The organism is Vibrio sp. AH4, from assembly GCF_030710545.1.
Lineage (GTDB): Bacteria > Pseudomonadota > Gammaproteobacteria > Enterobacterales > Vibrionaceae > Vibrio > Vibrio metoecus.
Genome location: NZ_JALAIV010000003.1, coordinates 914,811 through 972,481, shown reverse-complemented (window position 1 = coordinate 972,481; position 57,671 = coordinate 914,811). Strand labels below are relative to the sequence as shown.

Below are 57,671 nucleotides of genomic sequence, written 5' to 3'. Positions count from 1 at the left end.
GCCGATATTTATGGCGGCTATCAGTGTGAGGCTCTGTTTGGTGAAGCGTTAGCCCTTGATCCCTCACTGCGCGAGCAGATCCAGATCGTCACTAAATGCGATATTAAACTGTGCAACCCGAATTTTCCGGAGCGCAAAATTAACCACTACGATACCAGTGCCGCGCACATCTATCAGTCGGTGAACAATTCGCTAGAGCGCTTGGGTGTGAATGACATCGATGTGCTGCTGATCCACCGTCCAGATGTGCTGATGAATGCTGATGAAGTTGCGGAAGCGTTTTCTGAACTGCACAAAGTCGGTAAAGTGAAACACTTTGGTGTTTCCAACTTCAGCCCTGCGCAGTTCGATTTGTTGCAATCCCGCTTAGGCAAGCTGTTAGTGACCAATCAAGTCGAAATCAACCCTCTCAATTTTGATGTGGCGCACGATGGCACGTTGGATCAATTACAACGCTTACGTATTCGGCCTATGGCGTGGTCATGTTTGGGGGGCGGTGCGATTTTCTCCGGCCAAACCGAACAAGCGCAGCGTGTACGAGCTGTGCTGGAAGAGATCCGTGTTGAGCTCGGCGCAGAGTCGATTGAGCAGGTGATTTATGCGTGGGTGCGTCGTTTACCGAGCCAACCACTACCGATTATCGGATCCGGAAAAATCGAGCGAGTTCAAAGTGCAATAGCAGCCTTGTCGTTAGAGCTTTCTCGTGAGCAGTGGTATCGGGTGTGGGTCGCATCCCAAGGTCATGGCGTGCCATAACGGGTTATTACGGCTCAATCTTCTTCCACCCTGCAGCTCCAAGTTGTTTGAGAAGATACTCTTGCGCCAGCCTTTGTACTGGCGCAGTTTTTCTCAAGTCATCCTATACCCTTCCTACTTGAAGCTGCAGCGGTGTTGGCTACGTTCGTTCACCCCAATCACATAGTGTATCTATGCTCATGGGGATGAACTCACTTGCCGCCTACCTGCAACTCCAAGTAGTTTGGGTATAGCTCTTCACTTCTTGCCACCCATTCGCTCCCGATATTGTCCATTCACGCCCCATAAAGACCATTGGTCGCAAAGCCCGATAACGACAGACGAAGTTCAGTAAACTCACTCCATTCTTGATGGCTGCAGCGTCGTGGCACAAACACGATGAGCAGTTGAGGACGTTTACGTTCTGACAATTACGTTACTGAAAAGGACCGTTCACATGAAAATTCGAACTTCGTTAAGCTTGACTACTTATGTCTCCGTTTTGTTGTTTAGCTTATCTGCTTGGCCTGTATTTGCGCTGCCAAGCGAAGCCATGATCCAACGTTATAACCAAGCCGCACAAGGTGATGAAAAGTTAGTTGAACCCTTGTACGCCGATTTAGAAAAATTGGTTGCGCAAGAAGGGGCGACGGCACTGAGCTTGGTCTATTTGGGCAGTACACGCACCTTGATGGGACGTGATGCTTTTTTACCGTGGAAGAAAATGCGTTATAGCGAAGAGGGGCTTGCCACAATAGAGAAAGGCCTTTCTTTATTAAGTAGTCAGGTGACCCAATCAAGTGAGCACACGGCAAGTTCAGAAGAGATACGCAACGGTTTACCAGTTCAAATGCTTGCTATGGCAGTGGCAGCGGCCACTTATACCGCCATGCCCGACATGTTTAACCATTTTGAGCGCGGATATGATCTCTACCTGAATTTGTTGGCGGATCCGCAATTTCAAGCGCAGCCATTTGCTGCTACCGCGTGGATCTATCGTTTAGCCATCGTCGCAGCCTTGCGTGCAAAAGATCAGGCGCAAGCCAAACAGTGGCTAGAAACCATGCAGCAAGCGGATGCTCAACATCCCGACACCCAACAAGCTCAAACCTTATTGAGCCAAGGGTAGGAGGGCATATGCTTCAATTTCAATCCATTGAGAAACAATACACGTTGGGTTCGCAACGCGTATCGGCTCTGCGCGGGGTGAGTGGTGTCGTGCAGCAAGGTGAAATGTTGGCGCTGTGTGGCCCCTCAGGCTCTGGAAAAAGTACCTTACTGAATATCCTAGGCTTGCTTGACCCTTGCTACCAAGGTGAAGTGATGTTGGAGGGTAAGGCCTATCCACGTCACGGTAAGTGTGCGGCATTATTGCGCCGAACCCAGTTTGGTTTTGTCTTTCAAAAATTCAACTTAGTGCCAGTGATGACCGCACTAGAGAACGTAGCCTACCCTTTGATGCTCAATGGTTTCAGCCGCAATGACCAGAAACAATTTGCGCGAGAAATGTTGCTTAAGGTGGGGCTCGAAGACGTCATGCAGCAGCGCCCAGATCATCTTTCGGGGGGACAGCAGCAACGCGTGGCGATTGCGCGGGCTTTAGTCCATGGCCCTAGATTGGTGGTGGCAGATGAACCCACCGCGAGTTTGGATAGCCAAACCGCCACTTTGGTGATCGGGTTGATGAAAAGCCTTGGTCATGAGTTAGGTACTACTTTTGTGGTGGCCACTCACGATGGTCGTATGGCAGCGCAGTGCGATCGCACACTCAATTTGGTTGACGGACAAATTTCTGTGGAGGCCATGCAATGGGCAAGTTGATCTCTCAAGCGTGGCGTTTAGCGGCGCTGAATCTACAACGCAATCGCCGCCGTAGCTTACTTTCTATCTCGATCATCGCCATTGCGGTACTAGCGTTAACCTCCGCAGGGGGTTATGGGCTTTACACATACGATTCGTTACGTGAATCGACCGCGCGTGACGTTGGGCATTTAACCATTAGCCAGTTTGGTTATTTTGAACAAGAGGAAGAAACCACGCTCGCCAATGGGCTCGCAGACAGTGACCACATCCGCCAAGCCTTACTGGCGAACCCTGCAATTCGAGGCATTCAGCCCCGAATTGAACTCACGGGACTCGTGTCGAATGGCGTGAAATCCACGATTTTTGTTGGGCTTGGGGTGGATTATAAAGAGTTTGATATGAAAGGGCCGTTTCTGGATGTGCGAGCAGGGCAAACCTTGCAAGATCCTAGTTCACCGCGCTTTGACCCAACTCAACCGCAAGTGATGCTTGGGGTTGATCTGGCGCGCAACTTAAGTGTGGGCGTCGGTGATTGGGTGACGTTACTGGCGACGACTGCAGATGGCGCACTGAACGCGCTGGATTTTCAAGTGCGTGGGCTGTACTCAACGGGCGTACCAGAACTGGACAAGCGTCAGCTTTATCTGCACTTGGCTTCCGCGCAAGAGCTACTTAACTCAAGCAAAGTCAGCACGTTATCTGTGTATCTATTCACCACAGAGCAAACTGAAGCGGTGCAAGCGTGGGTGGGAACACAGTTGAGCAAACCACCTTTCGCGCAGGATCTCCAAGTCACGCCATGGCAGCAGCTCGCGTTTTTCTACGCTCGGGTGAAAGATTTATACGATCGACTGTTTGGTGTGATGGGAACCGTGATGGCGTTGGTGGTGTTTGTGGCACTGTTCAATACCTTAACCATGTCAGTCAGCGAACGGACACGGGAAATCGGTACACTGGCAGCACTGGGTGCATACCCCAATGACATTGTGGCTGGGTTTATGCGTGAAGCGACCTTGTTGGCGCTGTGCGGCTCACTCTTAGGTGCCTTGCTTAATGGAGTGACCATCGTGGCGGTGCGCGTAGCGGATATCCAAATGCCACCGCCTCCGGGCAGAACCGAAGGTTATCCGCTGGATCTCTATTTCTCGTTCACTCTGGTTGGGCTTTGTACGATCGGAACGGTGATGATTTGTGTAATCGCGGCGTGGTTCTCTGCCCGCAAAGGCGTAAGCAAGCCAATTACGGAGGCATTAGCGTATGTGTAAATGGAGAGTAACGTTGTGGTTGGGGCTGAGCTGGGCGTGTAGCGTTGCCGCAACCGAGTTGGATGTGGTCAGCATGGTGCAAAAAGCTGACGAATATCGACTCAAAGAATCGGCTGCCAAAGTGACTTCGGTGGTGAAGCTTTATCACGACGATCATTTAGAGAAAACCAATCAATATGATGTGTATGTCCGTGAGAATCGCGAGTCGCTAGTGCTGTTTCAATCGGCGACAGAAGCGGGACAGAAAATGCTGATGCTTGGCGATAACTACTGGCTTCTGATGCCGAAAAGCCGCCGCCCGATCCGCATTACTCCAATGCAGAAGCTGCTGGGAGAAGCCTCGGTAGGGGATATTTCAACCTTGACTTGGAGTGATGATTATCAGCCGACTCTAGAAGGCGAAGAGCGCTTGTTGCTTGAGGACCAAAGAAGTGTTGAGGCTTACCGCTTGTCGCTCAAGGCGAAAACTGCAGGCGCGAGTTATCAGGCGATCACCTTGTGGCTAAATAAAGCGGATGCTTCACCGGTCAAGGCCGATCTCTATTTGCATTCAGGTAAGCTGGCTAAAGTTGCGTGGTTTACGGTGCAAGGTGAACGCGTTATCGAAATGGTTTTGCAGGATAAAATTCAAGCGCAGAAGCGTACCGTCATTCAATATCAAGCGGTGCAGCCATTACGGTTGGAAGACAAGTATTACAACCCCGCTTATCTGATCCAAAACCCGTCATTGGAGCAGAAATGAACAGGATGACCCAAGGGCTGAGCATCCTCATGTTGGGGAGCATTTTTCCGGTTTTGGCTCAGGCAGAGCCCAGCTTTGACTGGGATTGGACGGTAAGTGCTTCTCACATTCGTCCTAACGATGCTTCCTTGCTTAGTTCTGCCACTGGGCAACATTCGGAAACGTATGAACAGATGGATGCGTTGCTTGATTTGCAATCACGTTGGCAAGGATGGACGGCGAGCCTCGCTCTCACCGCAACCTCATTTTATGACACCGGTGATCAGTCCCGTGATACCACCTTCACTCTCAGTGAACTGTTCTGGCAAGGAGAAAGAGAGGTAGCAGGACAAACGCTGGATATTACCGCGGGAAAAATTCGCCTCGATTGGGGCGTCGGTTATGGCTATCGGCCGTTGGATCTGTTTTTGCCGTATCGCCGTAACCCATTAGGCATTCAGGTGGAAGAAGGTGCTGGAGTGCTGGCTCTCTCGTCTTACCAAGGGCTAGGGGAGTGGACATTGATTGCCACCGACAGCTCTTGGCAACGTTCGAGTCAATCGCAATGGGTTGAGCATAATCAACAGCAGGGCATCGGAGTGCGCCACTACCGTTTAATGGGAGACAGTGAAATTCAAGGCATTGTGTATTACGACAATGTGCGGCGTGGCTTGGTGGGGGGATCTTGGGTCTCTGTGCTTAATCTTGCTTGGAGCGTACACACTTCTTGGCTTTATCAACGAGAATATTGGCAGTACCAACCACAAACTGAGCACCCGCTCGAATTGGTTAAAAAGCAGCATGCCGCGCAGTTTTTGTTTGGCTTAAACTGGGCAAATGCGGCGGGACACAATGTGATTGCCGAATACTGGTACGATGGGCGCAGTTGGAGTGAGCAAGAATGGCAACAGGCACTCAACACGGCGGAACAAATGCACACAGCAGGGCTTACTCAAGCCGCTGCGTCATATGCGCAAGGTTATCAAGCCGCCAATATGGTCACGCATAACGTCATGTTGCATTGGACATGGAATGGCGCCACGGGGCGGCCGCTTGGTATCGATAATTTAACGCCGAGCATAGACTTGCTGTGGTCGGTCGAAGATGGCAGTTTGATCATGACTCCGTGGCTCAATTGGCTGGCGTACGATAATGGTTCAGCCTCGTTGGAACTGGAACTTGCAGCACGTTTTTTTAGTGGGGAACCGGACTCTGCGTATGCAAATCTGCCGGATAACGCTAGGATTCTGTTCAATCTAAAAGGGAAATTCTAGATGATGGAACGCTTTGATATTTCAATCTACGATGTAAAAAGTTTGGGGTTTACCACACTATTTTGCATTGTGATAGCTTTGACCACGATGACCCTGTGGGAAGGGGACTTTTCCGAACATCTTGCAATCAGTTTAGGTTACGGCTACAGCGCCTTTGTATCGGCACAATGCATAGAACGGCGTTGGCCGGAATTATCAAAACGCCTCGTCAATGTGTTGTCATTAAGCTGCTCGGTGGTGTTGGGCACTTTAGGCGCGTATTTTTGGTTGCATGAGTACCCCGGCTTCGATGATTTTTCCGCGTATAAGCCGATCATGGTGCTCGGCTTTATTTTTTCTGCCGTGTGCTTTTTATACTTTTACTCTCATGAGCAAAAGTTATTGGCACTGGGTGCATTGGAAGCCGCAAGACGGCGTCAATCTGAGCAGGAAAAGGCCTTACTTCTCAGCCAGCTTAAGCAGCTACAAAGCCAGATTGAACCGCATTTTCTGTTCAACACCTTAGCCAACATTAATGCGCTGATTTCTGTTGAACCTTACAAAGCCCAACTCATGCTCGAAAAACTGACGGAATTGATGCGTGGCGCAATGCGCTTGCGGCGCACCAATACTGGCGATTTGCGTGAAGAAATCCAGTTGATTGATGCTTACTTAGGTATTCAAAAAATTCGGTTGGGTGATCGGCTAGAATATACGCTGCCTGAACTGGCGGAATGGGGCAAGTTGGGCATGCCACCAATGCTCATTCAACCGCTGGTGGAGAATGCGGTATCTCATGGCATAGAGCCGAAAGCTGAAGGTGGAACGATCCATATCCGTATTAACGTTGCGGGTGATTGGTTTGAATTAACCGTTGAAGATAACGGTATGGGACTGAGTGACACCCCTAAAGGAAATGGTATTGCATTGGAGAATGTTCGTCAGCGCTTATCTGGCTTATTTGGTCATGAAGGATTGCTGACCGTAGCGCAAAATTGCGTAGGAGGCGTGACCGCGACGATTCGGGTGCGACTACACCATTTGCAAGCGTTACAACGCGCCACGTATGGCGAATGACATTACAAAAGAGCAGACGGACGATGAACTCAACTTATACCGCGGTGATTGCGGATGACGAACCTTTATTGCGTCATCACCTGAACAAAATGTTAGCGGATCTATGGCCTACGCTAGACATAGTGGTGAGCGCGGAAAATGGCGAAGTGGCATTGCATGCAATAACACAGCATCAACCGGATGTGGCTTTTCTGGATATTCGCATGCCCAAGCTGGATGGAATGGAAGTGGCGCGTCGTTTGCTTTCATTACCTAAAGTACCTTTGGTGGTGTTCATTACCGCTTACGACGAGTACGCAGTCAGTGCTTTTGAAGCCAACGCGATCGATTATCTACTCAAACCGTTTTCTGTTTCACGTTTGGCGGAGTGCTGTGAAAAGTTGCAACAGCGATTGTCACGTCAAACGTCGCCCACTCCTGATTTAACGCAGCTATTCCAGCAATTTGAGCAACTGACGCGCAATACCAAACCTGAGTATCAAGTGTGGCTGAAAGCCAGCAAAGGCGAGGAGATACATTTGCTCGCGGTCAGTGATGTTTTGTATGTGAAAGCGGAGGATAAATACCTCTCTCTGTACAAAACGGATGGCGTTGTTGTGCAAGAGTATTTGTTACGCACTTCCTTGAAAGAGCTGCTATCTCAATTAGATCCCAACCAGTTTTGGCAAATTCACCGCTCCTTAGTGGTCAATGTCGGAAAAATCGACAAAGTCACCCGTGATTTAAACGGGAAAATGTGGGTGCACATCGATCGAGTGCAACTTCCCGTGAGCCGCGCACTGCAACATCTGTTTAAAGCAGGTTAGCACTCCGCTTTCATCTCCTTCCAGCGCTGTATCCTTAAGTTGAATTCACAAACATCCACTTTGAACGATATTGTGGATTTCGAGCCATTTCACAATTGAGACGATGGATATATAGTTTTTGTATGAGTAGTTATTTAGTTATGCATCGCGTATAACTTAATCTGGAAGTTTAGTTACAAAATTATAATTACTTCCACTGAAAAAATAGATCTATCCCCAAACTACTTGAAATCATGGATAGGCAGCGGCGCGCTCCTCGTTATGAACATCAGCACACGATGTGGAGTGAGAAAAGCGCGTAGGCCTAGCTGATTTTAAATAGCAAAGGGCAATCACCACTTATCGCGAGAAGAAATGGGGGCAGTATGGAATCTCAAGTCGTCACTCAACCAGTAACCGTAACCAACGTGGTTGGGTATGTCGTTGCCGTTAATGCACAAGGCCAAGCGCGAACGGTGAATACAGGGGATGTACTGCAACCGGGTGACATTCTTATTACAATCAACCACTCAGAAGTGGCGTTGCAGACCCAACAAGGCACCGTGCAAGTGGATGCGAACTGTGTGGCTTGTTTACCTGTCTCTTTAGATGGTCAGCCTGAGGTTCAAGCCGCACCCGTTCAAGGTGAAATCAACGTAGATCTTGCGCAGCTTGATACAGCGAATTTTGATGAACAAGCAATCGCCGCGATTCAACAAGCGATTTTAGATGGTGTTGACCCGACAACCGCATTAGAAGCGGCAGCCGCTGGTGGTAATGCGACCGGTTCTGCTAACGAAGGTGCGGTGACCATTGCCTATAATTACCCCGAAGTGCTTGCCAGCACGGCATTTGATACCCACGGTTTTAATCAAACCTTTTCGACAACTCAAACTTTCGTTAACACACTACGCTTTGCCGCAGGTGGTGAAAGCCTGAGTTCGCAAGTCACCGAAGGCTCTTTGTCACTTGGCACTTATCCGCAAACGTCGACGGTCACTACGTTAATTACGGCTGGTAGCCTTGCGCTATTGCCCGCCTCCTTTGTGCCTGAAGCGGCCTTTTTAACTTCGCTGCTTGCCGAACTGAACCAAGACATTACCTCTTCCGGCCAACCTGTGGTTTTCCGTTATGATGCCGTGACCAATAGCATTATTGGTGAGCAAAACGGTAGCACGGTATTAAGTATTGCGATCAGCGCAGAATCTGTCGGTCGAGACTTGAACTTGACCGTCACGACAACGCTGAGTCAACCGATTGACCATCTACCTTCGGTGGGTGGTGGTTTGGTTTCGATCAGTGGTGATCAAATTTCAATTGCACTTCAACTGACGGGTACCGACAGTAACGGCAACGTGATCCAAGCTCCGATTGATGTGGTTGTGGCCATCAATGATGGTAGCGCGCCGGTGATGGTCGATGAACCCACCCTCAGCCTGAATGAAAATGATCTACCCGCGGGATCGGATGGCACGGATTCACTGACCGTGTCTGGGCAGTTTGATACCCAGCTAGGCTCCGATCAGGTTGCGTCTTATCAAATTGACCCGAATAGCGCTAACCCTATTGCAGGATTGACCTCACAAGGTGAAGCGGTGATCTTAGGTGAGCCCACATTTATCGATGGTAATCGAGTGTATCAAGCCACCGCGGGCGGCCGTGATATTTTCCAACTGACGCTCAATGCTGACGGCAGTTACCAGTTTGTATTGCAAGGCACACTGGATCATGCTGTGGGCAGTGATGCATTAACTATCAGCTTGCCGATTGTCGCGATTGATTACGATAACGACAGTTCTGCGCCGGGCAGTTTGAACATCGAAATCCAAGACGATAAGCCTTTAATTACGGGTGTTGAGCCCCTCACAGTGGCTGAGAAAACACTAGATACAGGCTCGATCGGTGGTGGCGCGAGTTTGGTGGCCGATGGCAATTTTACTACCACTCAAGGCTCAGATGGTGTGGTGTCTTATCGTTTAGACAGCCTAACGGATGCCGTAGCCGGTATTACGTCAGGTGGTGTCGCGGTGACATTGAGCGAATCGCTCGATGCTAACGGCAATTACACCTATACCGCGACGGCTGGCGGTGAGCCAGTATTCATTCTGCTGCTCAACCAAGATGGGAGCTACCGATTTACGCTTCAAGGAACGTTGGATCACGCCGTGAATAGTGATGACCTTTTGGTGAATTTCACTGTGGTGGCAACCGATTTTGATGGTGACAGCGCGAGCATCATTCTGCCGGTAACGATAAAAGACGATAAGCCTTATTTCACTCATGTTCAGGATTTGAACGTGCATGAAAACGATTTGCCACAAGGCTCTGATACCGACAAAGAGCCGCTGACGGCCTATGGTCAATTTGGACTGGTCGAAGGATCAGATGAGGTGGCGAGTTTTACCCTCGATTCCAGTGTGAACCCAGTACAAGGGCTGACTTCAAATGGCGTGGCGGTGACGCTGTCAGCGCCTGTCGATGATGGCAATGGCAATCTCACTTACACTGCGATGGCGGGCTCAGTGACTGTCTTTACCTTGACCCTGAATTCTGACGGCACCTACAGCTTCACGCTGGCGGCGCCGGTTGATCATGCGCTCAATAGCAACGATTTAACGCTCAACTTCAAAGTGATTGCCACCGATTTTGATGGTGATAGCGACAGCATCGTGTTGCCCGTCAAAATCAATGACGACAAGCCTTACTTCACCAATGTGCAGGGCTTGTACGTACATGAAAACGATCTGCCACAAGGCTCAGATACTGATAAAGAGCCCGTGACCGTTAATGGTCAATTCCAGCTGGTGCAAGGGGCAGATACGGTCGCGAGTTTCGCGCACGATAGCAGCGTCAATCCTGTACAAGGGCTGACTTCAAATGGAGTGGCGGTGACGCTGTCAGCACCTGTCGATGATGGTAATGGAAATCTCACTTACACCGCGATGGCGGGCTCAGTGACTGTCTTTACCTTGACCCTGAATACCGATGGCACCTACAGCTTTACGCTGGCAGCGCCGGTTGACCATGCGCTCAATAGCAACGATTTAACGCTCAATTTCAAAGTGATTGCCACCGATTTTGATGGTGACAGCGACAGCATAGTGTTGCCCGTCAAAATCAATGACGACAAGCCTTACTTCACCAATGTGCAGGGCTTGTACGTACATGAAAACGATCTGCCACAAGGCTCAGATACTGATAAAGAGCCCGTGACCGTTAATGGTCAATTCCAGTTGGTACAAGGGGCAGATACGGTCGCGAGTTTTGCGCTCGATAGCAGTGTCAATCCAGTACAAGGGTTGACATCCAATGGCGTGGCGGTGACGCTGTCAGCGCCTGTCGATGATGGTAATGGCAACCTGACTTACACCGCAATGGCGGGCTCAGTGACGGTCTTTACCTTGACCCTGAATACCGATGGCACCTACAGCTTCACGCTGGCAGCGCCGGTTGACCATGCGCTCAATAGCAACGATTTAACGCTCAATTTCAAAGTGATTGCCACCGATTTTGATGGTGACAGCGACAGCATAGTGTTGCCCGTCAAAATCAATGACGACAAGCCTTACTTCACCAATGTGCAGGGCTTGTACGTACATGAAAACGATCTGCCACAAGGCTCAGATACTGATAAAGAGCCCGTGACCGTTAATGGTCAATTCCAGTTGGTACAAGGGGCAGATACGGTCGCGAGTTTTGCGCTCGATAGCAGTGTCAATCCAGTACAAGGGTTGACATCCAATGGCGTGGCGGTGACGCTGTCAGCGCCTGTCGATGATGGTAATGGCAACCTGACTTACACCGCAATGGCGGGCTCAGTGACGGTCTTTACCTTGACCCTGAATACCGATGGCACCTACAGCTTCACGCTGGCAGCGCCGGTTGACCATGCGCTCAATAGCAACGATTTAACGCTCAATTTCAAAGTGATTGCCACCGATTTTGATGGTGACAGCGACAGCATAGTGTTGCCCGTCAAAATCAATGATGACAAGCCTTACTTCACCAATGTGCAGGGCTTGTACGTACATGAAAACGATCTGCCACAAGGCTCAGATACTGATAAAGAGCCCGTGACCGTTAATGGTCAATTCCAGTTGGTGCAAGGGGCAGATACGGTCGCGAGTTTTGCGCTCGATAGCAGTGTCAATCCAGTACAAGGGCTGACTTCAAATGGCGTGGCGGTGACGCTGTCAGCGCCTGTCGATGATGGTAATGGCAACCTGACTTACACCGCAATGGCGGGCTCAGTGACTGTCTTTACCTTGACCCTGAATTCTGACGGCACCTACAGCTTTACGCTGGCAGCCCCGGTGGATCACGCGCTGAATAGCGATAGCCTAACACTGGATTTCAAAGTGATTGCCACCGATTTTGATGGTGATAGCGACAGCATCGTGCTGCCCGTTAAGATCAATGATGACAAGCCTTACTTCACCAATGTGCAGGGCTTGTACGTACATGAAAACGATCTGCCACAAGGTTCGGATACTGATAAAGAGCCCGTGACCGTTAATGGTCAATTCCAGTTGGTGCAAGGGGCAGATACTGTCGCGAGTTTTGCGCTCGATAGCAGCGTCAATCCAGTACAAGGGCTGACGTCGAATGGTGTGGCGGTGACGCTGTCAGCACCTGTCGATGATGGTAATGGAAATCTCACTTACACCGCGATGGCGGGCTCAGTGACTGTCTTTACCTTGACCCTGAATACCGATGGCACCTACAGCTTCACGCTGGCAGCGCCGGTGGATCACGCGCTGAATAGCGATAGCCTAACACTGGATTTCAAAGTGATTGCCACCGACTTTGATGGTGACAGCGACAGCATCGTATTGCCGGTGAAAATCAATGATGACAAACCCTCTTTTATTCATCACCAGCCTTTGAGCGTCAATGAAGATGACCTGCCACAAGGCTCGGACGGCAGCAAAGAGTCGTTGAGTGCCAGTGGCCAATTTACTGTGGTACAAGGCGCGGATCTGGTGGTCAGTTATCAGCTCGATTCTAGTGTCAATCCAGTACAAGGATTAACGTCGAATGGCGTTGCAGTGGTGCTTTCAGCACCTGTGGACGATGGCAATGGAAATTTAACTTATACAGCCACGGCGGGCGGTAACTCTATTTTCACCTTAGTGCTGAATACCGATGGTAGTTACACCTTTACTTTGTCTGGGCCAATTGATCACGCCGCAGGCAGTGACAGTAAACAACTGAACTTTAAAGTATTGGCGGTGGATTTTGATGGTGATAAAGCCAGCGTGAATCTGCCCGTTACGATTATCGATGACAAACCGACCATTACCGGCGTACAAGCGCTATCGGTCGATGAGGATGATCTAGCTCAAGGCTCGGATACCACGAAAGAATCCTTAACTGCCACCGGACATTTCACCACGACACAAGGTGCGGATCATGTGGTTTCCTACACGCTGAATCTCACTACCAACCCATTGGCTGGAGTGACTTCTGGCGGTCAAGTGTTAACTCTGTCTGACAGTGTCGATGCCAGTGGTAACCATACTTATACCGCGACTAAACCCGATGGCACGCTGATTTTTACCCTGCAGCTCAATGCGAATGGTAGCTATCAGTTCACCTTATCAGGGCCACTGGATCACGCTGCAAACAGTGATGAATTGCTGCTGAATTTCAATGTGGTGGCGACGGATTACGATGGCGATACCTCAAGCATTGTATTGCCCGTGACCGTGGTCGATGACCAACCTTCAGTGATCAGTGCGCAAGCCTTGTCGGTCAACGAAGATGATTTAGCCACTGGTACAGATCAGAGCAAAGAATCAACCACCGCCAATGGCCAGTTTACGGCTACCCAAGGTGCGGATGGCATTGCCCATTACCGGATTGATACCAGCACAAGTAGCGAAACTGGGCTGACCTCGCAAGGTCAAGCTGTGGTATGGGGCGCGCCGAGCATAACCACGACCAGTAGTGGTCAAGTCTATACCTATGAAGGTACCGCTAATGGCGCAGTGATCTTTACTCTCGTGTTAAGGGCTGATGGTAGCTACAGCTTTACTTTAAACGGCGCAGTGGATCATCCAGTTAATGCGGATGAGCTGACCCTGAATATTCCGGTGCTGGTGCAAGACAGGGACGGAGACACCGCACCAGGCTCCTTGTCTGTCACTATCCTAGACGATGTGCCGATCCTGCATGATAAAAATATCGCCTTGCAGGAGGGTGCGGCGGCATCGTCGGTGAATCTATTCTCGCGTGACAATAACTTAAGCTCAGATACACAAGGTGCAGATCGCGGAGTGATTACTCACTTTAGCGCAGTAGATGAAGCGGGGCGTGATATCCAATTCCGCGAAGGCAGTGTGCTGAGCAATGATATTGAGCTCAATGGCGCCGCGAAAACCGTCACTGTAGTCGAAATTATTAATGGTGTGAGCCGCGATCTTGGTACGTTAACCATTCAACCTAACGGAACGGCCACGTTTACTCCAGTTACACAGTTGGATCACACTGATGGAAACGACATCAAGTTTACGGTGGATGTGACGGCGACCGATTACGATCACGATACCTCGACGGAACAGCTCAACATTACGATTTCCGATCACAAAGCGACCATTACTCAGCAGAAATTTACGGGCTATGAAGACCAAGGCCACGATGCGGCGCTGAATTTGGTACCTGTGGGTGAGCAAAGTAACGCGCAAGACAATTTAGGTGGATTGCCAGTTGAAGCACTGAAACTGACCTTGCAGGTCAACTTATATGATGTTGACCAAGGGGAAAGTCTAGGTGAAGTGTCGATCTGGAATCCAAACCAGCTTCATGGCGATTTCTATTATTTGGATAGCGCCAACCAGCTAGTGAAACTGGATGTCGATCCGGCGAGCGGACATGTTGTGTTGCCTGCTGCACTGTTACAACAGTCGATCAATGGCACTATTGCCACGGTCGAAAACCTCTACTTTGTGCCAGATCGTCACTACTCGACGAGTAATGGTGGCATGAATGCCTCAGTGCGTGTGGAAATTCTGCACAATGGTGTGCGTGATCATTTCACCAACGGCAACATGCGCATCGAAATTGAAAGCGTAGCGGATATTGCGACGTGGAAGAGCAGCAGTGAGTTTCATTATGATGCGGTGGAAGATGGCAGTAATGTTAGCCTCAATATCGCAGCGGAGACTCAAGACAACAGTACACCAGAAGCGATCACCTACCAGATTCGTTTTACTGAAAATGGCGCAAACGCCAACTTGGTGTACAGCGATGGCTCGCCGATCCCAACCAAAACCGATGCTAATGGTACTTACTATGAAGTGCCGGCCAACAAGATAGCTCAAGTTCAGGTTGATCCTGCGGATAACTTCGCAGGTCAAATTAAACTGGATGTCACGGCCATCACTAAAGAGTCCACCAATTACGTTGCGGGCAAACAGACGGCGCAATCAGAAACCAAAGAGATTGTGATTGATGTTGCGCCAGAAGCGGATCGCGGCAGCTTTACCGTTAATCGTATTTCGATTTTTGAAGATAACGCTTCCAATCAAAATGCGGTTGATCCGAGTGTTGAGCACGATCCTCTCCTGCTCAGTGAAGTGATTTCCATGACTGGCTCAAACGATGCGGATGGCTCAGAAGCGCTGTTCGTTCGTCTGTCCGATTTTACGGATACGGGCGCGACGTTGGTGTGGTTAGGCTCTGCCCCAAGTCTGATCACGGTTGGAACCTACCCTAACGGGGAAACTTACTATGAGATCCCGCAGAGTGCGCTATCTCAGGTTGAGGTTCTACCCACCAAAAACAGCAATGAAAACTTCTCGTTTGTGGTCGAAGGTATAGTCAAAGACACGGTGACGCTGTCTACGGGGCAGGCGCAGGATATTGAATCGTTAGGCAGTAAAACCGTCAATGTCACCGTGAAAGGCGTGGCAGATTTGCCGTCGATTGATTTGATTAGCGGCAATACGCAGTGGCAGAATTTTAACGATGGTTCACACCACGGTGTTGTGACGACAGTGGCCGAAGATAGCCGAGTCGATCTCAACTTCAGCATCATTTCTGGTGAGATAGCGGACAGCCCGACGGACAGCTCAGAATCGATTTCTGTGCTGCTCTCGAACATTCCGGATGGCGTGAAACTGTTTGACAGTGACGGCACCAGTGTCGATTTGGTGTTTGCTGGCTACGACAGCAACCATAAACCGATTTACCAAGCCAACTTAACGACTGCGCAAGTGATCACCGGCATTCAGGTTCAGCCAGTGGCTTCATCAACCGCCAATATTGATATTAAGGCGACGGTGATTGTCACCGAAAACGATGGCCATGTACGCCAAGTGGACGAAACCATCCGTATTTTGGTTGAGCCCCAAATTGATGTGACCGAAAACTACCACAATGCCGTGTCTGGTAATGAAGATGACCGTATTCATGTCACTTGGGTGCCGCAAAACACGCCGGGGAATATTCAAAACCCTGATGCGCAAGAGTACTTCAGCCGAGTTGAAATCTCTGGCTTCCCGGATGGCAGTCGAGTGTTCGTCAACAATGTGGAAGTGACCTTAGTCAATGGCGTGCTGGTACTTGAACCTACAGCAGGACAATCGGATCTCGATTTCTCAAATCAGGTTTCAGCGGCAGGCTACATTCAGGTCATTCCTCCGCACAACTCCAGTACCGACTTTACACTGGATACGACGATTACCGTGAAAGAGCAAGATCACGAGTACGTGGATGCGGGTAATCCAGGTCAAGGCATCGCTGAGGAAGTGATCCACGGTTCGATTGGCGTGAAAGTGAACCCGATCGCTGAGCCGGATGGACAACTGTTAGTCGAAAACGGTGGCAGCGCCACTCAAACGGTACAAGCTGATGCCAGTGGCAAGATTGATTTCACCATCAATGATGCCAGTGGCGGTCAAGCGGGTGCGAATGTGATTCGCTTTGATAACCTTGATAGCAATACCGCAGGCAGTTATCAGTCCGATGAGTTGGTGGATCAACTGGTGGTCAGTTTTGGTAACGTACCGCAGGAGGTATTGAACCAACTGCTGATCACTGGAGCCATCAACAATGGTGATGGAACATGGACAATCACCAACGAAGCCGATTTCAGCATCAAAGCGCCCAATGGTTTGGTTTATGCTAGCAACAACGATCCCGATAACAACGGCTTCAATGATATCAAGATCACCATCACCGCCAAAGTGTATGACCAAGGTGAAGACAGCAATGAAGCGAAAATCACTGAGCAGGTGAGCACGGAGTTAACGTTGAGTTTCCCCACCGTGGTCACGGGTAATAACAGCGTTGCCGCGCAGCTCAATTGGGTTGGCGATGCCGATGATTTGGTGATTGGCAAAGAAGATAACGCGGTGGACTTGGGGCAACAGATCCAAGACAAACTCATGGTCAATGCCACCGGCTTTGATGCGGTAGCCGACGAACTGAGTATTGTGATTAACGCGAGCGATCTGCCTGCCGGCGCCTCGATTGGTGGGCAAGATTTCAACTTTGTTGATGGCCAATACGTGTTTAAAGGCACGCTGAATGTCGATGGTTCGATTTCTGGATTGGAAGGGCTGGTGCTGATCCCACCGCGCGATTTTGCGGGTGATTTTAAGCTGCCGATCACGTTTGTGACGACAGATACTCAGTCGGGAGATGAGAAAACATTAACGGCGCAAGTGCCTGTCGCGATCTCTCCGGTTGCGGATGTACCTAGCAGCGCTGGCGAGCAGCCACTCGATAATCATGTGACACCAAGCATCACACTGAATGTGCAAGAGACGTTAGGTCTGGATGCGAACCATCAACCGACGGATTTAGCGCACGATACGCCAACGCAAGATGGTATCGCGTATGAAGATGGCATTGTGCACCTCAATCTCGCGATTGGTTTGGCGGATAGCCTCAATGGCAGTACGCAAGGCCAAGAAGTGTTAACCGAAGTGACACTGACGTTGAATGGCACCAACTCTGGTGTCTTCGTGGATGCCAACGGCCAAAGTTTGGGAACGAGCATTACGCTCACTCAAGCACAGCTGCCGGCTGCACTCGGCGAAATCTACTTCAAGCCGGCACCGAATTATCCAAGTGGTAACGACATCAATACCGTGGGAATTACCGTGGCTGGAAAAGTCACCGACAGTACCGTATTTGATGAAACCAACGCCAGTTCACAAGGTGTGAGTAGCAGCGATGTCGATAAAACCTTCACCTCTCAAGTCAGTTTTGAAGTGAAACCAGTGGTGGATGAGATCACGATTGGCTCTGGTAGTCCGATTTCGGTGACGGGGGATGAAGACAGTTGGATTGCCCTTGCCGATCAAGGCAGTGCGTTCAATGTTAGCCTGAATGACAATGATGGCTCGGAGCAATTTGTTTCCTTGGTTCTTACGGGACTGCCGACCGATTTCCTCGTCAAGTCACTGTCGAGTGACTATGTGGTGAAAAATAACGGCGGCGGCGAGTGGAGCGTGCAAATCCGCAATCCGAATTTAACCAGCTTAGATCTTTCAGCGCTGGCGATTAAACCAGCTAAAGATTTTAGTGGTGAAGTGCAATTGGGGATCAAAGTCTTTACCCAAGAATCACTGCTTGGTGAGCCCGTTGAACACACAGGACAGTTCACATTGAATGTGACCCCTGTCGGTGACGATGTGGACATTGCTCCAGTAACGAATGTTGCTGGCAATGAAGGCCAAGCGATTGACATTAGCCTTGGGGCGCAAATTCTCGATAAAGCACCAAGTTTATCGAGTGGATCCAATTACACCGAAAACAATCCAGAAACCTTACGTGTGGAAGTTTCTGGTGTACCGGATGGCGCTTCGGTGAGCTTGCCTGATGGAACACCGGCCACCAATCTTGGCGGAGGGGTGTGGGTATTTAACATCAATGCGCAGCAGCTCGATAAAGTGGTGTTCAACTCTGGTGATAACAACCAATTGAACTGGAACGGCAACTTGCACTTTAAAGTGCAATCGGTGGATACCGGAACGGCAGGCGATCAACATCTTGGTTCTGCACAAGAGTTTGATGTGCATGTCGATGTGACTGCAGTGAACGATCGCCCTGAGCTGGTCAATGTTCAAGATCAAGTGACAGAAGAGGATACCCCTCTGTTGCTCAATAATTTCACTTTGGCGGATATTGATGCTCAGTTGGATGATCCTGATGCGCAATATACGTTGCAGATTGACATTAACAGTGGGGTGCTGCTGATTGATCCTTTACTCAGCAATGGTTTAACCATCAGTGGTGATGGCACGGGCGCACTTTCCATTACAGGCAAAGTGGCAGATCTCAATGCGGCGATTGCGTCGGGAGTGGTTAAATTTGTGCCAGCGCCAGATTTCTATGGTCAGGTGGCTGTGACACTGAATGTAAACGACAACGGCAACTCAGGGATTGAAATCGCGGGTGATGCTTCAACCGCGCACGATAACAGTGCACAGTTTGTGATTGATGTGACCGCGATTAACGATAAACCCGAGGTGGATGGTAGCCATGTAACGACTCAAATTAATGAGTTGTCAGAGCAAAAGCTGACCGGAATTGTTGTGTCCGATGTGGATTACGCGGGAGCTCATGCTAACGATGTGATGAGGGTGGCATTGAGTGTGACTGACGGTGTCTTAAGTGTGCAAGCACCTTCGGGCAGTCCAGTCGTTATCAGCTATGCGCTAGATGGTAGTGTGATTTTAGAGGGTAGCCCAGATGCGATTAATGCCCTGATTAATCACAGTAATCCTCTGTATGGTGTTTTTGTTGATGCGACCGCGATTGCGAGTACAGAGATCGAGCTCACAGTACAAGCCCAAGACATGGGTGTGTATTTCGAAAATGCATCAGGAATGGCATTGGAAGAGACCAAAACCTATCCGATTCAGGTTACCCCGGTTGCGAATGCGCCCACGTTAAGCATGAATCCTGCGCTAGGTTACGCACAGCAAATTTATGCCAACCAGAGTGTCAGTGGCCAAGGGATTGCTCTTTTAGGGGCTATCGCCGCGTTAGTGGATTTACACGAAACCCTGAGTCTACGCGTTGACCATTTACCTAGTAATGCAAACTTGGAAAGCAGTGCTGGCACGATAACCGATTTAGGCAATGGCAGTTGGGAAATTTCCCCAGAGGCATTAGATAGCCTGAAAGTTGTTGGTTTGGATGAAGGGGTACATACATTATCTCTGACGGCGATCTCGACAGAAAGTGATGGCAGTAGCGCTGAATCTTCGAATGTGATTGATTATCGTATTGAGATCGCTGCGGATGGTTTGTCGCTTGATCACAGCAGTGCCACTCATGATAGCTCAGTGATCGCTGACCACAGTGGCATGACGTTGATTTCCGGTAGTGGTAACGATTATGTACAAGGCGGTGATGGAAACGATGTGCTGATTGGCGGTTTAGGTGCCGACATCTTGGTGGGGGGCGCCGGTGCTGATTTGTTCAAATGGACTCTCAACGGGGTAGACGACAAAACAGACCACATTCAAGATTTTAATGTGGTGGAAGGTGATAGCATCGACTTGATGGACGTGGTCCAGGATTTGGGTAATCACCTCACGATGGAGCAGTTATTGAATAACTTAAGCACATCGAACCAACTGACTGCTCAAGTGGTTGACAATAATATCGAGTTGGCGGTGACTACCGACAATAATGTGCAGCAGACTATTGTGATTGATAATCTAGCGACTCAGATTGATTTCACCGGCATGAGCTCACTGGATATTATCAGTACATTGCTTGATCAAAACGTATTACGTCACGATTAAGAGCCTATCGTCATCGCGTAAACTATTAGCCTCTCGCTTGTCGAGGGGCCAACTTTTTTCGTACGGCATTTCTCCATAACGGATTTCTTTTCCTATACTTTGGGGAAAGCGGTTCGTATTAGGGTTGGGACTTCATGAATGACAAGGTGCTTGAATCTGTTATCGAAATTACTGAGCAGAAAAACTCATTGGCACTTAGCTATAGTATTTTGGCGACATTATCTCAGCTCTTACCCCTCTCTTCAGCAACACTGTTTCATCACTTGGGGCGCTCTACCGTCATGGTGGCTCGTTTAACCATCGTTAAACATGCCGATGGCAGTAGGCAGTTTCAGTGGTTGTATGACCAAGTGTGTGCGGACAATGGCTATATTCACAAGCAAACCGAGATGTCATTTAGCTTGCAGTCTAATGGTCAGTATGAGTGCAGTTGCCCGATACCAATCGAAGAGCATTTTTCTGCTGAATTATGCCTCTGTCTCAATGAACCGCCGGAGCAATATCGATTATTGATTGATGGATTCGCCAAGATCTACCGAAATTACACCGTGATTTTGCATGAGAGTGAGCGCGATAAACTGACTGGGCTTTTAAACCGCCGAACGTTAGAAGACCGTCTACGTCATACTTTTGCGATTAGCCCGACAGCAGAAGAAAGTCATAGGCTATGGATTGCCATGCTGGATATTGACCATTTTAAAGCCATTAATGACCACTTCGGACACATGATTGGGGATGAAATCTTACTGATGTTCGCGCAGCAAATGCAGCATTTTTTTGGGCATTCCGCGCAACTATTCCGCTTTGGTGGCGAGGAGTTTGTGATCATTTTCGCGAGCGGTAACGAGCAAGAAATCAACCGACAATTGGATGGTTTTCGGCACCAGATCCGCCGCCATGATTTCCCTCGGATTGGGGAGTTGAGTTTTAGTGCCGGTTTTTGTTCGCTAAGACCAGGAGACTATCTTCCTACCATTTTGGATCATGCTGATAAAGCGCTCTATTACGCGAAAGAGCATGGTCGTAATCAGGTGCACTGTTATGAAAACTTATGTGATGAGGGCAAAATTGTTAGCCCTCAAAACCATTTTCCAGAAGACGATGTTGAGCTGTTTTAACGCTTTGCTTCGAGAGCGATTATGATTCCGTCGCTTGTGCTGTAGATTGCCAAGGGCGAACTAAGAGCAGGAAAACCGTAAGCGCGTACAACATCGACCAGCCTAAGCAAACAAACACTCCAGCACACAATAACAATGCCATTCCCGCTAGATATTTACTCGCCCCAGTGAGCAGTTTAAAGGCCGCTAACATGGCAAGTAGATAAACCAAGACAAAGATGCCATTGGCTAGTTTGAGGAAAAACTCCAGATCCAGTCCAGTCAAATGACCAACTAAACAAGAAACAAACAGCACGGCTCCGACCAATATTGTCGCGTGTGCAGGCACACCGCGAATTGAAATGCGAGCCACGGCACTTTCTGGTCGATATTCGCGAGCTTGAGCCCAAACCATACGTGCAAGGCTTTGTGTGTAAAGATTGAGGCTAGCAAAGCAGGCTAAAAATCCAATCACGCTGATCACCGTAGCCCAACGTGTGCCAAATAATGTATCACTGAGCCACGGGATGGCTCCTCCGTCAAATTGAGCCTGACCATAGGCGCCAAATTTCAAGACCACTACAGAGCAGGCCCAATAGGTCAAACCTGCTACTAAACTGCCAATCAAAATTGCTAAGGGGAAATCGCGCTGCGGATTGCGAAATTCCTCTCCCATGTGGGCAAAGGCTTCGATACCGACAAAACACCAAAACATTACTGCTAACGCGGCACCAATCGAGAGTAAACCCTCGCGGGTCAATGTCGGCATGACTAAATCGTGTGTGGAAACCTCGCCTCGCCATAAAAAAGCGATCACTAAACTGAAAATGGCTAACGCGATCATGGTTTGTAATCGCCCAGAGGATTTGGTTCCAGCAAGATTCACCCCGACCAATAAAAGAATCGTGAGTGTTTGTGTGAGGAGTGGATTTGCCAAAGGTTCTGGCAGCAAGGCTTGCAAAAAACTGGCCGCGAGAGTCACTGCCGCAGGAACTCCCACAGGGATTACGCTGAGAAATAACCAAGCTACAGCGCGTTCAAGGCGTGGGTTAAATGCCTGACGTACAAAATACGCCGTGCCACCAGCATTCGGGTAACGTTTACCGAGTTGGGCAAAAGTGAGTGCGATCGGGCATATGGCGATAAACAGTACTAGCCACGCCCATAGTGAAAAAGCACCCGCAATCCCCGCCGCAATGGCAGGCACCATAAATAACCCAGTTCCCATTAGCGTAGTCGAGAGCTGAGCAACGCCTGCGCCGAGAGAAATATCCTTTTTCAGTTGATTCACGTTGAGCATCCTGCGCCAAATTTGAGCTTTAGCATACTCCCTTTCATAGCGGCTTTCACTGAATAAAAATTCACTAGAAATCATTCATGCAAAAGTTTGGCGCAATATTTATTACTCTTTTATCTATATTTTCCAACCATTTGCTTATATTGTTGCTCGCAGAGTGAATAAGTTTAGGAGTTAACATGACACTAACGGTCTGGTTATCGCTGTTTACGATTTGTATCTTAGGCGCGATGTCTCCGGGGCCAAGTTTGGCAATGGTGGCAAAACATAGTCTTGCTGGTGGGCGTAAAAACGGTTTTGCGGCGGCTTGGGCGCATGCATTTGGGATCGGAGTCTATGCCTTTATTACGCTGATCGGATTAGCCGTCGTACTGCATCAATCTCCTTTGCTGTTTAAAACGATCAGTTATGCAGGTGCTGCTTATCTTGCCTATTTGGGTTGGAACGCATTGCGCTCCAAGGGCGGAGTGGCGGCTAAATTGGAATCGGGTGAATCAGTCAGTGTGTGGCAATCGGCCAGAGAAGGGGTGTTAATCTCGCTGCTCAGTCCGAAAATTGCTTTGTTTTTTATTGCGCTGTTTAGCCAATATGTCGCGGTCGGTTCCGATTTTATGAGCAAAGCTGCGATTGTGTTTACACCGTTTATCGTCGATGGGCTTTGGTACACGTTTATTACGTTGATCTTGTCTTCACCACGCTTGCTCGACAAACTGCGTGCTCGCGCGGTACTGATTGATCGCCTCTCTGGCCTCGTGTTGATAGCTTTGGCCATTCGAGTGATCTGGACGGTATAAGTTGCCCTTTCTGGGTTTGAGATTCACTCAAACCCTAAGGCTATCGCCACTAGCGACGTGGCGAAATCTCTTCGTACTCACCTTCAATAACATTCGAATGAGTGGTGTACGCTGCTTGTTGATTAAATTGGTAAGCTCGTGCTTTGAGCTGTTTTTGCAAACGTTTACCGGTGATCAACGCGATAATTGTCAGTGGGATCGCCAGCAATAAGCTGAATATCAAAGCAAACACGCCAGTAATCAGTGACAGTAAAGTGATCAGGAATCGGTTCATAATGGTTCCTCCAAGTAACAGAGCCACCATACCCTGAATAAGATTAATCGAAAATGAACAATGTTCATTTTCACCACAAATGGACAATCTTGACAGTCCGATGACTTGTGTCGCTGTGGCATCAGCACAAAAAAGCCGCCTACATCAGTGAGGCGGCAAGCTTGAGGGAGAGGTCGGTGTTGCTGATCACCGAAGCGATCAGCGCAGCACGACTTATGGTTTTTATTGTGATGACCCATTCCACCTGCCGTGAAACTATCGAGCTTCGCTGCACGCAGTTTGGGCCTGTTGTGGAGACGGTGATTTATTGAGCGGGATAAGTTGGGTAACGCACACCCATCATCTGTTCCATACAATGTACCACTTGGCAGCTATAGCCAAATTCATTGTCATACCAAACATACAGAACACAACGGCTATCTTGTGCAATGGTTGCTGTTGCATCGACCACGCCCGCATAACGTGAACCCACCAGATCGCTGGAAACAATTTCCGTAGATTCGGTGTAGTCAATCTGCCCTGACAACGGTGAGTTGATTGCTATGTCGCGTAAGTAAGCGTTCAGCTCTTCTTTGGTTGTCGAGTGAGCTAAGTTGAGATTGGCGATCGCCATCGAAACATTCGGAGTAGGCACGCGAATCGAATTACCCGTCAGTTTGCCGGTTAACTCAGGAAGCGCTTTAGCAACAGCTTTGGCCGCACCTGTCTCAGTGAGTACCATATTGAGTGATGCCGCTCGACCACGACGCTCACCTTTATGGAAGTTGTCGATCAGGTTTTGATCATTGGTAAACGAATGAACGGTTTCAATGTGACCTGAAGTAATGCCGTAGCGATCGTTGACTGCTTTCAACACGGGGGTAATCGCGTTGGTCGTACAACTGGCAGCGGAAATGATGGTGTCTTCGGGTTGAATCACCGACTGGTTGACGCCAAACACCACGTTTTTAATATCACCTTTACCCGGCGCAGTAAGCAGAACCTTACTCGCCCCTGGAGAGGCAAGGTGCTGGCTTAAGCCTTCGCTGTCGCGCCATACGCCCGTGTTATCCACTACCAAAGCGTTATGAATGCCGTAAGCGGTGTAGTCCACATCTTGTGGGGAATTTGCATAGATAACTTGGATAAAGTTGCCATTCGCGATCAGAGCTTTGCGTTCTTTATCAATGGTAATACTGCCGTTGAATTGGCCATGAACAGAATCACGACGTAGTAGACTTGCACGTTTTTCTAAATCCCCGTTTTTACCACCACGCACAACAATCGCGCGTAAGCGCAATGGGTAACCTGCGCCACTTTTTTCAATCAATAGGCGAGCAAGCAAACGTCCAATACGGCCAAAGCCATACAGCACAACGTCTTTAGGCTGAATACGGTGTGTGGTCTGTAATGCTTCATCCAGAGCTGTGAGCAGAAAATCATTCAAAGCGTGCGTATCTTGATGCTGTTGCCAATATTGTTCGGCAAGCCGCCCAATATCAATACGACAAGGAGCAAGTTCTAGCGTGGCGATTTGCTGTACCAAAGGTAGGGTTTTATCGATTGGCAACGATTCACCAAGGTAGCGTCGGGCCACGCGGTGAGTTTTAATGATGTCGATGGTGGTCGCATTGATCAACGTTTTACCACACAACACCGTTTCCACCCCTTGCTGGCGATAGAGCTGACCAACTAAGGGAGAGAGTGTTTCAGCAAGAGTTTGGCTTTTTTGCCAGTCTAGAAAATAGTTCTCTGGACTCATAGTTTACTTGGGACCTTTCACGTTAGAGGTTATTCCTTTGCCACTCATCGTGCGTAGCATCAGGAGAGTTATTGGTTTAAACACACCGAAGTAGGGAGTGTGTTGAACAATGTTGACCATTCGATGGCATCGATAAGTCGTTGTTATTTTTATGTGGCGCGATTGTAAAGTTGGGATCGTTTTTCTGCTAGGAAAAATAATGCGCTGAGAAGTCACGCAATAGCGGTGAGTTTTGCGGAGGTTTTCGGTTAATTTGTGCTATTTTCGACGGTTGACTTTTAAAAAATTAGTGACTTATTTCGCTAGGATAACAACGCATGTCAAACTTTTAGTCGATTGATGACGAATTTGTTACAGGAAGAATGTGGCTTCGATCGATGAAATCTGTTTCGGTCAGCAAAAAATCAAACAGATGAGTCACGTAGTCAATCAATGCAAAATTTCCATGTTCGGAGTAAAACTGTGATGGTAAAAAATGGGACACATCAGTCCCATTTTTTATGTTTGCGATGATTATCGAGTTAATGATTGTTTGTCTCAGAGGGCAGTTCAATGGTATTGATGTGTTGTAACTCAAGTAATGGTAGCCAATGTACTTTGACACCTGCCTGCAAAAACATATCTTGACTGACTTTAATTTTGTCACCCCAACGAGATAAAAAATCGTCAGATTGTTCTGGGCAATGCACTGCTGAGATGCCTGTTTGAATAATCTTTGCTGCGCAATTTGGGCATGGGAAATGGGTCACGTAAATTTCGCACCCATCCAGATCACGCTTCGCAAATAAGATGGCATTCTCTTCGGCATGAAGGGTTTTCAAATACTTCATATCCCGATCATCCGTGCTAGCGCTGTCGGAAATACCGTGTGGATAGCCATTAAATCCCACGGAGACAATACGGTTTTGTTTGGTGATCACAGCGCCTACCTGCGTGGAAGGATCTTTACTCCACGAGCCAACTAATTCGGCCATCTGGAAAAAACGTTGCGCCCATTTTGAAATCATGTCGTTATTCCTCATTTATTCGCGACATTGTTTAGTCATCAACCACGTACCATAGGTACATCATTGTGAGTGATACTATCCTGATTTTTATGTCAAGAGTCTATACCCATACTTAAATCAACCTAGCTTGTTATTCACTGTGTGGTTCGGTATCAAATGGGAGATTTCCTACTATCACCCCATCTGTTGCTTAGCTTATCTGTGCAGTTTGGGAGCACGCCTTGCGATCGCTATCACAAAGTGGATCAGGGACTAAAACGTGGGTATTTCTCAATATAGGATTCATTTTGTGCGAGATCTCTTACATCTCATGTAAGAAATTTAAGTGTTTATCTGCAGGTGTTTGGTTGCTGTTGTTTTTAATTTATTGATTTTTAATGGTAAATTAAATGTTTTGGTGAGGTGCGTTGAAGTGCAATGAAAAACAGCAGTTGCTGAAATACGCTCATATCGTAAAGTGAATGGGTCAGCAGGAAGCCGACACGGAACAGGAAAGACCCAAGGATTGGTCATCTTCAGGACGAAGATTTCGATTATTCAGGATGAGTGATCGGCAAGGAAAGCGAAGGACATTGGCTGGACGCTTGATAACTAGGATGGTTATAAACGGAAAGTGAATGGACGACTTAAAGGATTAAGCGTGTTCTGTCAGGATGACAGAGGAAGGGACACCGCTAGGAAGGCGATGAAACGGATTGCGCTGAAGGATACAGCAGACTATCAAGGAATAGATGCAGGGAGCACCTATTAGTAGCGGGATTGCTGCGAGTAAGAACTGAACCCCACTAAGCGAAAGCTTAGTGGGGTTTTCTTTTTGCCTCGGCTATCGAGTCTGGCACCTTTCTGGGTGGTATTGTGCTAACATACCGGCGTTCATTAACTTTAGTGAGTTTCGGTTATGCAAGCGCAAGTGAAGTGGGTTGAAGATTTTCGATTTATCGGTTTGTCCAACTCGGGGCATTCTATCGTGATGGATGGCAATGGTGGTGCGAGTGCGCCAAGCCCGATGGAAATGGTCATGATGGCTGCCGGTGGATGCAGCTCTGTTGACGTCGTTGACGGCATGAAAAAAGCAGGGCAAAAAATCCGCGGCTGTACAGCACAGCTTTCTGCAACACGCCGTGAAACCGCACCGAAGTTATTTACCGAGGTGAATATCCACTTTGTCTTGAGTGGCGAAGATTTGGATCAAAATGTCGTCGCGCAAGTCACCGCCGATTCGTTAGAGAAATATTGCTCGGTGTGTTTGATGCTGGGTAAAGGCGTTGAAATGACCCACTCATGGGAAATCTGTTCTGAATAACCTTGTTTTTTCAATTATATTGTCTAACTTGAAGTTACAGTGACGTGTGCTGTATTCATCCTTCTCCCCATTTCGTAGGGTATGTGAACTGACGAGACGGGGCAGATGCGCTTATCTACCAGCTTCGTTTGCCTTGTGATATTAACTCTCCTGTTCTGTTGATTTTTTGGGTGTATACCTATGAGTTTTTTCGAAAACATCTCCATCATCATGGCGTTGATTGCTGCCAGTTGTTTCTTTTCTATGTCGGAAATTTCTTTAGCTGCGGCTCGCAAAATCCGTTTACGTCAAATGGCGGATGAAGGGGATGAACGTGCTGAGCGAGTGCTCGAACTACAAGCCCATCCTGGGAATTTTTTCACTGTGGTACAAATTGGCTTAAATGCGGTCGCTATCATGGGCGGTATTGTCGGTGAGTCGGCCTTTACGCCTTACATCAAAGTCTTGATTGAGGGAGTCATCCCCGCTAACTGGTTAGCGCAAGCCAGCTTTATTTTGTCATTTATGCTTGTGACCAGCATGTTTATTTTGATTGCTGACTTAATGCCCAAGCGCATTGCGATGGCAATGCCAGAGCGTATTGCGACCAGTTTGGTAGGCGGTATGCTGATTTGTATCACGTTACTCAAGCCATTCGTGTGGTTCTTCAATGGTTTGGCTAACTTACTGTTTCGTGCGTTGAGCGTGCCGACTGAGCGCAATGATGAAATCACGTCGGATGATATTTATGCGGTAATGGATGCCGGCGCAGAAGCTGGGGTGCTTGATAAGGGTGAGCAGCAGATGATGGAAAGTGTGTTCGAGATGCAGACTATTCCGGTTACCTCTGCCATGACGGCTCGCGAGAGTCTGGTGTTCCTCAGCCTCAATGACAGTGAAGAGCAGATCAAGCATAAAATTTCCAATCATCCGCACAATAAGTTTTTAGTGTGTGATGGGCAGTTAGATTTGATCAAAGGGTATGTTGATTCGAAAGAATTACTGATCCGCGTGATTAACGGACAAGGAATGAATCTAAAAGAAGGCAGTGTGGTTAATGGCTGCCCAATTATTCCTGACACACTAAGCCTCTCTGAAGCATTGGAATACTTCAAAATTAACCGTGTCGATTTCGCGGTGGTGATGAACGAGTATGCGCTCGTGGTAGGCGTGGTGACGTTTAATGATTTACAAAGTGCTGTGATGGGAACTTGGGTACTGGCCGAGGGTGAAGAACAGATTGTGGCCCGTGACGGTAACTCATGGCTAGTCGATGGCGTTACGCCAATCACTGACGTGATGCGTTCTTTTGCTATTGAAGAGTTTCCTCAGCAACAAAACTACGAAACCATTGCCGGATTCATGATGTACATGTTGCGTAAAATTCCACGCCGTACGGATTCTGTCGTTTACGCTGGTTATAAATTTGAAGTTGTCGATATCGATAACTACAAGGTAGACCAACTATTGGTCAGCCGAATTGAGCCACTGGAAGCTGTTGTTAAGGAATAGAGGAAATCAATTCGCCATTGTTTGCACTTTTCATTTGTTGGCTTGGCGTTAACCTTGGATTTTGCTTGATGATCGGGGGATACGAATGAGCGAACTAGACAAAATGCTGAATGGTGAAAACTTTGATGGCGCCTCCACTGAGATTGAAGCCTTACGCTGCCAAGCGGCTAAGCTAAAACTCGCAATTAACCAAAGTATTGATGAAGAGGAGCGTTACGCCTTACAAACGCAACTGTTTGGCTTTCTTGGTGCGCAGAGTAGTGTGCAGCCTCCTTTTCACTGCGAGTTTGGCAAAACCATTCGTATTGGCGCACAGACATTTATCAACATGAATGTGGTGATGCTCGATGGTGCGCCAATTACGATTGGTAATCATGTTTTGATTGGCCCCAGCACTCAGTTTTATACCGCATCCCACTCCTTAGATTATCGTCGCCGCCAGTTGTGGGAAACGATTTGTAAACCGATAGTGGTTGAAGATGATGTATGGATTGGTGGCAATGTGGTGATTAATCAAGGGGTGACCATTGGTGCTCGTTCTGTGGTAGCGGCGAATTCTGTGGTAAACCACGATGTCCCCCCTGATACTTTGGTTGGTGGTTCACCCGCCAGAATTTTGCGTTCACTGAACGTTCTGACTTAACCTCGTTCTCGATTTAAACCACTTTGAGGCTACTTTGAAACAGCGTCTGATTACTCACAAACATACCTTATTCGGTGTGGCTGCAATTTTACTGTGGGGCAGCTTGATGGGGTTAACCCGCCGAGTCGCTGAAGAGTTTTCACCGATTGGGGGAGCTGCGCTGATCTATAGCGTGAGCACGCTATTCCTCTTGGTCACAATGGGAATCCCACGCCTAAAATCCAACTCTACTCGCTATGTGCTGATTGGCGGGGCGCTCTTTGTGAGCTACGAAATCTGCTTGGCGTTAGCGCTGGGTATGGCGAATGATCGATTACAAGCGATTGAAATGTCAGTGATTAACTATCTTTGGCCCGCGTTGACCGTGTTGATTGCAGTATTGCTGAGCCAACGCTCGGTCAGTGTGTGGGTCTACCCTAGTGTCGCTCTTGCTTTCATCGGTGTCGCGTGGACGATTGTGGCTGATCAGGGCATCTCTGTGGCAGATTTATCGAGCCGTATTGCCACTAACCCGACGGTTTACACCATGGCGTTCATTGGTGCTTTTATCTGGGCCATATACTGCAACGTTACCCAGCGTTTAGCTCAAGGACAAAATGCTATCGTGCTATTTTTCGGTGTTACGGCAGCCACATTGTGGCTTCAATATGCAGTCAGTAATGAGCCAGCGCTTGAGTTTACTTGGTCAAACGTGACGATACTGCTTCTCGCCGGAGTGGTGATGGGGAGTGGTTATGCGCTGTGGAACGTCGCGATTTTACGTGGAAATATGCTGTTGCTTGCCACGCTCTCTTATTTTACACCGATCATCTCGACCTTGTTTTCATCGATGATCTTGGGTGTTGTTCTTGGGCTGAGTTTTTGGCAAGGTGTCGTGATGGTGACGTTAGGATCCTTAATTTGTTGGTGGGTTACTCGTGAACCTAGTGCATCTAAAGAGAACCAGGCATCGGATCCGGTTTCCAACCAATAATCATGAAATAAGCCCGCAATGACGCGGGCTTTTTGTTGTCATCCCTAAACCACCGCTTTTAGCGAGCAACGCTCACGGTCAGTTGTAATTGATAGGGCAGTACGGCAAGGCTTTGTTCTAAATGTTTTTCGATGCGCTGAATGTCTTCAATGGCAATCGAATTTTCCTCAGCGGTTTTTAACGCGACTTCCACCCAAAGTTCACGTCCCACTTTGGTCACCCCATAAAGCTCTAATGGTTGATCGGCGTGTGTTTCAGTCGCTTGAATGCTACTGGATACGGCTTGTTGAATGTCATGGCTCGGTGCCATCAATAGCATCTCACGCAGAGCCGATTTGAGCATACCAAGCGGGAGTTTAATAAAGTAGAACGACATCAGTAACATCATACTCGGGTCTGCATATACAGCGTAATGCTCCCATGGTGTGAGGCTAATCAACCAAGCCACAATAAAGCCTACCATCACCACCAAGCTGAGTAGAGTATCCATTTGCCACTGTTTGACTTCGGCTGCAATTAAGCCCGATGGATGACGTCGACTCAATCTCGCCATTTTCCACCACGCTAAAGTACAACCTGCCACGCTAAAGGCACCAAATAAGGTCGCAATCGAGGGATCTACCGCTCGCCCCCCACTGAGTAGTGCCGTGAATGCTGAATAAAGCGAATAGCTGACAATCAATAAAATCACTAAGCCTTTGATGGCGATCACTAGAGGCTCCAATACAGCGCGCCCAAAGGGGAAGCGCGCATCAGAGGGTTTTTGTATATAACGTGAAACGGCGAGCGACAATAATGTTAACAGTAAACTGACTAGCGAATAGACACCGTCAAAGACAATGACCATTGAGCCAACGAGTAGACCGACGAGCAAGCCGCTGCCAGCAAAGCCTGATGCGATAATGGCAGAAAGCGTTAATACACGCTTTTCATTAAAATTGGTTTGAGAACACATCGTTAATTTCCTCGTAGGTTTCGCCGCTCATTCTGGCGACTAATCCCTTTTACGCAACGTGAAATTATGTAATTAACGATGGGGTTAAAATGAAATGTTAAATATGTGCTTAATATTCAAATAGTTATAATAATATCTTGCTGTCATAATTATTGGCGCTGAGTGCTGGCAGTAAATCAAAAGCGAAGAAAGTAAGGATTAGAAATCAAACAAATAATCGCTGAGTTTGTCACTGATCCACAGTACTACTGGGTTCTCACTGCTTCCTATTGGCTGAAACAGGCAGAAATCCTCTTGGGTCAAACCGTATGTGTGTTTGATGACGGTTAATTTCTGTTCACGGAGATAATGTCGGATTAACGGCTCGGGTAACACTCCCCAAGCGTTCTCGCTCATGATGGTATTGAGCATGTATTCAAAGCTAGAAAAGCCAATGTAGCGACGGGAAAAGGGTTGTAAGTTCGGGTTATCTTTCTCATTGAGATAAACCATGACCGCTTGCATAAACTTACGCAGCTCTTCATCACTGACTCGTTTTTGTTTCACTAATGGGTGATCGCGGTTGCACACGGACATCATGCGAATTTTACCCAGTGGCTGATAGGTGATTCTTGGATCATCAAGCCGTTCGTAGTCTACGCCAAAGGCGCAGTTGACCTGCTGAGTTGCGACTAAATTGGCTAAATCACCGCTCGATGCCAACACCATATTGAAGGAGGTATTGGGAAAAAGCTTGTGCAACTGGCTAGCAATTTCTTGCCAGAAATGGTCGGGGAGCGAATCATCACGGGCAATCCACATTTCGGCAGCAAACTCACTGCAAGCTTGTGCGCAAGTTTGACGTATGCGCGATGCCGTGATCAGCAAATTTTCACAATCTTTGTATACCGCTTTTCCCGCTTCAGAGAGCGTAAGGTAATTGCCAGCACGAACAAAAAGTGCCACGTTGAGCTCTTTCTCAAGCGCTTTAATAGCCATGCTGAGCTTCGTTCGATTGCAATCGAGCTGGCGGGCTGCTTCTGAGACTGAGCCTGTATTGGCAATAGTACAAAATGCTTCAATTTGTGATAGGTTCATAGCGGAGCCAAGTCATTCAAAGTGCTGGGATCATAAACAAAATTGCAGCGTCTGCCTATCTGAACAAATTCTCGGCAAATGAGGCCAAAGTGGATTTTCTTGGCAAAGAATGCGTTGTAACTCTATGAACTCTACTTCATTTTGGTTTACTCTTGGCAGCATTGCCCGAATACAAGAAGTAATACGGAGGCCATGATGGCACACGACTGGGATGAATACGCTGCAAACTGGGAAAATGACCCAGCGACCCATGCATTTGCGCAAAGCGTATTCCAACAACTGACAAAAATCCTCTCTTTGCAAGGAAAGCATATTTTGGATTTTGGCTGCGGCACGGGATTGCTAAGTCAGCTAATGTCACCGCTTGCCCGCGATATTGTTGCACTTGATTCCTCAGAAGCCATGATTGAGGAGCTTGACCGCAAAGAACTACGTAATGTGGAGCCTGTGGTGGATTCTCTCACTCGTGGCTTAGTGGCGCAGCATCCTGCATTTCGTAAGCAGTTTGATTTGGTTGTCGCTTCATCGGTGTGTGCTTTTCTGCCGAATTTACAAGATGTGGCGGATATCATTGTCACTTTAGTTGATGAGGGTGGGTACTTTGTGCATTTTGACTGGTTGGCTGACGAAAGTGGCATGGCCAGTGAAAATGGCTTAACGCAATCCGACATTGAATCCGTGTTGAAGAATGCGGGTTTTTCGGCTGTCGAAACGCGCGTTGCTTTTGATGTGGTTACCGAAAAAGGAACGTTGCCCGTTGTGGTTGGTATTGCCCGTAAGTAGCTTATTTCCCTTGATGAAGTGAAGGGCTGAATACGAAATCCCGAGAATATTTGCCGCTGCATGATGCCGCGGCTTTTGTTTTTGTGGGTTCTAGATAAGGTTTTTTATAAGCGCCCACGTTTTGCATATTGATTACGTTAAGAGTGTGATTTGTATATCTTTTCCAAATAGTAAATTGACCATTTACATAATTTCACTAACAAAAATTAAACCTAGCACCTAAACTAATGAGTGAATAATCAAGGACGAAGCTCAGTTCCCCGAGTACACGTCTCAATTTTCTGTTTATTGACTGACAACTCATGGCTAGGGTTATTAACAAAAATCAAAAACAGAGCAACAAAGAAAAGGGTCAGCATGCGCTGACCCTTTTCTTTTACTGCGTTTTTCAAACCGCACTAGAGAGAAGCTGCTGGCATAGCCAACGGATTGATCGATCATTCATGCTCGGTTTATTCCAAACGAGGCTGTAAGCGACTTTTCCATACTCGAAGGGTAAGGATTTCTGAATTAATCCTTGAGCTTGCATGGCTTTATCTGCCCACATTTTTGAACAAGTCAAAAGAAATTGGGTTTGATGGCATAAAATGGCCGCTGCACCAAAATCTGGGGTGGCGACTGCAATGCGTCGAGTTTCGTGTTGTTGAGTCAGATATTTTTCAAAGTAGGGATCGCTCAGTTCATTGTCGAGAATGCCGATATGTTTATGGGCAAGGTAGTTTTCAACACTGAGCTCCTGATTGACCAGAGGATGCGTTGGATGCATTAAACAGACCAGTTCATCGGATGCGATCACTTGCCAAACCAAATCTTGGGCGAAAGTTGGGGGCTGGCTGAGATCGTGTGGTAAAAGAATGAAATCGATCAAACCGCTTTGCAAAGCATCAAAACCGTAATGTTCTTTGGAGTGAATGGTCATCGACAGCTCCGATGAGCACGCTGCGAGTATGGCGGTGATTTTGGGGGCAAACAGTTCCAAAGTGCTCTCTCGCATGGCTAAGCGGTAGTGGCCTTGGTATTCAGTGGGATTAAACTCGCTGCAATGCAGTAACCCGTTCATGCTCGATAAAATCTGGTGCACGGTAGGACCCATTTGCTGTACATAAGGCGTCGGGATGAGCTGATTACCATCACGGTAGAAAAGCTCATCATTAAGCAATTCGCGCAATTGGGCGAGGACTTTACTGATACTGGATGGGCTAACACAGAGCCGAGCGGCGGTTTGGGTAACACTGCGTGTATTAAGCATGACATGCAGTGCAGTGAGGTGTTTTAAGCTAAAGCGAGTAAGATGAATATAATCCATAAAAAGCCAGTACAAAGAGTCACTTGGCCAAGAATACCACTGTGGCACGAAAATCAAACCGTTAATTTTACTTAAAAAATTGGGTACCTATTTACCGCTTTTACTTTTAGCCTATGCCAAGAGTAAGTTTTCTATTTCGCGTAATGTTTGTGGGTTGGCAATCGCACTGATATTTTGAACCTGTTCACCGTGGCACACTTGCTTGACCGCCAATTCGACCAATTTACCGGATTTGGTGCGCGGGATTTCGCTGAGCGCATAAATGTGTGCTGGAACATGCCGTGGAGAACAACGATCACGTAAGAGTGTGCGTATTTTTTGTTTGAGTGGCTCATCAAGATGCACGTGATCGGTTAATTGTACGAAGAGAATCACTTGTTCATCGCGCTCAATACGCCGCCCAATGGCGATGGAGTCTTGGATCTCTGGTAGTGCATTCACCTGTTGGTAAATTTCAGCCGTGCCAATTCGAACTCCTCCGGGATTGAGTACCGTGTCACTGCGCCCGAAAAAGACTACGCCTCCAGTGGTGGAAATTTCAATCTCATCACCATGGTGCCAGACACCTGGGAATTTATCCCAGTAGGCTTGTTGGTAGCGGCTTCCATCATCATGCCAAAATCCGATTGGTTGATTGGGGAAACTATTACGACACACCAACTCACCGCGCTCAGCTATTATTGCGCTACCTTGGGTGTTGTATGCCACGACATCTAACCCTAACCCAGCACCTTGACACTCTCCTCGATATACCGGAGACATCGGATTACCTAGCACAAAACAGCCACAAATATCGGTGCCTCCAGCAATGGAAGCTAAATGCAGATCGGATTTAACATGTTCATACACATAATCAAATTGTTCGGGATAAAGCACCGATCCGGTTGAGCAAAGGGTTTTCAAATGGGTAAGTAAGTAAAAGTCACAAGGCGAAAATTGGTTTTTTTGCAATGTTTCAAGGTACTTAGCTGAAGTACCAAACAGGGTAATATTCGCTTCATCAGCGAGCGCCCACAGTGCGCCAACTTGTGGGTAGAGTGGATGCCCATCATAAATCACTAAGGTTGCGCCACTGGCCAGTGCAGAAACATGCCAATTCCACATCATCCAACCTGTGGTGGTGTAATAGAACACCCGATCTTGTGGTTGAATATCACAATGCAATTGATGCTCTTTCAGGTGATTGAGTAAAGTTCCCCCAACGGAATGGGTAATGCATTTGGGTTTACCGGTGGTACCCGATGAATAAAGCACAAATAAGGGATCATTGAAGCCGACACGATGGTACTCAACGCCTTTAGGTTGATAGCTGGCTAATAGAGATTGCCAATCTGAAAAACTGTCGTTGAAATCCGCGTTGAAACTGCGCTCTTGTAAATACTCGATTTGGCACGTATTTACTAAACTAGGAAGCCCAGAAACGATTTGTGCATTGCGCTCTTGCATATGAAAGGGTTTACCATTGAAGGTGTAACCATTACAGCAGAACAGAATTTTGGGTTGTACTTGACCAAAACGCTCGATCACGCTTTCCACCCCAAAATCGGGGGAGGTGGATGTCCAGATCGCGCCTAAACTGGTTGTTGCCAACATTGCGATCACAGTTTCAGGCAAGTGAGGGAGATAACCTGCCACGACATCACCTTGTCCGATACCATTTTGAATCAGCCACTGTTGCACGACCGATACGTGATCACAAAGTTGCTGCCACGTCAGTTTTTTGGTGTGTCCATTTTCATTTTTGAACCAAATCGCGATGCCTTCAGGCGATTGAAAAGCGTAAGACAATAAATTTTCCGCGTAGTTGAGCTGAGCTTGCGGAAACCAGATCGAATCACGGGCCGGAACCATCTCCTTACCATAACGAGGTAAGCCTTCACCAATGATGCAGTTTCCGCGATAACCGATCACATCGCAAAACTGCCATATTTCGAGCCAGAATTTGCGTGTCTCATTAACAGACCATTGATGCAAAGCGGGATAGCTGTGTATCGCTTCACCTTGCATATTCACATGCTCAATAAACTGCTGCAGGTTGGAAGCAGAAATACGTGCTTGGCTTGGTATCCAAAGTGGCATAGCTAACCTCTAATCTAAGAGTGAATGTGGCCTTATCACTGTGAACAAGTTTTGTTCTCGAATCATGGAAAGTCAACTCAGGGTAATAGGAACAGGCTCATGAAAAATAACCAAAAACTACATTATTGTAAAAATATTGTTACATCCAAAGTGGCGTAATTAACCGAAAGCGCATTGGCAGTAGGGGCGGGGCTAGGTAGGCTTAATGTAACGATATTGTTATGGAGTAGGGCGATGAGTCACTATCACTCTAAACCCGTTGATGACCATGGTCATATTGATTGGGATAAGGATGAAAATGAGATTTGGCATGATTTGATTACCCGTCAGCTGGCCGTCGTGAATACCAGTGCTTGCCAAGCCTACTTAGAAGGTTTGGGTGTGCTCAACTTACCGACCGATCGTTTACCGCAATTGCCAGAAATTAACCGAGTGCTACAGCGCGAAACGGGGTGGCAGGTTGAACCCGTTCCGGCCTTGATCAGCTTTGATCGTTTTTTCGCACTACTGGCCGCTAAGAAATTTCCCGTTGCGACCTTTTTGCGTCGACGGGACGAGTTTGACTATTTGCAAGAGCCGGATTTTTTCCATGAGGTATATGGTCATTGCGCCATGCTCACTCATCCGGATTTTGCGGCATTTACTCAGATTTATGGTCAATTAGGTGCGGCCGCCAGCCCTAAAGAGCGTAGTTTTTTAGCTCGGCTATATTGGTTTACGGTGGAGTTTGGTCTTGTACAAGAACACAACCAAATCAAAATTTACGGCGGGGGGATTTTATCCTCACCGGGAGAAACATTGTACGCGTGTGAAAGCACCATTCCACAACGTGTCCCTTTTGATATTCAACAAGTACTCCGTACACCTTATCGCATCGACATCATGCAGCCGATTTATTATGTGCTGCCTGACTTGAGTGAACTCTATCAACTCAGCCAACGTGATTTGATGGCGTTGGTAGAGCAAGCAAGTCAGGCGGGCTTACTCCCTCCACTATTTCAACCAAAGGAACACCAACATGCTGGATGAATTACGTTGTGAAGCGTGTAGTGCTGACGCGATTGCGCTTACGGCAAGAGAGCAACAACAGTTATTGAGTGAATTAGATGGATGGTCATTAATTCATCGTGATGGTGTAGCCCAACTAGAGAAGGTCTATCGCTTTAAAAACTTTAAACAAGCGTGGGCATTCTCTAATCAGATTGCTGAACTGGCGGAACAAGAATTCCACCATCCGGCAATTGTATTAGAGTGGGGCAAAGTCACCGTGACATGGTGGAGTCATTCCATCAAAGGTTTGCATAAGAATGATTTTATTTGCGCAGCGAAAAGTGACGCTTGTCTGCTGATCTTGTAAGAAATTAAGCTCGCCATGTTTTTTTAGCTGCTGTGGGCGGATGAGTAGGGGATAAGGTCACTCATCCCATGCTTTCCATTTCGTGTTGTGCGCGGTGGAACCGCCCACGGCAGTGTGCAGTGCTGAGTCATTTGGGCATGAATTGTTCTCGTAAGCATAAAGAGAAAAGAGGTAATTTTGCCCAGTACATGATGAGGCTACTTGCCTAGAGTCGTTGCAACCTCCATCGATGGCTCACTGACTAGATTGTTAATCCAACGCTTTGAGCTTATTCGCTGTGTGGTGAGTCCAATTTTCACCCACTCTTCAAGCCAAATCACCATTAACACCCAATGTAGTGGCCAACCCCAGACAATGCCTGTTAGATAAGCAAGAGGAATCCCCACCGCCCATTGACCAAACAGATCAATAAAAATGCTGTAACGGATATCACCACCACTTTTGAGTACTCCACCAATTCCGACCATGTTAAAGACTTTAAACACCATGCCAAAGGCCATTACAAGGCAAACATTGAGTGCCAATTGATGGTTTTCTAACGGACTGTAGTTAATGACCCAGGCAAGCAGTGGTTTGGCAGTCATGCAGAGTAAAGCGAGCACTAAGGCTAAGCTGCAACTGGTGATGACATACCACCACGCGGTGCTTTCTACACGCTGATAGTTTTGTGCGCCAATCTCATTACCTAAAATGATCGATGCTGCGACCGCAAACCCAAGGAAAGCGGAGATCAACACACTCTCGACAGGAGCAAGCAGTGAAATAATCGCCAACTCTGAAACCCCTAATTGCCCGACAATCACGTTGTAAACTAAAAGCCCAGCAGCCCAAGCGCTGTCGTGGATAAGCATGGGCCAAGCAATCTTAAAATAACGTTGACGATGGTGACGCTGTAAGCTTTCCCGCCAATGATTCTGGTTGGGCAGTAAGTGGGCATAACGGCGTTTGACCAAGAGGAACAATAGTGTGGTTTGGAATAAGCGCGACAGAGTGGTACCTAAGCCAGCACCGAGTACCCCAAGCTCTGGAAACCCGAACAGACCGAAGATGAGTATGGCGTTGAGGATGGCGTTGACGATAATGGCAAAAATACTTACGCGTGTTGGGAGCTTTGCTTCCCCAATACTGCGTAATGCACCTTCTAATGGCACCACTAACGCGGTACAAAATAAACTGATCCCGGTGACCCACAGATAATCTGTTGCTTGCACAACATAGTGTGGATCATCGGCGACGAGCGTTACGATACTTTCAGGCATCAAGCTGTACATCAATGCAAAAGGTAGCGTGAGCACGACCGCCATTATCCAAGATTGGGCAAGCGTGCGGCGAACGCCATCCAAATTGCCCGCGCCAAAGTATTGAGATGCCAGCACACTGACTGCGCCACTGGCTCCGACAATCACGATCAAATTGAAGAAGAAAATGCGGTTACCAACCCCTACCGCGGCAGTGGCAGATTCTCCCAACTGGCTGACCATGAAGATATCGACCACGCCTAATAGCGAAAACAACATGGACTGCATTGAGACAGGTAAGCCGATTTGGAGTAATTTTTGCCAAAATGGTCGGTCGAGTTGGCGAAAGTGGGCAATCATGTGATCTGACTCCTTGGAATGAATGTGAGTAGTGTAGATCTCTGTGCCATCGCAGTATTGTGTTAAAAACTCCAAAACTATTGCCAAAATCTCATCATGCATGAAAAACAAGAGAGCTATCTGATCTCAGAGAAAACCCAACATGAGGTTATCGATCAAGAACATGTGCTCAAGCTAGAGCAAAGTGGCGTAGTGCAATGTGGCATTGCGACTTGCCGCGAGTCCTTCAATGTTTATCGAAAATCACCCAAGCAACATATGCTGTTGTTTACCATTCGTGGCAAAGGTTGGTTAAACAGCCAAGGTCAACGCTACCTGCTTGAACCGGGTTCAGTGATGATTATTCCGGCGGGTGTGGAAAACGGTTTTGGCATTGAAGAGGAAAATTGGCAGTTAGCTTGGTTGTTCCTTTCTGCGCAACGAGAGTGGCCCAACCATCTTGGTGAACAGATCCACTATGGGCTCACGCCTGCAGCCGATGTGATGTACACCTGCATTCAAACCTTATTACGAACCCAAATTTTGCCAGAAGACATCGGACAGCCTGTTGCACAAAGGGCAGTTGAACAAATTGAACTGTTACTGGCGACACCGGGTGAACGGCAGATGCCCCGTGCCCAAATTCGCCTCAATCGAATGTTTGAGCGCGTGCAGAAACAGTTACACAAAGAGTGGCCTGTGAGTGCGATGGCGGCGCTTGTACCGTGCTCGGTGGCTCATCTGCATCGTCTCTGCTTACAGTATTTTGGGCATAGCCCCACCGCACATTTAACTCGGTTACGTATGGAATATGCAGCGCGTGAGTTAGCTCGGTCTGATTGGCCTATTCAACAAATTGGCGACATGGTGGGATACCCCAATGCCGCCAATTTTAGTACTCGCTTTAAAGCATGGAGCCACATGACTCCACGAGCGTACCGCTCACATCACTACAAAGATTGATGTTATCTTTTGGCGGCTTCAATCGGGATTGCAATGGCTGGGTGGCGTCACTTATTTCACGGCCGTGCAAAAACTCACATCGGCGTGATGGGTGACCGGATCATAATGGTGATAAAGCTCAAAGCAGGGGCGCTGGTCGGTTTCCAATCCTTGTTCCACCACCAGACCCATGTGTTCATTCCAAAAATGGCCATATTGGCTTTGGTCTGTCACCTTGCGTCGACTCGTAAAATACTTGCCCCCTTCAAAATGGGTGTACTCGATCGATTTGCCAACCTCTATGCCTTCAGGCACCAAAAGAGCGATATCGGTGCGGCATTTTTCTGCGGGTGTTAGTTCTGGATTATCGTGATAGATAAAAATACAAGGACACTGGGCAAAGCCAGCAGGGCCCGCCCATTGATACAGTTTTTCAACTGCGGGTGGATAATTTTGTCCATAAGGCCCGGTCACACGTACATACGCGAGACCACAGGGAGTGAAGGATTCGATCGTCATACTTTGTCTCCATTGCGTTGAATTGCTATCAGTATAGGCGGCAGCATTGGCTAACTCGTTTCCATTCTTGCGCAATGAGTGTCCAATCTTGCTGTTTCTCATCAACTGACTGAACGCTTCGATATCTTGGCATTCGCGAACTTGGCTTGCCGTAAGCCCAAAGTGCTGTTTGAAGGCTTTGGCAAAGGCTTGTGAACTAGAAAAACCAAAATCCAGTGCGACTTCGGTAATCGAACGTTTGTGATAAAAAAGTACGCTGGCGGATTTTTCCATTTTAAGACGGCGCATAAAGTCGGCTAATGTCTCGCCAACAACCGCTTTGAAAATTCGATGAAAATGATAAGGCGATAAGTGAGCTTGCAGCGCGACTTCTTCGAGGTTGAAAGGCTGATCAAAATTCGCTTCTAGGTAACGCAATACGGGACGGAGTCGTTGCTGGTAGTCAGTTCTCATTACTTTCGTCTCAATGAAGCTAGCGGAGAGTGATACTTTACCGCGCGGGAGCATAAGGTAAAGTTCAGGCTTGGAAAATGTGTTCAGTTTCTCAACTTGTCGTGTGGGGGGGAATCGGGCAAGGGGCATAGCGCAAGAAAGAAAAAAGCCAATCACAAAAAGGTGATTGGCTGATAAAACAGTGTGAACAATCTTATTCACTAACAACGTCAGTTGGCTAGGTGACCCTCGGCTTAATTAAGGGTCATAGGTATAAATGCACTATCCATGCCAACTTTATATGCACTGATTTGTCCATGTTTTAATCCGATGTTATGGCTGATGAGTCCATAATATGCTCATCTAATTGCATTCTGCGATTGCAAATTGCAAAAGCTTGCAATCCGCTTTAACTCTGTATGATTTTTTCAATCTCTATGCTCGTGACAGTCTTGAGTGAGATTTCAGAAAGGTCAAAATCTTCATGTTATTGTTCTAGTTCAAATTAATTTTTTATGAATTTTTCACTATGTTAGTCTTTTTATCCCAGTTTTTTCGAGTGTTTTGTTGAAAAATGATTTTATCCTGCTAGGGTAAAAAGGGATTTTAATTTGAACACAAAGGATTTTGTTGTGATGTTTACTGCTTCGCCTTGGATGATTTATCCGCAAATCATGCACAAACCCGCACCGCCATGGGTATTTCGGATGCCGACTCAAGAAGACGGTCTATCGATTCATGAGCTGATCGCACAGTGTGCACCGCTCGACCAAAACTCAACGTACTGTAATTTTTTGCAGTCTAGCCATTTTCAAACCACGTGTTTGATTGCTGAACAGCAAGCGTTGTTGGTGGGGTTCGTTTCTGCTTATCGCAAACCAGACAAACCGAATGAGTTGTTTGTCTGGCAAGTTGCTGTGCATCCATCCGCACGCGGGAAAGGGTTGGCCTATCAAATGCTCACGCATTTGTTGGCGCGTGAGGATCTAGCCGATATTAGCGTTCTTGAAACCACCATTACGCAGTCGAATCAAGCGTCTTGGCGGTTATTCCAAAAACTGGATAGAGAGCAAGGAGAGCAAGGCAGTGTGTCCACTTTTTTAGATGAAACTTGTCATTTTGAAGGAGAGCACGACACAGAATATCTCTATCACATTCCTCTTCATTCATCGAACTTACAAAAAGGGTAACAAATCGGATTATGAATATTTTCAAACACCATGAATCTCAGGTGCAATCTTACGCCAACCACTTTCCGGTGGTGTTTACGACTGCAAAAGGTAATTGGTTACATAGTCAAAGTGGTGAAGCGTATCTGGATTTTCTGGCTGGTGCAGGCTCACTTAACTACGGCCACAACAACGCAGTGCTGAAACAAGCATTGCTTGAATACATTGAACGCGATGGCCTAACTCATGGGTTAGATATGCATTCGCAAGCGAAAGCACAGTTTATTCAAGCATTGCAGTCATACATTCTTGAGCCGCGTGGTCTGAATTATAAAGTGCAGTTTACTGGCCCAACAGGAACCAACGCAGTAGAAGCAGCGTTGAAATTAGCGCGTAAAGTGACGGGGCGCCATAACATCGTGACCTTTACTAACGGTTTTCACGGCTGCTCATTAGGTGCACTTGCTGCAACGGGCAATCAACATCATCGTCAAGGTGCAGGGTTAGCACTTTCTGGTGTAAGCCGCCTGCCGTATGAAGGTTACGCGGGAATTGATGGATTAACCCTGTTTGAAACTATGTTGCAAGATAACTCATCTGGGTTAGACAAACCGGCAGCGGTATTGCTAGAAACCGTACAAGGAGAAGGCGGTTTGAATGTCGCTTCGGATGCTTGGTTACAGCGTTTGCAAACGCTCTGCCGTGCTCAGCAAATTTTATTGATTGTGGATGACATTCAGGCGGGCTGTGGCCGTACTGGCACCTTCTTTAGTTTCGAGCCAAGCGGGATTGAGCCGGATATGGTGACCTTATCAAAATCACTCAGTGGTTATGGGTTACCAATGGCGATCGTGCTGCTTAAACCCGAATGGGATCAATGGAAACCGGGAGAGCATAACGGGACGTTTCGTGGGAATAACCATGCGTTTGTGACGGCGACACGCGCGCTGGAAGCGTACTGGGCGAATGAGGATTTTCAAACCCATATTGCCGCGCGCAGTGAGCAAGTAACGCAAGCATTACAACACTGCTTGCACCTCTATCCAACGCTATTTTCATGCGTTAAAGGCCGCGGCTTGATGCAAGGGGTGGCTTGCCATAATGGGGAGATTGCCCGCGATATTGCAGCGATTTGTTTTCAAAATGGGCTGATCATCGAAACGGCAGGCGCAGAAGATGAAGTGCTGAAAGTGTTTTGTCCCCTGACCATTACCGAGGCGGATCTTGCACATGGCCTCACCATTATTGAGCGCAGTGCAGCACGCATCGCACCACGTGGATTGCAACAAGCATCCTAACCCACGGTAAAAACAAGGAGAAAACATGATTGTGAGAACGCTAGAAAAGTGCCGCCAAAGTGAGCGTCGAGTGGTAGCAGAAAATTGGGAAAGTGTGCGCATGTTATTGAAAGATGACCAAATGGGTTTCTCTTTTCATATCACGACCATTTACGCCAACACCCAAACGCATATTCATTACCGTAACCACCTCGAATCGGTGTACTGCATGTCGGGCGAAGGTGAAATTGAGCTCGTGGGGGGCAAAACCTACCCGATCCAGCCGGGGACGTTGTACATCCTCGACCAGCATGATGAACATTATCTGCGGGCTTTTTCAACCGATATGGTGATGGCTTGTGTATTTAATCCACCACTGACGGGACTCGAAATTCATGATGCGCAAGGTGTCTATCCGCGGGATGAGAGCGCAATACTGTCACAACACCTTAAGGAGAAATGATGCCTTACACGGTAGAGAAAATCGGTGGTACGTCAATGAGTGCCTTTGATGCGGTCTTGGAGAATATTTTCCTCAGACCTGAACAGCCGTATGGGCGTGTGTTTGTGGTATCCGCCTACTCGGGGGTTACCGATGCGTTATTGGAATGCAAACGCACAGGCGCACCGGGGATTTACCAAAAAATTGCCAAGCATGATGAAAGTTGGCGTGACGCCGTTTATGCACTTGAGCAGCGCATGTTATTGATCAACGAAAACTTGTTTGCCGATGCGATGACGCGTTTGCGTGCCGATAAATTTATTCGCGCCCGTTTAGCGGAAGCCATCGCGTGTATTCAGAATATTTTGCAAACTTGCCAATATGGGCAGTTTTCGCTGCGCCATTACTTACCGCAAATCCGAGAGTTTCTTGCCTCGCTCGGTGAATCGCACAGTGCTTATAACACTGCACTTAAGCTCAACACACTGGGCGTTAACGCCCGATTTGTGGATTTGTCGGGTTGGAATGAAGCAACGCAAGGCAATCTTGATCAGGTGATTGAGGAGGCATTTCGCGAGATTGATGTGAAGAGTGAACTGCCGATTGTAACGGGCTATGCCTCTTGCCAAGAAGGGTTGATGCGCACCTATGATCGCGGTTACAGCGAGATGACGTTCAGCCGAATTGCTGTAGTGACGGGAGCAGAGCAAGCGATCATTCACAAAGAGTATCACTTGAGCTCGGCCGATCCGCGTTTGGTCGGGGCAGAAAAAGTGCGTCCCATCGGTTTAACCAATTTTGATGTGGCGGATCAGTTGGCGAATTTGGGAATGGAAGCGATCCATCCCAATGCGGCGGCAGGGTTAAGACAAAGCAATATTGATTTGCGGATCAAGAATACTTTTGAGCCAGAGCATTTTGGAACATTAATTACAGTGTCACATAATCCACAACAAGACCGAGTTGAGATCATCGCTGGGCGAGATAAAGTATTTGCGCTGCACTTGTTTGACCAAAGCATGGTTGGGATGATCGATAAAGTGAGTCATGAGCTGATTGAGTGGATACGCGATGCGAAAGTGCAGTTGATTGGTAAAGAGATGAATGCCAACTCGGTAACGTATTATTTGAGCGGCAGTAGTGAACCGCTCAATCACATTCGCTACCAAGCGGAGAAGCGTTATCCGCAAGCGAAAGTCTCTGGCCGTATGGTGGCACTGATTTCAGCGATTGGCGCGCATATGGAGACCAATAAAGTGCTGGCTCAAGGGCTACAAGCATTACTGGAACATCAGTTGCAACCGATGGCGGCACACTCTTCGATGCGCAATGTGAATGTGCAGTTTGTGGTGGATGATGCGGATTATGCAAACGGCGTGTGTGTACTCCATCAGGCATTAATGCCTTTTACTCAACCATCGAAAACGAGAAAAGTGGCTTAGTGAAATGAATTAAGGGTAGCGAAGGCAGAACGTTTTCTGCCTTCGCTATGGGCAATCAAGAAGCTACAACATCACCAAACTGGCGGTACCGAGGAAGGCAAAAAAGCCTACCACATCAGTTACGGTCGTCAGGATCACTGAACCGGCTAGGGCGGGGTCGAGCTTGAACTTATCTAAAATGATGGGGATGAGTACACCAAATAACGCAGCGGTAATAATGTTGACGACGATCGCCAGTGCAATGGTGGCTCCGATAACGGGTTGTTGGAACCAAAGTGCCGCCATACCACCGATAATCAGCGCCCAGACGAGACCATTGATCGAACCAATTCCCAGCTCATTCTTGAGCAAAGCAAAGCGGTTACCCACGGTGATCTGATTGAGCGCCATCGCGCGCACCATCAAAGTTAAGGTTTGGCTACCCGCGATGCCGCCCATGGACGCGACAATTGGCATGAGTACAGCTAAGGCTACAACTTGCGAGATGACATCTTCAAACAGGCCAATGGTTATCGAGGCGAGAATGGCGGTGAGCAGATTAATGCCTAGCCACAACCCACGTTTTTTCGAGCTTTTGAGCACGGGAGCAAACAAGTCATCGCCTTCATCCATACCCGTACCCGCCATCAAACGTGCTTCGTACATTTCGCGTTGCACGCTAAGTGCAAAGTGCCAGTCTATCTCGCCGATCAAAGTATCATCGTCACTCAGCACGGGAACCATCGGCAATGTCGTGTGCTCAAGCGCATCCACCGCGTCAGACAAGGTTTGCTGAGCATTCAGTGTGACGACATCTTCTTTATGTAGATTTTTGAGTTGAGTGGTTTCTTCTGCTTGGAGTAGGTCACTAAAACTAACTAAGCCACGGAATTTTTTGGCTTTGTTGATCAGATAAATGTACTGAGGTGAGTCGTAGTGGTATTTATCCAACAGCACTTTAGCCCGGCGGACACTGATACTAAAAGGTAAGGTATAGACTTTTCGATCCGCCCAGTGGCCGATTTCATCATCGGCAAACTCGTTGGCTTGGTCATACAACTCCAGTTCATCACGGTTGATGAGGCTTAACGCTTCACTGATGATCTCATCGGGGAGAGAATCCTCCCACTCGATCAGCGATAAGTTGTCGAGTTTGGCGAGTGTGAGTTTGAGTTCAATTTCCGACAGCGCTTTGATAACCGAGATACGTACTTCGGCGCGCATTTCGGTCAGCACATCAATGTGCATCTCCAGTGGCAAACTTCGCCATAAACGTACCCGTTGTTCAACGGGAAACGCTTCTAGAATCAAGGCGATAGAGCCTTCATCTAAGCCATTTTCCACCATTTCACCGAGCAGATGGGTTTGCTCGGCTTCTTCTGCGGTGGCAATTTGTTCAATTTGCTGAGATAAGTCTTGGTATTCGCTCAAATTTATAATCCCTTAGGTAGCTGTTTTTTCTCTGGCTTCTTGGCCGCTTTCTCGGGTGCCTTCTTTAAGACAATCACAGGGCGAACAATAAATAAGTTATTGGGGTAGAGGACTCGGTTGCCATCAAGGGTCTCTAGCTCGACATTAAGTAGTGCCATATCGATGATTTTCCCTTCGATAAAATTAGCCCCATCAACAACTCGAACCCAACTGCCAATTCGGCAATGGTTCTGCACAAACAAAATCAGGAATGCAGTCACGTTACTCAATAGTGACCAGCCGGCAAATAAACCCACCCCAAGCAAAGCAAAAAGAGAAGATCCGACCACGAGCAAACCGCGTAACTCCACGCCCCACAAAATTAAGGTGGTAAACAGCATCACCAGAAACAGTAAAGTGCGGATCAACCAGCGAGCACGTTTCAGGCGGTGAATATCCACTCTGCCGGTAATCATGCTTTCAAAAAGACGTAGAGTCAGTCGTGAAATCGGGGGGTAGAAAAGGATGATAGTCGCGGTGATCAACCATTTATAGTTTGTTTGTAGTAAGGCTAAGTAATCCATTTCGCTTCTCACGTCAGGGGAGAAATTACCATAACGGAATTGTATGTAATTACAATGTATAGCCAAGCGAAAAAAGGCTATTCAGGGACGAAGTGGTGAATTTGCCACCTCTTCAATTGAGGTGGCAAATTAATTGAGGGTTTTAGATAGAGTAGAAGAAGTACAGTTGTGATTTCATGCGCAGGATAATGCCGCGAATGACATCGAGAAAGGCGAGGAATGAAATGGGCTTCTCACCGCTGACCCAAGCTAATCCGACAGAACCGACGGGAACGTCGTAACCTACAGGTTCTTCAATTTTTAAGCGCACAAAATGGTGCTTGTTGCGTAAGTTTTGTACGGTGGTTGCGGTAACGTTTTGATCAAAACCCAGTAAGTTGCTTTGGGCTTCGCCCGTGGCTTCGACAATGCCTTCTACTGTAGCGGAAAACACTTTGCCAGGATAAACCGAAGACGCAAATTCGGCTAATTGCCCAGCCTTGATATTACGAATGGCTTGATGATTAACGCGCATTAATACGTATTTCTCATTCGTATACATTTGCAGGCGTGGCATCATAGCGATGCGTTGTCCTTCACGCAAAATGAAGTTGGTAACAAAGCCATCGGCAGGGGCGTAAACTTTTGTACTGTTTAAATCCCATCGAGCTTTGGCCACGGTTTCGCGAGCATTGCCTAAGTCGTTTTCACTCTGAGTGATGGTCAGTTGCGCCTGTGTAATCGCTAATTTTGCTTTATCGGCATCAACCTGTTTCTTCGCCAGTTGTGATTCGATGGTGGTCAGGTTTTGGTTCGCCACTTGTACTGTGGTGCTTTGTTTATCCATGTCCGCTTGGGTGATGGTGTTTTTCACCACGCGGTTTTGTTCGCGATAACGCTCTAGCATCTTCTTTTGTAGCAAGTAGTCTTCACGGGCAGAAGCCAATTGGCTGTGCGAAACCGTGATGTCTTTGAGCATGGATTGATAACTGGCTTTCGCGATTTCAACATCGCCGTTCGCACTTTCTAAAGCCACTTTGGCTGCACTTTCGGCAATCAGGGCTTGGTTAAACGCAATTTGGTAAGGCGTTGCATCAATCTCATAGATCAACTGTCCCTTTTGAATAGTTTGGTTGGGATCGACATAAATTTTACTGACTTTACCAGTCACATTGGGTGAATCTGGGCGCAGTTGGATATGGGGTGATTGCACCACTGAGCCGCCAGAAATATCCATTGGCGTATAGTTTATGAGACCGACCCACACAAACATTAGCCAGCTAATGCCTCCTATGTAGGCAAAACTCTGGGTAACTTTGTTCCACGGCATTCCGACTAAACGCAATAGGTAGATAAAGAGTGCCCAAACGGCTAAGCCTTCGATCATGCTGAATGTTCCTCTGAGGGTGTTTCCTGTGTGGTTTTGGTGTGCTTCTGTTCTAAGCTGCCGTGCCGCCACGTTTCTCGTAGATGCAAGATGGCTTTATCCATATCCACAAAAGCAAGAATAACGGCGACAACCCAAACCCAATGCCAAAGAAAACCGATCCACGTTAAGGCGGTGATCAAGCCGATTTGATGATGGTCTTTACTGTGGGCTTTGTTAATCGGGATCTCATGCAGCTTCCAAAACCCATACACGCCAGCGACAACTGAGGCGACAAGAATAAAACCCGCAACAATATGTAGGGCAGTGTCACTACCCGTGTCGACAAAAGGAACGCTAAAAAGACTCATACCATGCTCCATAATCAAGGGAGCCGCATTGTGCATATTGCTCATCAGAGTCTTGCAAGAGTAACCAAACACATCAAAATACATTAGTATTTGAAATAATCTGTATTTGATCGGCTAAGGTGTGTAGTGACATGTATTTTTTACGAGCGATCGGTTTTTCTCATCTTCATTTTAAGATCAAACAGTTATACCAATTGCCGGAAGGGTGTAGTGGCTTACCTGAATCTGTGTTCTATCAGCCGATGACCTTGATCCCTGCTAATGAGGTCAACATTTGGTATCAGAGCATGGAAGAATCCACAAAAGATCCCGACTTTTTGCTCAAGGCGACTCAAGAAAAGAGGCTGGATATGGCATTGCCTGCTCACCGGTGGTTTTTCTCTGGCGCGGATCTAGCCTCGACAGTTCGGCGTATTAATTACGGGTTCAGTAGCGTGCAATCTGGGTGCTCGATGGTTGGGGCGCAAGTCGGTCCCATTTTGAAGTGGATATACCGCAATCCGCAGATTCAAACCGAAGTTAAAGTGCATGATGGGATTCGCATGGCGACGTTTATGTTGCAGGTTTTGCGAGAATATTTGGGCGAAAACTTTGCGCCCATGCGTGTGCATTTGCCCGGCAAAAGAGATAACCGCAGTTTGTACCGTGATTATTTTGGCTGTGAGGTGGAATGGAACCAACCACGAGTGGAGATTTGGTTTCATGCTAGTCATCGCTTAGCGACTCAAATGCAGCATCGACCTAAAGCGAAATCGTTAGCGATGAGTTATCAAGAACTGGATGATTTTCTCAATATGCCCGATCCGACCGATGAGCTTAAAGTGCTGTATGAAACCATCAACTATGCTTGCCATTACGGCTATCCAAGCCTTGAACGGGTATCTGCTCTGCTCGGTCTTTCTACGCAACAGTGCCAACGTCGTTTGCATGTGTTAGGCATGAGCTATTCGATCGTACTGGGCTATGTATTAAGCAATATCGCGGTGAATTTACTCAGTCGTAAAGTACCAATTGAAAACGTCGCGCATCGATTGGGTTATCAGCATGTTGCCAGTTTTAATCGCATGTTTAAAAAACAGCGCGGTGTAACGCCGAGCCAATATTGCCAACGCTTTGAAGTGTGACTTTGTTCAGTGGCATCAAGTGCGCGCCAGAAAAAATGAATGAAATGAAGGCATTTATGCAAGTTTATGTGTGATAACTAACAGTTGTCATAACGATAAATTATTATCATTAGACACACCCTAGCTTTTCACCGATAAAGCGCGTGACATCTAGGGTGTCAGGTGTGATTTCAACCGATGAAATCATTGTAATCCTCTCTGTTTTTGTGAGATACGATGTGGAACAACCATCCAAATTAGACCGCGTTCGCGCTGACTACAATGTGCATTACTGGAGCCAAGGTTTTTTTGGCATTGACGATCAAGGCGAAGTGTATGTATCGCCGAGAAAAGACAAAGCCCATCAAACGCAATTAAGCTCAATTGTTAAACAGCTCGAAGCGCGTGATTTAAATTTGCCTGTGCTTGTACGCTTCCCGCAGATCCTGCATCAACGCGTGCACAACATTTGTGACGCTTTCAATCAGGCGATTGAAGAGTACGACTACCCGAATAAATACCTGCTGGTTTATCCCATCAAAGTGAACCAACAAAGAGAGGTAGTAGATGAAATTCTGGCCAGTCAGGCCGAATTAGAACACAAACAACTCGGCTTGGAAGCGGGCAGTAAGCCTGAACTTCTGGCGGTGTTGGCGATGGCTCAGCAAGCCAGTTCAGTGATTGTATGTAATGGTTACAAAGACAGAGAGTACATTCGTCTGGCACTGATCGGTGAAAAACTGGGTCACAAAGTTTTCATCGTTCTGGAAAAACTGTCAGAGCTGGATCTGGTCCTGAAAGAAGCGAAAAGCCTTGGCGTGAAACCACGTCTGGGTCTGCGTATTCGTCTTGCCTCTCAGGGTGCAGGCAAATGGCAATCGAGCGGCGGTGAAAAATCGAAGTTCGGCCTAGCTGCATCACAAGTGCTCACCGTGATTAACCGCTTGAAAGCGGAAGATCAACTGGAAGCGCTGCAGTTGGTGCATTTCCACCTAGGTTCACAAATGGCGAACATTCGTGATGTGCGTAATGGTGTGAACGAAGCGGTGCGTTTCTACTGTGAACTGCGTGAGCTGGGTGCGCACATCGATTTCTTCGACGTGGGTGGCGGCTTGGCTGTCGACTACGATGGTACTCGTAGCCAATCATCCAACTCGATGAACTACGGTCTGCACGAATATGCGCGTAACATTGTGAGCACAGTCAGCGATGTATGTAACCTATACGGTCAGCCGCGTCCGGTGATCATTTCTGAATCCGGTCGTTCGATCACGGCGCATCACGCGGTGTTGATCACCAACGTCATCGGTACAGAAGCGTATTCACCAGAAGATATTCCTGCACCAGATGCAGAATCGCCAATGCTGATTAAAAACATGTGGCGTGGATTTGAAGAAGTGCAGCATGGTACCGATGATCGCGCACTGATTGAAATTTACAACGACACGCAAAGCGATCTTTCTGAAGCACACAGCCAGTTTGCAACCGGGGTACTGAACCTTGAGCACCGTGCATGGGCAGAGCAGTTGTCACTGCGTATTTACCATGAACTGCGTCAGAAGATGAGCAACAAAAACCGCTTCCATCGTCCAATTTTGGATGAGCTGCAAGAGCGTTTGGCGGACAAGTTCTTCGTGAACTTCTCACTGTTCCAGTCACTGCCAGATGCTTGGGGTATCGATCAAGTGTTCCCAGTGCTGCCGCTTTCTGGTTTGGAAGAGATGAACGATCGCCGCGCAGTGATGCTCGACATCACTTGTGACTCAGACGGTGCGGTTGAACAATACGTTGAAGGACAAGGCATTGAAAGCACACTGCCTGTGCCAGCGTGGACAAGTGACAAGCCATACCTAATGGGCTTTTTCCTTGTCGGTGCATACCAAGAAATCTTGGGTGATATGCACAACCTGTTTGGTGATACGCACAGCGTAGTGGTAAACATTAACGATAATGGTGATTCTGAAATTGCCTTTATCAATGAAGGTGACACGGTTGAAGATATGATGCGCTACGTTCACATCGACGTAGATAAAATTCGCACCAACTATCGTCAACTCGTTTCTCAACGTGTTGCCAAAGAAGAACAAGAAACCGTATTGGCGGAACTTGAATTAGGCCTGAGCGGCTATACTTACTTAGAGGATTTCTAAATGAATGATTTGTTTACTAAAACTGATTATTCACTCTACTCAAACGCGATGACGTTTGTCCGTCGTCCTTATGTGCGTAACCCAGTAGATACTAACGCTGATGTCGTGGTACTTGGCGTGCCTTTGGATATGGCGACGTCTGGTCGCCCGGGTGCACGTATGGGGCCTGACGCGATTCGTCGCGCTTCAGTGAACCTCGCTTGGGAAGGTAAGAAATTCCCATGGGATTTCAACCTGTTCAAAAAGATCAACGTGATTGATGCAGGTGACTTGGTTTTTGATTGCGGTGATGCTGAAGATTTCACGTACCGCCTAGAAGCCGCGACCAGCGAAATTCTGAAAAGTGGCAAAACGATGCTGGCACTGGGTGGTGATCACTTCATCACTCTGCCAATCTTGCGTGCTTACGCTAAGCACTACGGTGAAATGGCGCTGATCCACTTTGATGCACACACCGACACTTACGCGAACGGCAGTGCGTATGACCACGGCACCATGTTCTACCATGCGCCAAAAGAAGGTCTGATCTCGGCTAAGCACTCGGTGCAAGTGGGTATTCGTACGGAATACAAACAAGAAGGCCACGGCTTCAACGTGATTAACGCGATGCAAGCCAACGATATGTCTGTCGAAGAGATTGTGGCGCAAATTCGCCACATCGTCGGTGACAAACCAGTTTACCTGACGTTCGACATTGACTGTCTGGATCCCGCTTTCGCACCGGGTACGGGTACACCAGTCTGTGGCGGCTTGAGCTCAGACAAGATCCTGAAAATCATTCGCGCGCTGAAAGGCATCAACCTGATCGGTATGGATGTGGTAGAAGTCTCTCCTCCTTACGACCAAAGCGACCTGACTTCACTGGCGGGTGCGACGATCGCTCTGGAACTGCTCTACGTTTGGGCATCCAACAAGAAAGACGAAGAGTAATCTGAGTTAAGCAATCTAAAGGCCTGAGAGATCAGGCCTTTTTCTTTTGTTTGTTGAGCGGTTTGGTGAATACGATGTTTTTAAAGGCATCATGGATTACATCGTCTCAACGCCAAACTTGAAAATTATGACTCGGGCAGAATAAAAAAGCCTAATGGGAATCCATTAGGCCACAGAAATAACTGAAATAACGAGGGATTATTTCAGCGTTACACTGTAAGAGATTAACACTTTCAAATCGTTACGATCGTTCTTGTGTACGATGTCATCGCCGCGGAACAAGCTACGGAAAGTTTGAATATTCAGACCTTCCAAACCGCCATCAAGGAATTTGTAACCGACGTTCCAATCTACCGAATACATGCTGCCATCGTAGATAGCTTTCTGTGCATCAGAGCGAACATGAGTTGCGTAGTTACCGCCCATTCCCGCTGATAGCCCTGGTACTCCAAAGCTTGTGAAGTTGTAGTTCACACCTAATTTTACTGCGCGAGTACCATCGGTGTTGTAATCGTCTAAGCCGGAAAGCGTCTGTTGGAAACTGCGGTTATCTGAGTTCGCCCATGGTGTGAGTCGGAAGTTGTAGTTGAGCTCTTCACCTTGAGTATCGGTTGCCGAAACCCCTGCAATCCAAGTGAAGTTACCTTGTTTGATGTTTGCGCCAAAGCCGATATAGCTCTGAACTTTTGCATCTTTCACTCCGGTTAACTCGGTTTCTTCTGCAATCGAACCGTGGTAGAAGCCAGTCAAATCGACTTTTGCACTACCTAGCTCAAAACCATATTTCGCCAGTGCTTGCCAGTTTGTACGGTATTCTTTACCGATACCGTAACCCACATCGAATGATCCACCATCAAAATTGTAAACAGCACCCACAGTCTGAATGTAGTCAATGACATAACCTTGAGTCGGCGAAAGAGGGTTTTGTTGTTGGTGCCAAACTGTGGTCATGGGTAGGAAGTCTTTGCGCCAGTCATTCTTGAACTCATCAGCGAAAGCATAGCCGACTACCCAGTTACCAAAGTGCGCTTTAGCTTCAATACCACGGTAAGCGTGTGGGTTCAAACCCCAGCTCGAACGGATGGTTCCGAAGTTAATCGGGGTGTAACCACCACGTAGGGCTAAGCCCGCAGCGTCATCACCAAATTTTGCTTTCAGCGCAACTACCGAGAGGGCTGCATAAGATTTTTCACAAGCGACGCGAGTTGTTTTGCCTGTCGCTGGGTCATAAGTTTGGCTAGAAGGGTCGTTAGCACACTCATGATCAAAGTACAGGATCTCAGACATTCCGGTGGTGTCGCCGATTTTCTGGTTGATGTTAGCCCAGATGTCGAGACCCACGGTATCTTTGAAGTAACCAGACTTGTAATCCCATGCTAATTGCAGAGTTTGGTTTTCAATATTGGGTTTGAAACTCTCGCCTTCTTTTCTCTCTTCGCGATCACGGAAGTAAAGGAATGAGTGCAGTTTAGAGCTAGAGCTGTCGTAAAACGCTTGTTTGGCTTCAGTCGCAAGATCAACCGCAGCTGCACTTTGGTTACGAATATCGTTTGGATCCAGTGTTTCTGCAAAGGCAGATGCAGCAAACAGAGCCGTTAAAACGGAGGTACAAACGAGGGTTTTAGAGCCTACATTTTTCATTTTCATACGCTTTCCATTTCTTAAAATTATTGATTTTTTGGTGAACTGATTCACCAGTGCAATAATATAGATCTTTTTATTCATTAAAATAGAAATGGCGTTTTAATTATTTAAAGTAAGATCAAAATCAAAACTGTAGATAAAAATCTAAAATAATAAAACAAAAATCACAGATTGAGACGGAGAGGTATTTACACCTGATTAAAGTGGGGCTAAGTGGCATGAAGTAAAGAAATAACGGTTGAAAGATGATTGATTTTTAAATAAAAAACGCCCATGAAGGGCGATTTGAGTTAAGAACAGCTATGCATTATCTTTGTGTGATCCAATGAGCTCATCATCCAAGTTATCGGGTAACTTAGAGACTCATTGAATCCAATCGATGTGTTTCCATGTTATCCATGGAACGATCTCATCACTTTTCCTAATCGCTTAGGTTGGCCAAAAAGTGAGGAAATCGCTTGGTTATAGCAAGTCTTGCATTGCGATATGATCCATATCGGTGAAGACTTGGTTTTCACCCACCATACCCCAGATAAAGGTGTAAGCCTGAGTCCCCACTCCTGAATGGATAGACCAGCTTGGTGAAATCACCGCCTGCTCGTTACGTACAACGAGGTGGCGCGTTTCTTTCGGTTCGCCCATCAAATGGAACACGGCTGCGTCATCTTGCATGCCAAAGTAGAAGTAGACTTCCATACGGCGCTCATGAGTATGGCAAGGCATGGTATTCCACAGTGAACCTGGCTCTAGTTGAGTGAGCCCCATCAGCAATTGGCATGTTGGCAACACATCTGGAACGATGTACTTGTAAATGGTTCGTTTGTTACTGGTTGCGGCATCCCCCAAGGTTACTGGTGATGCTTCTTGCAAGGTGATCTTTTTGTTTGGATAAGCTTGATGAGCTGGCGCACTGTTGTAGTAAAACTTCGCGGGATCCGCAGGGTTTACACTAGCGAACGCGATCTCTTTAGCCCCCATACCCACATACAAGGCTTCTTTGGCCGCAACTTGGTAAGTCTCACCATCAACCGTCACCACGCCATCGCCGCCGATGTTAATCAACCCTAATTCGCGGCGTTGCAAGAAGTAATCAACGCCGAACGTTTTGCCTAGGTCTGCCGCAAAACTCAGCGTTTGGTTTAGGGGCTTGATCCCACCAAACACAATGCGGTCGATATGGCTGTAAGTCATGGTGTATTGGTCATCGACAAAGATCGACTCAACCAAAAACTGGCTGCGTAGATTTTCAGTGTCGAGGGTTTTCGCATGTTGGCTATGGATTGCTTGGCGTATTTGCATTACTCAATTCTCTTTCAATAAGTATGTCACCTTGTCTCCCAGTGACATGAATCAACTGTATGGCGGTGTATTTTGGTAATGGTGTTGCTCTTTTTTACCTTCTGCACAGCCACCCGCATTCAACTTGTACGCACTTTACCATTCTTACTTTAAATGAAAATTTTTGAAATGACGTTTTATTAACTTGCTCACAGAAAAGAAAACAACACAAAACTTAAATTGAAATGTCGTTTTAAAAATAAATCTCGTGTGATTAAATACTCTGCATAGCTTGAAATGTAGATTGCAGTGTTAGGTGCGTCACTATGAAAAAGAAAATTGCTGTGCTGGGCGAATGTATGCTGGAGATCCAGAAAACTCAGTCGGGACTACGACAGGGTTTTGGTGGCGATACGTTGAATACGGCTGTCTACCTTGCTCGTTTAGCTCGCGCTGCCAATGTCGATCTATCGGTCAGCTATTTTACCGCATTG

Annotated in this window: 44 protein-coding genes (2 of these 44 cut by a window edge); 27 read left to right on the top strand and 17 right to left on the bottom strand. The window is 47.5% G+C overall.

Going from position 1 to position 57,671, the window contains the following annotated elements; translation table 11 throughout:
• Window positions 1-756, top strand: partial view of an aldo/keto reductase family oxidoreductase gene (locus tag MKA69_RS17675; protein ID WP_305848587.1) — the 3' portion only. The gene continues 168 nt to the left of window position 1, outside the view; only the last 756 of its 924 coding nucleotides appear in the window; the start codon falls outside the window, past its left edge; its stop codon occupies window positions 754-756.
• Window positions 757-1,031: 275 nt separating this feature from the next.
• Here MKA69_RS17675 and MKA69_RS17670 read toward each other — a convergent pair whose 3' ends face one another.
• A complete protein-coding gene (locus tag MKA69_RS17670; RefSeq protein ID WP_305848586.1) occupies window positions 1,032-1,166 on the bottom strand; it encodes a hypothetical protein in 135 nt (44 codons plus the stop codon).
• 26 nt (window positions 1,167-1,192) lie between these two features.
• Between MKA69_RS17670 and MKA69_RS17665 the strand changes: the two genes are divergently transcribed.
• From MKA69_RS17665 to MKA69_RS17625, 9 genes are all read left to right on the top strand, one after another.
• Entirely contained in the window at window positions 1,193-1,864 is a 672-nt protein-coding gene (locus MKA69_RS17665; protein ID WP_305848585.1) for a hypothetical protein, read from the top strand.
• Window positions 1,865-1,872: 8 nt separating this feature from the next.
• Window positions 1,873-2,556: an ABC transporter ATP-binding protein gene (locus MKA69_RS17660; protein WP_305848584.1), complete on the top strand. Its 684-nt coding sequence runs from the start codon at window positions 1,873-1,875 to the stop codon at window positions 2,554-2,556.
• Complete coding sequence (locus MKA69_RS17655; protein WP_305848583.1) at window positions 2,544-3,803, top strand: ABC transporter permease; 1,260 nt, start codon at window positions 2,544-2,546, stop codon at window positions 3,801-3,803. The genes MKA69_RS17660 and MKA69_RS17655 overlap by 13 nt, the downstream gene beginning before the upstream one ends.
• The gene (locus MKA69_RS17650) at window positions 3,796-4,545 is read left to right on the top strand and encodes an outer membrane lipoprotein-sorting protein (RefSeq protein ID WP_055030189.1); all 750 of its coding nucleotides are present in this window, start codon (window positions 3,796-3,798) and stop codon (window positions 4,543-4,545) included. The genes MKA69_RS17655 and MKA69_RS17650 overlap by 8 nt, the downstream gene beginning before the upstream one ends.
• Window positions 4,542-5,798, top strand: coding sequence for a hypothetical protein (locus MKA69_RS17645; RefSeq protein WP_371131880.1), 1,257 nt, complete (start codon window positions 4,542-4,544; stop codon window positions 5,796-5,798). The genes MKA69_RS17650 and MKA69_RS17645 overlap by 4 nt, the downstream gene beginning before the upstream one ends.
• Window positions 5,799-6,854 (top strand): sensor histidine kinase, encoded by a 1,056-nt coding sequence (locus MKA69_RS17640; protein ID WP_305848582.1) that lies wholly within the window; start codon window positions 5,799-5,801, stop codon window positions 6,852-6,854.
• A gap of 23 nt (window positions 6,855-6,877) precedes the next feature.
• On the top strand, window positions 6,878-7,660 hold the full coding sequence (locus MKA69_RS17635; RefSeq protein WP_305848581.1) for a LytTR family DNA-binding domain-containing protein: 783 nt from the start codon (window positions 6,878-6,880) through the stop codon (window positions 7,658-7,660).
• Window positions 7,661-8,025: 365 nt separating this feature from the next.
• The gene (locus MKA69_RS17630) at window positions 8,026-20,406 is read left to right on the top strand and encodes a retention module-containing protein (RefSeq protein ID WP_305848580.1); all 12,381 of its coding nucleotides are present in this window, start codon (window positions 8,026-8,028) and stop codon (window positions 20,404-20,406) included.
• Window positions 20,407-20,540: 134 nt separating this feature from the next.
• Complete coding sequence (locus tag MKA69_RS17625; RefSeq protein ID WP_055030192.1) at window positions 20,541-21,524, top strand: GGDEF domain-containing protein; 984 nt, start codon at window positions 20,541-20,543, stop codon at window positions 21,522-21,524.
• A 19-nt stretch (window positions 21,525-21,543) separates the two neighbouring features.
• On the opposite strand, the gene yjeH is transcribed toward MKA69_RS17625, so the two are convergent.
• Window positions 21,544-22,794, bottom strand: coding sequence for an L-methionine/branched-chain amino acid transporter (gene yjeH / locus MKA69_RS17620; protein WP_032470289.1), 1,251 nt, complete (start codon window positions 22,792-22,794; stop codon window positions 21,544-21,546).
• A 185-nt stretch (window positions 22,795-22,979) separates the two neighbouring features.
• Between yjeH and MKA69_RS17615 the strand changes: the two genes are divergently transcribed.
• Window positions 22,980-23,594, top strand: coding sequence for a LysE family translocator (locus MKA69_RS17615; protein ID WP_055035475.1), 615 nt, complete (start codon window positions 22,980-22,982; stop codon window positions 23,592-23,594).
• 49 nt (window positions 23,595-23,643) lie between these two features.
• Here the strand turns inward: MKA69_RS17615 and MKA69_RS17610 are convergent, their stop codons facing one another.
• The 3 genes from MKA69_RS17610 to MKA69_RS17600 form a co-directional block, all read right to left on the bottom strand.
• Window positions 23,644-23,868: a hypothetical protein gene (locus MKA69_RS17610; RefSeq protein ID WP_069504372.1), complete on the bottom strand. Its 225-nt coding sequence runs from the start codon at window positions 23,866-23,868 to the stop codon at window positions 23,644-23,646.
• Window positions 23,869-24,172: 304 nt separating this feature from the next.
• Window positions 24,173-25,609: a glyceraldehyde-3-phosphate dehydrogenase gene (locus MKA69_RS17605; RefSeq protein WP_055050377.1), complete on the bottom strand. Its 1,437-nt coding sequence runs from the start codon at window positions 25,607-25,609 to the stop codon at window positions 24,173-24,175.
• Between the two features lie 521 nt (window positions 25,610-26,130).
• Window positions 26,131-26,616, bottom strand: coding sequence for a dCMP deaminase family protein (locus MKA69_RS17600; RefSeq protein ID WP_055050378.1), 486 nt, complete (start codon window positions 26,614-26,616; stop codon window positions 26,131-26,133).
• A gap of 898 nt (window positions 26,617-27,514) precedes the next feature.
• Here MKA69_RS17600 and MKA69_RS17590 point away from each other — a divergent pair.
• From MKA69_RS17590 to yddG, 4 genes are all read left to right on the top strand, one after another.
• Window positions 27,515-27,919, top strand: a complete 405-nt coding sequence (locus tag MKA69_RS17590) for an OsmC family protein (RefSeq protein ID WP_055028032.1) — start codon at window positions 27,515-27,517, stop codon at window positions 27,917-27,919.
• 180 nt (window positions 27,920-28,099) lie between these two features.
• Window positions 28,100-29,410: a hemolysin family protein gene (locus MKA69_RS17585; RefSeq protein ID WP_000007484.1), complete on the top strand. Its 1,311-nt coding sequence runs from the start codon at window positions 28,100-28,102 to the stop codon at window positions 29,408-29,410.
• An 85-nt stretch (window positions 29,411-29,495) separates the two neighbouring features.
• Entirely contained in the window at window positions 29,496-30,053 is a 558-nt protein-coding gene (locus tag MKA69_RS17580) for a sugar O-acetyltransferase (protein WP_305848578.1), read from the top strand.
• Between the two features lie 34 nt (window positions 30,054-30,087).
• Window positions 30,088-31,026 (top strand): aromatic amino acid DMT transporter YddG, encoded by a 939-nt coding sequence (gene yddG, locus MKA69_RS17575; protein WP_305848577.1) that lies wholly within the window; start codon window positions 30,088-30,090, stop codon window positions 31,024-31,026.
• Window positions 31,027-31,084: 58 nt separating this feature from the next.
• Here yddG and MKA69_RS17570 read toward each other — a convergent pair whose 3' ends face one another.
• Both MKA69_RS17570 and MKA69_RS17565 read right to left on the bottom strand, forming a co-directional pair.
• Entirely contained in the window at window positions 31,085-31,981 is an 897-nt protein-coding gene (locus MKA69_RS17570) for a cation diffusion facilitator family transporter (RefSeq protein ID WP_055044783.1), read from the bottom strand.
• Between the two features lie 198 nt (window positions 31,982-32,179).
• Window positions 32,180-33,058: a LysR family transcriptional regulator gene (locus MKA69_RS17565; protein WP_055034270.1), complete on the bottom strand. Its 879-nt coding sequence runs from the start codon at window positions 33,056-33,058 to the stop codon at window positions 32,180-32,182.
• Window positions 33,059-33,253: 195 nt separating this feature from the next.
• Between MKA69_RS17565 and MKA69_RS17560 the strand changes: the two genes are divergently transcribed.
• A complete protein-coding gene (locus MKA69_RS17560) occupies window positions 33,254-33,841 on the top strand; it encodes a class I SAM-dependent methyltransferase (protein WP_000929771.1) in 588 nt (195 codons plus the stop codon).
• A gap of 388 nt (window positions 33,842-34,229) precedes the next feature.
• On the opposite strand, the gene MKA69_RS17555 is transcribed toward MKA69_RS17560, so the two are convergent.
• Both MKA69_RS17555 and MKA69_RS17550 read right to left on the bottom strand, forming a co-directional pair.
• Window positions 34,230-35,147, bottom strand: a complete 918-nt coding sequence (locus MKA69_RS17555; RefSeq protein WP_055044785.1) for a LysR family transcriptional regulator — start codon at window positions 35,145-35,147, stop codon at window positions 34,230-34,232.
• A 111-nt stretch (window positions 35,148-35,258) separates the two neighbouring features.
• The gene (locus MKA69_RS17550) at window positions 35,259-37,226 is read right to left on the bottom strand and encodes an acetoacetate--CoA ligase (RefSeq protein WP_305848576.1); all 1,968 of its coding nucleotides are present in this window, start codon (window positions 37,224-37,226) and stop codon (window positions 35,259-35,261) included.
• Window positions 37,227-37,460: 234 nt separating this feature from the next.
• Between MKA69_RS17550 and phhA the strand changes: the two genes are divergently transcribed.
• Window positions 37,461-38,255 (top strand): phenylalanine 4-monooxygenase, encoded by a 795-nt coding sequence (phhA, locus tag MKA69_RS17545; RefSeq protein ID WP_305848575.1) that lies wholly within the window; start codon window positions 37,461-37,463, stop codon window positions 38,253-38,255.
• Window positions 38,245-38,583 carry a 4a-hydroxytetrahydrobiopterin dehydratase gene (locus tag MKA69_RS17540; RefSeq protein ID WP_000883434.1) on the top strand — a complete coding sequence of 113 codons (339 nt, stop codon included), beginning with the start codon at window positions 38,245-38,247 and terminating at the stop codon, window positions 38,581-38,583. The genes phhA and MKA69_RS17540 overlap by 11 nt, the downstream gene beginning before the upstream one ends.
• Window positions 38,584-38,780: 197 nt before the next feature.
• Here MKA69_RS17540 and MKA69_RS17535 read toward each other — a convergent pair whose 3' ends face one another.
• Window positions 38,781-40,181, bottom strand: coding sequence for an MATE family efflux transporter (locus MKA69_RS17535; RefSeq protein WP_305848574.1), 1,401 nt, complete (start codon window positions 40,179-40,181; stop codon window positions 38,781-38,783).
• A gap of 96 nt (window positions 40,182-40,277) precedes the next feature.
• Between MKA69_RS17535 and MKA69_RS17530 the strand changes: the two genes are divergently transcribed.
• Window positions 40,278-41,123, top strand: a complete 846-nt coding sequence (locus MKA69_RS17530) for an AraC family transcriptional regulator (protein ID WP_055030242.1) — start codon at window positions 40,278-40,280, stop codon at window positions 41,121-41,123.
• Between the two features lie 51 nt (window positions 41,124-41,174).
• Here MKA69_RS17530 and MKA69_RS17525 read toward each other — a convergent pair whose 3' ends face one another.
• Window positions 41,175-42,074 (bottom strand): GyrI-like domain-containing protein, encoded by a 900-nt coding sequence (locus tag MKA69_RS17525; protein WP_305848573.1) that lies wholly within the window; start codon window positions 42,072-42,074, stop codon window positions 41,175-41,177.
• A 614-nt stretch (window positions 42,075-42,688) separates the two neighbouring features.
• Here MKA69_RS17525 and ectA point away from each other — a divergent pair.
• From ectA to MKA69_RS17505, 4 genes are read left to right on the top strand one after another with little or no spacing between them, the layout of a single operon-like run.
• The gene (ectA, locus tag MKA69_RS17520; RefSeq protein WP_055030206.1) at window positions 42,689-43,243 is read left to right on the top strand and encodes a diaminobutyrate acetyltransferase; all 555 of its coding nucleotides are present in this window, start codon (window positions 42,689-42,691) and stop codon (window positions 43,241-43,243) included.
• An 11-nt stretch (window positions 43,244-43,254) separates the two neighbouring features.
• Window positions 43,255-44,520, top strand: coding sequence for a diaminobutyrate--2-oxoglutarate transaminase (gene ectB / locus MKA69_RS17515; protein WP_001019988.1), 1,266 nt, complete (start codon window positions 43,255-43,257; stop codon window positions 44,518-44,520).
• A 25-nt stretch (window positions 44,521-44,545) separates the two neighbouring features.
• Window positions 44,546-44,962 (top strand): ectoine synthase, encoded by a 417-nt coding sequence (locus tag MKA69_RS17510; protein WP_305848572.1) that lies wholly within the window; start codon window positions 44,546-44,548, stop codon window positions 44,960-44,962.
• Window positions 44,962-46,383, top strand: a complete 1,422-nt coding sequence (locus tag MKA69_RS17505; RefSeq protein ID WP_305848571.1) for an aspartate kinase — start codon at window positions 44,962-44,964, stop codon at window positions 46,381-46,383. Before MKA69_RS17510 ends, MKA69_RS17505 begins: the two co-directional genes overlap by 1 nt.
• Before the next feature lie 63 nt (window positions 46,384-46,446).
• Here the strand turns inward: MKA69_RS17505 and MKA69_RS17500 are convergent, their stop codons facing one another.
• The 4 genes from MKA69_RS17500 to MKA69_RS17485 form a co-directional block, all read right to left on the bottom strand.
• Window positions 46,447-47,793 carry a magnesium transporter gene (locus MKA69_RS17500; RefSeq protein ID WP_055031515.1) on the bottom strand — a complete coding sequence of 449 codons (1,347 nt, stop codon included), beginning with the start codon at window positions 47,791-47,793 and terminating at the stop codon, window positions 46,447-46,449.
• Between the two features lie 2 nt (window positions 47,794-47,795).
• A complete protein-coding gene (locus MKA69_RS17495) occupies window positions 47,796-48,356 on the bottom strand; it encodes a mechanosensitive ion channel domain-containing protein (protein ID WP_000385041.1) in 561 nt (186 codons plus the stop codon).
• 142 nt (window positions 48,357-48,498) lie between these two features.
• Window positions 48,499-49,722, bottom strand: coding sequence for an HlyD family secretion protein (locus tag MKA69_RS17490; protein WP_305848570.1), 1,224 nt, complete (start codon window positions 49,720-49,722; stop codon window positions 48,499-48,501).
• Window positions 49,719-50,072: an MFS transporter permease gene (locus tag MKA69_RS17485; RefSeq protein ID WP_055028056.1), complete on the bottom strand. Its 354-nt coding sequence runs from the start codon at window positions 50,070-50,072 to the stop codon at window positions 49,719-49,721. Before MKA69_RS17485 ends, MKA69_RS17490 begins: the two co-directional genes overlap by 4 nt.
• 131 nt (window positions 50,073-50,203) lie before the next feature.
• On the opposite strand from MKA69_RS17485, the gene MKA69_RS17480 reads away from it, so the two are divergent.
• The 3 genes from MKA69_RS17480 (at window position 50,204) to speB (ending at window position 54,255) form a co-directional block, all read left to right on the top strand.
• Window positions 50,204-51,196, top strand: a complete 993-nt coding sequence (locus MKA69_RS17480; RefSeq protein WP_000273796.1) for an AraC family transcriptional regulator — start codon at window positions 50,204-50,206, stop codon at window positions 51,194-51,196.
• Between the two features lie 218 nt (window positions 51,197-51,414).
• Entirely contained in the window at window positions 51,415-53,325 is a 1,911-nt protein-coding gene (gene speA, locus MKA69_RS17475; RefSeq protein WP_032468685.1) for an arginine decarboxylase, read from the top strand.
• Window positions 53,326-54,255 (top strand): agmatinase, encoded by a 930-nt coding sequence (gene speB, locus MKA69_RS17470; protein ID WP_000998709.1) that lies wholly within the window; start codon window positions 53,326-53,328, stop codon window positions 54,253-54,255.
• 198 nt (window positions 54,256-54,453) lie between these two features.
• Here speB and MKA69_RS17465 read toward each other — a convergent pair whose 3' ends face one another.
• Window positions 54,454-55,902, bottom strand: coding sequence for an OprD family outer membrane porin (locus MKA69_RS17465; protein WP_305848569.1), 1,449 nt, complete (start codon window positions 55,900-55,902; stop codon window positions 54,454-54,456).
• A gap of 459 nt (window positions 55,903-56,361) precedes the next feature.
• Window positions 56,362-57,198: a 5-dehydro-4-deoxy-D-glucuronate isomerase gene (kduI, locus tag MKA69_RS17460; RefSeq protein WP_001167140.1), complete on the bottom strand. Its 837-nt coding sequence runs from the start codon at window positions 57,196-57,198 to the stop codon at window positions 56,362-56,364.
• A gap of 305 nt (window positions 57,199-57,503) precedes the next feature.
• Between kduI and MKA69_RS17455 the strand changes: the two genes are divergently transcribed.
• A protein-coding gene (locus MKA69_RS17455; RefSeq protein ID WP_095469052.1) for a sugar kinase crosses the window boundary here: on the top strand, window positions 57,504-57,671 show its 5' portion. 762 nt of this gene lie beyond the right edge of the window; only the first 168 of its 930 coding nucleotides appear in the window; its start codon is at window positions 57,504-57,506; the stop codon falls past the right edge of the window.

Excerpts from the sequence above, each read along its gene's own strand:
- MKA69_RS17665 (WP_305848585.1), top strand. The coding sequence starts at position 1,193 with ATGAAAATTCGAACTTCGTTAAGCTTGACTACTTATGTCTCCGTTTTG.
- MKA69_RS17660 (WP_305848584.1), top strand. The coding sequence starts at position 1,873 with ATGCTTCAATTTCAATCCATTGAGAAACAATACACGTTGGGTTCGCAA.
- MKA69_RS17655 (WP_305848583.1), top strand. The coding sequence starts at position 2,544 with ATGGGCAAGTTGATCTCTCAAGCGTGGCGTTTAGCGGCGCTGAATCTA.
- MKA69_RS17650 (WP_055030189.1), top strand. The coding sequence starts at position 3,796 with ATGTGTAAATGGAGAGTAACGTTGTGGTTGGGGCTGAGCTGGGCGTGT.
- MKA69_RS17645 (WP_371131880.1), top strand. The coding sequence starts at position 4,542 with ATGAACAGGATGACCCAAGGGCTGAGCATCCTCATGTTGGGGAGCATT.
- MKA69_RS17640 (WP_305848582.1), top strand. The coding sequence starts at position 5,799 with ATGATGGAACGCTTTGATATTTCAATCTACGATGTAAAAAGTTTGGGG.
- MKA69_RS17635 (WP_305848581.1), top strand. The coding sequence starts at position 6,878 with ATGAACTCAACTTATACCGCGGTGATTGCGGATGACGAACCTTTATTG.
- MKA69_RS17630 (WP_305848580.1), top strand. The coding sequence starts at position 8,026 with ATGGAATCTCAAGTCGTCACTCAACCAGTAACCGTAACCAACGTGGTT.
- MKA69_RS17625 (WP_055030192.1), top strand. The coding sequence starts at position 20,541 with ATGAATGACAAGGTGCTTGAATCTGTTATCGAAATTACTGAGCAGAAA.
- MKA69_RS17615 (WP_055035475.1), top strand. The coding sequence starts at position 22,980 with ATGACACTAACGGTCTGGTTATCGCTGTTTACGATTTGTATCTTAGGC.
- MKA69_RS17610 (WP_069504372.1), bottom strand. The coding sequence starts at position 23,868 with ATGAACCGATTCCTGATCACTTTACTGTCACTGATTACTGGCGTGTTT.
- MKA69_RS17605 (WP_055050377.1), bottom strand. The coding sequence starts at position 25,609 with ATGAGTCCAGAGAACTATTTTCTAGACTGGCAAAAAAGCCAAACTCTT.
- MKA69_RS17600 (WP_055050378.1), bottom strand. The coding sequence starts at position 26,616 with ATGATTTCAAAATGGGCGCAACGTTTTTTCCAGATGGCCGAATTAGTT.
- MKA69_RS17590 (WP_055028032.1), top strand. The coding sequence starts at position 27,515 with ATGCAAGCGCAAGTGAAGTGGGTTGAAGATTTTCGATTTATCGGTTTG.
- MKA69_RS17585 (WP_000007484.1), top strand. The coding sequence starts at position 28,100 with ATGAGTTTTTTCGAAAACATCTCCATCATCATGGCGTTGATTGCTGCC.
- MKA69_RS17580 (WP_305848578.1), top strand. The coding sequence starts at position 29,496 with ATGAGCGAACTAGACAAAATGCTGAATGGTGAAAACTTTGATGGCGCC.
- MKA69_RS17570 (WP_055044783.1), bottom strand. The coding sequence starts at position 31,981 with ATGTGTTCTCAAACCAATTTTAATGAAAAGCGTGTATTAACGCTTTCT.
- MKA69_RS17565 (WP_055034270.1), bottom strand. The coding sequence starts at position 33,058 with ATGAACCTATCACAAATTGAAGCATTTTGTACTATTGCCAATACAGGC.
- MKA69_RS17560 (WP_000929771.1), top strand. The coding sequence starts at position 33,254 with ATGGCACACGACTGGGATGAATACGCTGCAAACTGGGAAAATGACCCA.
- MKA69_RS17555 (WP_055044785.1), bottom strand. The coding sequence starts at position 35,147 with ATGGATTATATTCATCTTACTCGCTTTAGCTTAAAACACCTCACTGCA.
- MKA69_RS17550 (WP_305848576.1), bottom strand. The coding sequence starts at position 37,226 with ATGCCACTTTGGATACCAAGCCAAGCACGTATTTCTGCTTCCAACCTG.
- phhA (WP_305848575.1), top strand. The coding sequence starts at position 37,461 with ATGAGTCACTATCACTCTAAACCCGTTGATGACCATGGTCATATTGAT.
- MKA69_RS17540 (WP_000883434.1), top strand. The coding sequence starts at position 38,245 with ATGCTGGATGAATTACGTTGTGAAGCGTGTAGTGCTGACGCGATTGCG.
- MKA69_RS17535 (WP_305848574.1), bottom strand. The coding sequence starts at position 40,181 with ATGATTGCCCACTTTCGCCAACTCGACCGACCATTTTGGCAAAAATTA.
- MKA69_RS17530 (WP_055030242.1), top strand. The coding sequence starts at position 40,278 with ATGCATGAAAAACAAGAGAGCTATCTGATCTCAGAGAAAACCCAACAT.
- MKA69_RS17525 (WP_305848573.1), bottom strand. The coding sequence starts at position 42,074 with ATGAGAACTGACTACCAGCAACGACTCCGTCCCGTATTGCGTTACCTA.
- ectA (WP_055030206.1), top strand. The coding sequence starts at position 42,689 with ATGTTTACTGCTTCGCCTTGGATGATTTATCCGCAAATCATGCACAAA.
- ectB (WP_001019988.1), top strand. The coding sequence starts at position 43,255 with ATGAATATTTTCAAACACCATGAATCTCAGGTGCAATCTTACGCCAAC.
- MKA69_RS17510 (WP_305848572.1), top strand. The coding sequence starts at position 44,546 with ATGATTGTGAGAACGCTAGAAAAGTGCCGCCAAAGTGAGCGTCGAGTG.
- MKA69_RS17505 (WP_305848571.1), top strand. The coding sequence starts at position 44,962 with ATGCCTTACACGGTAGAGAAAATCGGTGGTACGTCAATGAGTGCCTTT.
- MKA69_RS17495 (WP_000385041.1), bottom strand. The coding sequence starts at position 48,356 with ATGGATTACTTAGCCTTACTACAAACAAACTATAAATGGTTGATCACC.
- MKA69_RS17490 (WP_305848570.1), bottom strand. The coding sequence starts at position 49,722 with ATGATCGAAGGCTTAGCCGTTTGGGCACTCTTTATCTACCTATTGCGT.
- MKA69_RS17485 (WP_055028056.1), bottom strand. The coding sequence starts at position 50,072 with ATGAGTCTTTTTAGCGTTCCTTTTGTCGACACGGGTAGTGACACTGCC.
- MKA69_RS17480 (WP_000273796.1), top strand. The coding sequence starts at position 50,204 with ATGTATTTTTTACGAGCGATCGGTTTTTCTCATCTTCATTTTAAGATC.
- speB (WP_000998709.1), top strand. The coding sequence starts at position 53,326 with ATGAATGATTTGTTTACTAAAACTGATTATTCACTCTACTCAAACGCG.
- MKA69_RS17465 (WP_305848569.1), bottom strand. The coding sequence starts at position 55,902 with ATGAAAATGAAAAATGTAGGCTCTAAAACCCTCGTTTGTACCTCCGTT.
- kduI (WP_001167140.1), bottom strand. The coding sequence starts at position 57,198 with ATGCAAATACGCCAAGCAATCCATAGCCAACATGCGAAAACCCTCGAC.